Origin of the sequence: Trichocoleus sp. DQ-U1 (assembly GCF_039961925.1) — a bacterium.
Lineage (GTDB): Bacteria > Cyanobacteriota > Cyanobacteriia > Cyanobacteriales > FACHB-T130 > FACHB-T130.
In genome coordinates this window covers 57672-108247 of record NZ_JAMPKB010000016.1, presented here as the reverse complement: position 1 = coordinate 108247, position 50576 = coordinate 57672, and the positions used below count along the sequence as shown (strand labels likewise).

The window sequence follows — 50576 nt, the reverse complement described above, 5'->3', positions numbered from 1 at the left end:
GATGATGGCGGTACTGGCGTTCGCCTCTGGGTTAACGGTGGCGTTGGTAGCATTGTTGAGTTTGACGCTGAAGGTTTCATCTTTCTCAAACTTGTTGTCACCCTTGACGTTAACCGTGATGGTTTTAGTTAAGGGGTCGCCCGGATTGAAGGTAAGGATGCCGTCGTTGTCGGTGTAGTCGCCGTCTGTGGTGGTGGCGGTGCCGTCGTTGGTACTGTAGTTGACCGTAATTGGCTGGTCGCTGGGGTTGGAAAGGGACACGGTGAAGGTGTAGGCGGTGGTGCCAGTATTGCCTTCGCTTTGAGTAACGGTGGCTGGTGCGATAGAGACGATGGGTTGAGAATCGTCGTTGGTGATGATGGCGGTACTGGCGTTCGCCTCTGGGTTAACGGTGGCGTTGGTAGCATTGTTGAGTTTGACGCTGAAGGTTTCATCTTTCTCAAACTTGTTGTCACCCTTGACGTTAATCGTGATGGTTTTAGTTAAGGGGTCGCCCGGATTGAAGGTAAGGATGCCGTCGTTGTCGACGTAGTCGCCGTCTGTGGTGGTGGCGGTGCCGTCGTTGGTACTGTAGTTGACCGTAATTGGCTGGTCACTGGGGTTGGAGAGGGACACGGTGAAGGTGTAGGCGCTGGTTCCTGTGGTGCCTTCGCTTTGAGTAACAGTGGCTGGTGTGATGGAGACGGTGGGTTTGGCATCGTCGTTAATAACCGTTACCTGTGCTGTACCTGTAGTAATCGTCGAACTTGCGGGGGCAAGTGTTAGGTTCGGTTTACTCAGGGTGACATTGATGGTTTCATCTTGCTCAAATATTGTGTCACCCAAAACATCTAGGTTGATTGTTTTGGTTGTCTCGCCAACTCCAAAACTAAGCGTGCCGGAAAGGGCAGTTGTCCCACCTGTAACCAGTATGTTGTTGTAGTCAATGCCATTGGTTGCGGTTCCACCAATTCCATAATCAACGGTACTGGCTACACCAATTCCGCCACTGCGCGTGACAGTAAAGGTAACAGTTTGCTTACCAGTGTCACCTTCCTTTAAAGTTGGGGAAGCAGTGGTAATCGCGTATTGAATCGTGTCGTTGGATGCGATCGCTACCGTAGCATTGTTCTTAGCAGCATCAATAGTGTAACCCGCACCCGTCGCCAAGTTTAGCCGCAGCGTTTCGGCTAACTCTGGCAAAGTATCATCAACAGCAGTAAGAGTAATATTGACAAAACTCTGCCCATCCGGAATTACCACGGACAAACCGCCGCTACTGAGATTGTAGTCGCTTGCGATCGCAGTGCTGCTACCATCAACAGCAAGATTCACTGTCAAATCGCCCGTTGTGTTGCCAGTCCGGGTAATCTGGTAAGTTCCAGTATTTGCGCCTGCTTCTGCTGCATCAGCATCTATCGCCTGTATGCTAACTGTCGGCGTTCCAGAATTGACGGTAATTTGAAAGGTTTGCACTACTGAGGTATCGATACCACCGTTAGCAGTGCCACCATTGTCCTTAACTTGGACTGCAACTGTGGCTGTAGTAGCTGTCGCAATTGTTGCAGCAGGAGTATAAGTAAGATTACCTGTCAGCGGGTCAATTTTTGGTGCAGAGGCGAAGATACCAGGGTTGCTAGTGACGTTGACGATGTAGTTGTCGATGCTTTGACTTGATTCGTTGGCAGCACCCGGATTAAACCCACTCGCCCAGCCAGTGACAGTTTGCGCCCCTGCCCCGGCTGCGATACTTTGATTGCCACCAAGTGTGAAACTGGGGGCATCATTTACTGGGTTAATAATAATACTGACTGTTTCAGCATCAATGCTGAAGGAAGATGCGCCGCCACCCGCCCCAGGGTTTACTCCAGTTTTACCGCTAGTGAGTCCGTCAGAAGCATCCCAAGCGCGGAAGGTAATGCCTGAAGTGACAGTACCGTTAAAATCGGCATTAGGGAGAAAACGGATGAGATCGCTTGTTGTATCTTTTAGTACGGTAGCAGCCGCAGCAGACACCACAAACTTATTCCAGCTACTTCCGCCATCAGTAGAATATTCCCAAGTGCCGTTGGTGTTATCTACCCCAATTACCGCAATTCCCTCGACTGCACCTACATCTGCATCGGTGATGGGGTTGCCGCCAGCACCGCTAGCAATAATCTCAGAAACCAGAGTCCAATTGTTGCTGGCGAGGGCAACGTCTTCGTTAATTGCTGTTAGTGCCGGACTCCCGGTATTATTTAACACCGGGGCATCATTGGCTGGGGTGACGGTAATTGGTATCGTCTTGATATTGCTAGTAGCTGCACCATCGTTAGCTGTAATCTTGAGCGTGTCGCTACCATTAAAGTCTTGCTTGCCTTTGTATAGCAGTCCGTTTGTGGCGGCTAAGTTAGCGTTAATCTTGCTTTGACTGCCTGTCAGGGTGACAGTTCCCGTGCCGTTGCCATTGACTGTTAACCCAGTAGAGTTGACTGTCAAAGCACCATTGTTGACTTCTAGAGTGACGGTGATGGCAGTATTTCCCGCATCCACGTCAAATACGCTAACTCCTGCGATCGATAAATCGGTATCTTCAGCAACTGTTTGGGGTGCAAAGCTGCTGTTAGTTGTAATTGAGACATCTGATAACTTTACTTTGGCGCTGGCAGAGGTAGTACCATCCCCAAAGAAAATGAAGTTAGGGGTTTCATAGGGATCGATAGGCCCCACCCCCACCCAAGCAGTGTAATCCCGCAGCTTACCGCTAAGGATGGTGGTGCCACCTGTTGAGAGAGTGTAAGTATCGCCAAGAACTGTCAGCTGGTAGGGAATTAAACCCGCAGTAGTGTTGAAGGTAGCGCCTTCAGCATGGGTGAACAGAAGTTGGTTGTTGCTGGCAGAAGGATTTGTACTTGGATCTGTCTGAGTTGTGCCATCTTCCTGCGCCCAGATTTCGTCATCCCAGAATCCTAATTCGATGCCTTTTTTGTCGCTGCTGAGAACTATGATGCTGAAACCAGCTCTATCAGCAATGCCATCGCCGTTTTTATCAGCGGTGCCGCTCGTCGTATGATCTTCTGAGAGAACTTGGGCAGTGAAGCTGACGGTGTAACCAGTAGTGCGATCCAGGTTCGGCACGCTGTTAGGAGAATAGCCCGCATAAGTGCCTGAGTCGGCAGTGGTATCCAAGGTAGTTGCGCCACCGGAGGCACTTTGCGTTGCACTACCAACGGGAATGTATGTAAATCCTTGAGTGTCGGGCGTGGTATTTAACGAACCATCGTATTTAATTACCGAAGCACCAATAATCGGCGCATCGTTGACAGATGTAACGTTGATGGTTTCAGTAACAGCGGTGCTGGTGCCACCATCGCCATCGGTAACGACAAAGCGGACGGTGCGAGGAGTGGTGCTGGGGTTCTCTGAGGCGTTCTGATAGGTGATGTTTTGCAGCAGTGCAGTAGCGGCGGCGGGTATGGCGTTGGCGTTGAAAGTGACGACTAGAGGAGTGGTGCCAGTCCCGCCTGTGAAGGTGCCGATTTGCACTCCGCCGTATTTGACAATTGTGCCATCTAGCCCAATTTGCCCTGCACCGTTACCTTGGTTGCGAATTGCTAAACGGTCGGATGCCGTGCCACCTGCCGTAAAATCTACTGTCAGCTTCCCGGTGTCAAAGTTGAGGGAGTCGCTATCTGTGACAGTGGCGGTGCTATTAATGACGGTAGCAGCTGCATTTTCGGTGTAAGGCACAGGTGCAACTGTGAGAGCAATCGCCGGCGCAATGTTGGTGTTGGCGATCGTGTGGCTTCCTAAACCATTGAAGGTGTCTTGGGCGAACCCATCCCATTGAACGCTAGGATCAAAGGGATCGAAAGGACTTGGATCTCCAGTTGTTACGTTACTCTTACGGCGCAGGGTATTATTTTGGGTACTGGTAAGCCCATTACCCCATTCTGTGCCAGGGTCGTTGCCAATTTGACCAATCGAGTCAATGATGGTTGCACCCTTACGCAGCACAACCGCATCGTCCCCGTTGTACCAGCCATTAAAATTGTTGGTTTGATCGGCTTGACCCAGAATGCTAAGGGCAGCATTAGCTTGTGCTAAAACAAATACATCCTTATCTGCTACTATGCCGCTCAAGTTGATAGTTAGAGTCGGGCTAGTGCTACCGTTTGCATAAAAGTCTACGGCGTAACCTGCTGCGGCTAAGTTAATTGCTGCCCCAGTACCGTTATAAAATTCAAGAGCTTTATTGTTGCTGCTACCTTCAACATACTCTGAGATGAACAGATCGCTTGGCAGGACTGAAGTATAAGTTGCGATCGCTGCTCCCCCAAACACCAGAGAAGTTTCTATCTGCCCTGTAGCAACTTCCAAATCCCAGTCACCGCCCAAAGCTGCGCTGCCGGTCAAGTCAACCGAAGCGGCAATGTCAGCACCTGTTAGCTGACTCAGTTGTTGCACAAAATCCGCACCGACTTCTCCTGCTGCCACATCGCAACCGTAGAGAAGGACGTCAGCATCAGGGGTTAAAGCATTTGCCCACTGTTGTAACTGGCTAGTGTATGCTTCTAGGTTGCTTGAATTCAGTTGGGTTGACCCCAGTTGCAAACTGCCTTGTGTCCCGTGGGAAACTATGTGAACGCTGGTGACGTTGGTGCGTTCTGCCAGCACTTGTGCAATTTGCCCTACTCCATCCTGCATTGGGTTCAGGATAAATACTTCCGTCCCCGGTTCCACACCAGCAGCGAGACTCTGGTAATTCTCAACTGTAGAGTCAATGAAGACTATCTTTTGTACTCGCTGGGTAGGAGAAGTCTCTACCACTGAAGAGTTTTCACCAGCAATGCCCTGACCAGCTTGGTTTGGTTTTTGATTTGAGGAGGAATGATTCCAAAAGTCTTGCATGATGAGGTTTGGGTGTAAATATCAATGGTTGAGATAAGTAGAGACACCAGAGCGATCGCCAGCGTGTCGCTCAATAACGTAGAGAAAGTTGTCAGTTTGTAGATATTCAGGTCGCCAATAGCTGGTGAACTGAATTAATCTCAGTAGATGCTGTCATATAGTTTCCAGAAATTGGGATGAACTAACGTTTTTAGCCCCAATTATTGAAATTCCTGCAAATATCTGGCTAGAGAGGACATTTTGTTGATAAAGGTGTATCGACCGAGGACAAAGGCAAACAATCTCAAAATTGCATTGCTTGGAAAAGTTATAGTGTAGTCTTTAGCACATTTCAATTCTTTCTGTACTTATTTGACACTTTAATTGTTTACTACTTTAGGAAGATGAAAAAATTTTGACAAAAACTTTATAAAAAATTCATTGTCACTTTATCTCTGCTTTATATAACTTTTTGTTATAGAGGTTTAGATCCGTAAACCCTAACCAGAACGATGTCCGATTACGGTCAACAGACGATTACCAATTGATTTTCACTTAACTAGATCGTGGTGAAATCATCGCTGGTCAGGGTGTTTGCTTGCACTCCAGTAAGTGTTGCTAATAGTTCCCCTGTGTCCGCAAGACCGATTAAAGCATTGTTTGCATTCGCACCCGTCCCTTGGGTAATCGTTAGATACTCCAACTTCAAACCATCGGAGAATACGATGAGGTCTTGAGTATCCGTGAAGTCAAGAATTGTGTTTGTGTGGCTGTTATTCGATACAACAAAGCGATCGCTACCATTACCGCCGAAGAGTGTATTTTGACCAATCCCACCATTAAGCCAGTCATCACCGTCGCCACCGGCGAGGTAATCGTTTCCTTCTCCACCTAATAGAGTGTCCTTGCCAATCCCGCCACGCAGCAAGTCATCGCCACCCAATCCTTCTAACGTATCATTGCCACCTTGACCGTTAATAACATCGTTAGAAGCATCAAAACCTTGGGTGTTGTTATCCAAATCGTTAAGGAAAGCGACGGTATTTTTGTTGAAAATCTGTTTGAGATCCTCGTTAGCGTTAGCAATTTCAAAGCTTTTCTGAATCTGCGTTTGTCCCTTAAAGAGAATATTGCCGATGTCTACCGACGCACCTGTAGATTGTTGGAGGTTATTGAAATCTTGGAGGGTAAAATTTTTCAAGATAACCTTCGTGTTATCAACGCCATCGAATGCGATCGCTAAATCGTTACCCGTTTGAGTTAAAAGTAGATTGTTGGCAGTTAAACCAGCCCCTTCAAATTTGAGGGTATCGACTTCAGAAATTATCTCTGCGGGTGGATGATTTCCCGTTCCTACGCCACCGAAATCTGTAATTGTGTCGATGTCATCGCCGCTGCGAATTACAAAAATATCTTGGTCTCCACCGCCGGTGAGGATATCATTTCCTTGCAGTCCGATCAGGGTATCGTTCCCCGCTTTCCCATCAATACGATTATTACTATTACTGCCAACCAAGGTATTAGAACTTGCGTTGCCATTGATTGGTAAGGTAAAACGGGCGACTAGCGGATCGTGGTCGCTATCTTGAGTAGCAAACTCGGCATTGAGATGCACAACATCAATTTCTGCCGTCGAGTTGAGATTTTTACTGACTAAAATGTGGTCAAGCGCTTGAGAATTTCCTTCAAAAATGTAGGTATATTGTTCGTTTTTCGGCAAAGTATCAATCAAGTTCGTGAGGTCGTTACCTTTTAATACTTCTAACGGCTTTGAGAACTGAAAATCATTAAAATCTCCCAGGACTATGACATTGGCATTGGGGTCAATTGCTAGCAGGCTATCGACAAAGTTATTAACGGTAGCGGCTTGTTGTAGACGTTGTGCTTCTGAAGTGAGTGTTGGCGGTTGAGAACTTCCGAAAAGAGGTTGATCGCCACCTTTGGAGTTGAAGTGGTTGCCGATGACAAATACTTGATTGCCCTTGAAGAGAAACTCCCCAACCAAAGGCTTGCGACTGTTGGCAAAGGCGTCACCATTGGAAAGGTTAGTGTCAAGAATGCGACCCGGACTAGCGGAAAGTTCTACGCCATCTGTGCCGCTATTTACGGTGGTGTTGGTTATGGAGGTGCCGCTAGGACGGTCTACAAACTCAACGCGATTCGGGTTGAAGAGGAAGCCGACGCGGATATTCCCCCCCGGTTGACCGCCATCTTGGTCGTCTACCGGATTAATTTGACGGTACTGGTAAGTTGCACCACCCAAAGATGCGATCGCATCTATTAAGGTTTGGTAAGTTTGGTTAGCATCAATGACACTATCATTTGTGGCACCATTGTTGTCTTGGATTTCCTCCAAGCTAATAATGTCTGGTAATTTGAGGTTGTTGATAACAATATTCGCAAGGCTGCTAAATTTAGCGTTATCATCAGCAGGATTGAGATTCTCGACGTTAAAACTAGCAACCGTCAACTGGTCAGCACTTCCTGTTAATGCCGTTGTTTCCCGTGCTAAATTTCCAGAAATGACGTTAGGTAAAGGTGCAGTGTTGAGAAGCTTATAATTGCCAAAGCTGTAGTCGATGACGCCAGTGATGGAACCAGTGAAGGTGTCGCCCACATTTACTTGAGGTTCACCGTTAATAATAGCATCGTCGATAATAATCCGTTCTGGGTTAAAATCCCCCGGCTGAACCACAATACCGCCCCTGTCCGTTCGGGTGCTAGCATTCACACCATTGTCAGCCAGGACGGGAATTTCACCAAAATCATTGGTAGGCCCTACCGCTACCGCATTATTCACCTGCACCCGCATTCCTTCTAGGCTTTCGTAGAAGTCAATGCCGTCTTGCGTCGGGTTGAATATACCTAATCCATCATCATCAATCACTTGAGTTGGAATCGTGCGTCCACCCTCACCCAAAATAGTGCTATTAGGTAAAGGATTGCCCTTGGAAATTGTTGCAATCCCTGCATTCCCCACAATAACTTGAGTTGTGGAGAGACTGCTGCTATCAGAACCGCTAGGAATGAATTCATCAACAATCCCGCTAACCAGAATAGAGTCCCCAACACTGACTTTGGGGGTTATCCAAGTGAGGACGAAAATCCCCTCGGAGGTAGCATCATTCGTGTCCGGATTAGGATCTTGCAGATAAAATCCATTTGACTTTACTGCGGTGACGATACCAGGGACTTTGGAAACCAACTGACCCACCAACGGCGATGTATGGCTAGCACCTTGAATATCGTGGATGCGAAGATTACCAGCTTCTAGTTCGTCGTCAGTTACGGTTACGGTAATTGTGCCGCTAATATATTGGGTTGCAGAAGCTGTTAATGTCACCGTCTGAGAACCCTCTACAAACGGATCGTTCACCGCATCAATTGCGAAGGTTGCTGATGCCTGATTTGCTGGAATGGTTACAGTTGTCGCAACGGTAGCTTCGCTGGTGTCGCTGCTGAGTAAGTTAATCGTGAGTGACTTTGATAAGTCTCCGGTTCGGGTAACAGTTCCAGTGGCAGCACCTGCACCCGCAGCTTCTGAGAAGGTAGCGGAATCAACCGTCAAACTAAGGGATTCTGTTATTTCGCTGCCAGTATTTGTCACTGTAAATGCACTAGTGGGCATCGTCAACCGTTGGGTATTATTGCCCGTCCAATTCGCTGGGTTGCTGATTTTTGCAAGTAACTCTGCTCTAGTTCCGAAAGTGCCGTTAGTAATGTTATAAGTTGCGTTATCAATTTCTGGGATAGATACCGCCGTTAACCCGTTTGTTAATCCTGGCGGTAATGCAGAGTTATTGTTACTGGTCGCATTCTCTGCCCATGCCGAATCGTTACTATTAATTGCATAAATAAAAGTGGGAGCTGTTGCCAAACCCTGGTAGGCAAGGATTTGATCTCCATCACTTGAAAGTTTCATTGAACCAAGGTCCGGATTGACAATTTCGCCAACCGAGTAGTTTCTATTTGCTGTCCAAGTCAGGGTTCCTTCACCCTTTCTAAATTCGTTGCTGCTTTGCCAACCTTTATTTGTAAAGTGAATTGCAGTTCCAGAAGCAATATCTTTTAGTAAAACAAAGGCAAGTTGATCGGGATCGTCAAAGTTGAAACCGATAATGGCGATGTCACCAGCAGCAAGCGTTGTCGGAGCCATATAAGTCTCTTTTCATTTTCAATGGTTGTCTAGAACTGTGAAGTCAAGTGGGAGTAGTATGGCGATCGCTAAATTCCATTTTTCAGGAGCGATCGCCATACTACTGTTTCTTCACAGAGATTACTCTTTCCCTCGGCAGGTCAAATTGAGCCAACCTACTTGTGGTAAAACAGATACTTTGGCAAAATCTATCTCTCCAGAAAATTGGTTGTTTGTAGCCAACATCATCAGCACTTATCTCAGTGCCAAGGGCAGGATTTCAAACTTTCCTTAGCCTAAATAGCGCCCCCCTAAAGATATTCAGTTGATGTTAACAAACCCTGATAATTAATTCTAAGTATAAATTAAGCTGGGATGAATTTGCCGTAAATTCACGCAATCTTCATAAACCATCTTGGTACTAAGAAATCGCTATCTCTGTAGATATACTGAGAGCGGCAAAAAGTGGGCTAATACTTGTCGGCAACGCCAACCAAAATCAACGTTACGGAAATTTCTTTTAATAAATGAAATTACCCTGCTACCGCTCCCCGTCTAGGGCTACCGTGTATACACAAGTCTTCTTGAACTTGCAAGTCCCGTTTTGATCCCCCAACCCCCCTTAAATTGGGGGGCAATCAATTTACATCAACTTTGCCTTTAAAGTCACACTGAATCCGAGACTGAAGACTCGATAAACTGTAATAAACCGACTTGTTGCATCCGCTCTTTGAGCCAGTTATTAAACATTTCGTCAATCAATCGACGGCGCATTTGTTCATCTAGCTGTGCTGGCAAGAACTTTTCAAGTCGAACGATTGCATACCACTCTTCCAGACGAGCAGGAGGCCATAACTGTCCCGGCTGACTAATGGATAGCATTTTTGCGATCGCTGGATGCAAAGCACTCAAACTTACCGGGCCAATGACTCCCCCAGTGTGAGCTTCTGTTCCTTGGGAATATTCTCTAGCTAACTCTGCGAAAGATTGCTCTCCTTCCTGAATTCTAAAGTAGACTTCCTGGGCAATTCCCATATCTTTGGTACGAATTAAGGAACACACTACCTGGTCGAGACTCGCTTTGCGAGCGATAAAATAAGACTCGACCTTTGAACTCCAAGTAGCCATCTTAAACTTCTCTAGCAGCAAGGGTCGTACAGCTAAGTCTTCCAGTTGTTCTAAGGTCATGCCTTGGGATACCGCCCAAGCTTTTCGCGCTTCTGGGGAGGTGAGTTGGTGTTGCGCGGCAAACTGCTCTACAGCCAATTGACGCTCTATATCTGTGCAAGAATAGAGCGCGATCGCTTCGTCAATAATAATCCCTTGCAAAAACTGGGGCAGCAACTGATAACGACTCAACAAAGACGGAATCTCATGTGCTTGAATTACCTTGCTGCCAACTTGAAAAATTTCCGCCATCTCAAACGCAGCTACCCGCCTAGGTTTTGCCCGATTGCATGAGTCACTCGGATTGGTTCTCAACTCTTTGCTACTGACCAAATCTTATAGCAGATTCGGTCGTTATCTTTACAGAAGTGTGGATTGAACTAGAGAATTGCCAGATGACGCAACTATTGTTTTGGCTGAAATCAACAGAGTAATTGGGATGATTTAACAGCGGGTAAAGATGAAATAATTTCCTAAGTTAAGCGATCGCGCAACGCCATCCTCCGCAACTTGCACTTCAATTAGACCGAATTTGCAAGCAAAGTGGGTGTTATCTATCAGGATGCAGGGCACATCTTGGTTGAACATTTTGGTGTGGAGGAACACGCGATCTGCCTCAACATGGATAGTCAGCGTATCTAGATATGACATGTAGCTGCCCGCATAAGATGCCCAAGCCGAGAAATCCGGCACAAACGAAGCATCGAGTTCGATGCGTTCGCAGGGTGAAGAGTTGACCATAATATACCGTGTCGGTTCTGTTGCTTCGAGGATAAAACCGACAGGAATTTTATCTTGGCTATCTGGCTTTTGTGCAAAATAAAGGTCTTTTTTGAGCGCCTGTAAAGGCATTACCTGCTCGTTTAATTCAAGCATCAGCTGACCATCCACCACCTGAATCTTGAGCAAACCCGTCTGAGGTCCCAAATATAATCCTGTATACTGCGACCATAACGCGGTATCGGGCGCGATCGCTTGCGGCTTCGGTGCCTGCTTTGGCAGATTCAGGAGTTCGTCAAAGATTCGGTTGACGATTTTGTAAGCAGCAAAGTCAGGGGCACGACGGTTGAACACCAGCGAAACTGCAACATCAGCCTCCGGAACCATGAGGAACCAGCTACCAAAGCTGCTAATTGCACCATTGTGTCCAATTCGACGTATCCCCTTGTAGGGATCAACCATGAAAGTCAGTCCATATCCCGCCCCTTCCGCCGTATACCAGTCTGCATGAAGTGTTTGCATTTGGGCAACCGACTGGGGTGAGAGGATCTGGCGATCGCGAAAACAACCCTCGTTCATGTGCATCATCGCAAAGTTTGCCAAATCTAGCACCGTGGAAATGATAAATCCTGCCGGATAGCCAGCTGTATTATCAGCAAAACGGCGATCCACCCTTAACGTCCCATCCTCATTTTGGTCGTGCGATTGAGCAATCGGATAAGTCATCGCCACCGTCGGATCGAATGTTGTGCGTTGCATCTCCAAAGGGTCGAAAACTAACTCTTGCATCAGTTGTGTAAAGGGCTTACCGCTGACAGCCTCAGCAATATAACCAACCACCATAATGCCGGGATTGCTATAGGAATACAGCTTGCCGGGAGGTGCAATAATCGGGTACTTCGGGATCTGGTCTCGGACGTAAGCCTCAAGTCCCTCTGGATCGCGCCGACCATAGTTTTGGGCATCCGTAGGGAGTCCAGATGTATGCGTCATCAGCATCCGTAGGGTGATGCGTTCAGCAGCTCCCTCCTCGCTGAGGGCGAACCAATCAATGTAATCTTTAATGGGTCGATCGAGGTCAAGCTTGCCCGTTTCAACCAGCCGCATCACCGCAGTACCAGTAAGCGGCTTGGTGACAGAACCAATCCGAAACAGAGTTTGCGGCGTCACGGGGATTGAGCCATCTTCCACGCTGGTGACACCAAAACCCCTGGCATAGATGACTTCCCGATTTTGGACAACCGAAAGCGCCACGCCTGGGATAGCGGAGGCTTTCATCTGTTCTTCAATTTGCTGTTCTAATTGATAAAAGTTAAGCATTGGTCTCTACATCCAGAATTTTTGTAATTAACGGATTTCATCGGATATTGTGCATCCCGCTAACAATCCGGGTAACAGCGAGGGGGCTTCCGTGTCCCTAACGGTTACGCAGACTAAACCCGCCTTGTCTACCGTAATCATTCGGTTCGTTCCCCCAAATCCATTACAGTTTAAAGAGATAACTAAAATCCGATCCTTAAGCTTATAGGGAAATCTGGAATGCATTTGAGTGAAATTACTCATCCCAACCAGTTGCACGGTCTATCAATTCGTCAACTTCAGCAAATTGCCCGTCAAATTCGGGAAAAGCATCTCCAAACTGTAGCCACCAGCGGCGGTCATTTGGGACCGGGATTGGGGGTCGTAGAACTGACAATCGCTTTGTATCAAACGCTAGACTTAGACCGCGATAAAGTGACCTGGGATGTTGGGCACCAAGCCTATCCGCACAAGCTGCTCACCGGGCGGTATCACCGCTTCCACACACTGCGCCAAAAAGATGGCATCGCCGGTTATCTCAAACGATGTGAAAGTAAATTCGATCACTTTGGCGCTGGTCATGCTTCCACCAGTATTTCATCGGCTTTGGGTATGGCGATGGCGCGAGACCTCAAAGGTGAGAACTTCAAAGTCGTGGCAGTGATTGGCGATGGGGCACTCACTGGCGGCATGGCGTTGGAAGCAATTAACCATGCCGGACACTTGCCCAAAACTAACCTGCTAGTGGTGCTGAACGATAACGAAATGTCAATTTCGCCCAACGTCGGCGCGATTCCTCGCTATCTGAACAAAATGCGTCTCAGTCCGCCGATGCAGTTTATTACAGATAATCTGGAGGAGCAATTTAAGCATATTCCCTTTGTGGGTGAATCCCTGACCCCAGAACTGGAACGGGTGAAAGAAGGGATGAAGCGTCTGGCAGTTCCTAAGGTAGGGGCGGTATTTGAAGAACTCGGCTTTACTTATATGGGACCAGTGGATGGTCACAATTTAGAGGAACTGATTGCCACCTTTAAGCAAGCACACAAGATGCAGGGGCCAGTCCTGGTTCACGTAGCAACAGTGAAAGGGAAAGGCTACGAAATAGCGGAGAAAGACCAAGTCGGCTACCACGCACAATCCCCCTTTAACCTCGCAACTGGGAAAGCGGTTCCTTCCAGCAAACCCAAACCTCCTTCTTATGCCAAGGTGTTTTCCCACACGCTGGTCAAACTCGCTGAGAATAATCCCAAAATTATCGGCATCACAGCAGCAATGGCGACTGGCACGGGTTTAGACAAACTCGCCAGCAAACTGCCCAAGCAATACATTGATGTCGGCATTGCCGAACAACACGCGGTTACTTTAGCCGCCGGTTTGGCTTGTGAAGAGATGCGACCCGTTGTCGCGATTTACTCTACTTTTCTGCAACGCGGCTACGACCAAATCGTTCACGATGTCTGCATTCAAAAATTACCCGTCTTTTTCTGTCTTGACCGCGCCGGGATTGTCGGTGCTGATGGTCCCACGCACCAAGGGATGTACGATATCGCTTATTTGCGCTGTCTCCCGAACATGGTGCTGATGGCACCCAAAGATGAAGCTGAATTGCAGCAGATGATCGTCACTGGTGTTAACTACACCGATGGTCCGATTGCCATGCGCTATCCTCGCGGCAATGGCTACGGGGTGCCCCTGATGGAAGAAGGCTGGGAAGAACTACCCATTGGCAAAGCAGAAATTTTGCGCCAAGGCGATGATGTTTTGATCCTGGGTTATGGCTCGATGGTATATCCCGCCATGCAGGCAGCGGAGATTTTGAGCGAGCATGGGATTGAAGCGACTGTTGTGAATGGCCGTTTTGCTAAGCCGCTGGATACTGAGTTAATTTTGCCTCTGGCTCAGCAGATTGGTCGGGTGGTGACGCTGGAAGAAGGCTGCATCATCGGCGGCTTTGGTTCGGCTGTGGCAGAAAGTCTGCTGGATCATAATCTGATGGTGCCGATTACGCGGATTGGCGTGCCTGATGTATTAGTGGATCATGCTACGCCAGAACAGTCGATGGCGGAACTGGGTCTGACACCGGCTCAAATTGCCGAGCGAGTGAGGAAATCTTTTAGTCCTCAGCTGTCAGCAGTGATGAGTTAAAGGTAGGTTTTTTTAACGCAAAGGTACGCAGAGGTAAGCGCGATCGCGCCGCTTCGCTAACGCAGAGGTACGCAATGATATCGGTTGCGCTTTGGGTGTAGTCTGAGCTTTCCTTGGTGTTCTTTTGCGTTAAGACAAAATCACCCTAAGTTTTCGGGAGAAAGCACGAGGTAAAAAAGCAGTTAGTCGGGTAAATATCGGCTAAGTTGTTAGAAACTATCATATTGATAACTAGCAACTCACCGCCGATATGTCTACCAAAACTCAAGTTTATCCGGTTATTTGGAATCAAGACCGCGTTTTGCTCATCGACCAGAACCGGCTGCCTACGGAGTACACGTTTGTTGAGATCAGCTGCTGCGAAGATATGGCGCAGGCGATTAAAACGATGATTGTCCGGGGGGCACCGGCGATTGGTGTTGCTGCTGCCTATGGGATGTACCTGGGGGCAAGAGATATTGAGACAGACAAGCGCGAGGAGTTTTTGAGCAAGTTGGAGCAAATTGCCGAGATGTTACGGCAAACTCGTCCAACTGCGGTTAATTTATTTTGGGCGATCGCGCGGATGTTGCGAACTGCCTATGAGTCGCTCGGAACGGTAGAAGAAATCAAATCTATTTTACTGACAACTGCTAAGGCGATTAATGCAGAAGACTTGCAAACTTGTCAGGCAATCGGCGATCACGGTTTAAAAGCTTTACCCTCCAAGCCCCATAAACTGGTTATTTTGACTCACTGCAACGCTGGAGCTTTGGCAACCGCTGGCTATGGCACCGCCTTGGGTGTTGTTCGTTCGGCGTGGCGAGATGGGCGTCTGGAGCGAGTCTATGCCGATGAAACTCGTCCCCGCTTGCAAGGTGCAAAGCTGACTTCTTGGGAATGCGTCCAAGAAGGCATTCCCGTTACGGTAATTACTGATAGCATGGCAGCTCACTGCATGAAACAGGGTCTAATTGATGCAGTCGTTGTCGGTGCTGACAGGATTGCCGCGAATGGTGACACTGCTAATAAAATTGGCACTTACAGTCTGGCACTAGTTGCTAAGGCTCACAATGTTCCTTTCTTTGTTGCCGCACCCCTCTCTACGATTGATTTTGAGTTGTCTTCTGGCAGCAAAATTCCGATTGAAGAGCGCCACGCTTCGGAAATCTACCAAGTTGGCGATACGCTTCTTACTCCTGCTGGCGTGGAGTTTTACAATCCAGCATTTGATGTCACTCCCGCTGAATTAATTTCAGCAGTGATTACCGAGTATGGCGCGATCGAACCCAGTGAGTTAAAACAGTTTCAGACCAAACAATTGGTTTAGAAGGGTGCAAGAATACAACAGAAAAATTAAAAGGAACGAACCTTGGGAAAGACCACAGCCGAAACCAAACAACATCTTTTTAAAAACGAACCAATCCGTAAATTTGCGGCGTCTACACAAACAGATTCACCGTCTCTTTACAATTGGCAAGATTCCCTCAAACAGCGAAGAAACATACTCTTTTTCGCAACGGGTGTAATAACGATAGGGAGTTTGGTATTGGTAGGTAATCCCATTGCTTTCGCACTCGGGTTTCCCCCCATGTTGAAATGTGGCCCAGTTAAGCAATCAGCAGTGGAAGAAAATATTGAGTCAATTAACTTAGCTCAAGAAGCCCATTTTTCTGAAAAAAAGTCCTTTGCTAACGACTTTAATAAGTTAGGAATCCGCCTTCAAAAGCAGGGTGACGACTACGAATATTCAACCCGTGCCACTTCTTCGGCTGCCTTTAGTTACGGGATATCCCAAAGTAAAGGGCTTAACAGTTATGTTGGGGCTGTGTTTGTAGTCCCTGCTACTGGGGTTAAATCCAAAGCTGCTGCTACCCGTGAGATGACAACAGTAACTATTCTGTGCCAAGCGAATGCTCCCGGTGCAATGAAACCTGTAGAGCCAGCTTATCAAAATGGCGAAGTCGCTTGCGGTTCTAACACCACCGAAATCTACCGTTATTCGCCTTAAGGTTAACTGGGAAGAAAATTTAGATTTTGGCTTTGCATCTAAGCAAGCCAAAATCTAAATTTTTCAGGAATTTCTCATTTTCCCAGTGAATACTTATTAAAGCTTTTTGTGCTTTGCGTGTATGCAAAACACAAAAAAGTATATTGGGTTTATTTACTTGACAAAAGTGAAGATGATGAGCATCTATTTCCGAGCTAAGTGGTTACACTTTTTATTTAAAAAACATAAAAATGAAGGTATAGCCTTCTACATTGGAATTCTGATTTTTATAATAATTTTTGGTGTTTTGGCAGTTATGGCTTTGCCTATTTTTTTGAATTGTGCCAATACTGCTAATAACAAGAGATCGCAAGGAGAAATCTATATCGTCTCTATAAACAGAGGACAAGAAGCTTACTATTTAGAAAATAATACTTTTGTTGCTTCTCTGCCGAAACTCGGTCTAAGTATTCCAAGTAAAACAAAAGATTATGAATATTCTATTCGTGCAACAAAAACAGCGGTATTTAACTACGCGATCGCTCAAGAAACTGCTTCAAAACCCCTGAAGAGCTATGTTGGGGCTGTATTCATCGTACCGGACAATCATTCCCGAGACTTAACTACAGTAAGGATTCTGTGTCAAGCGAATGCTCCCGGTGCAATCAAGCCTGTAGAGCCAGCTTATCAAAATGGCAAAGTCGCTTGCGGTTCTAACACCACAAAAATCTCCCGTTATTAGTCTTAAGGCTAACTCGGAAGAAAGGTTAGATTATGGATTGGTATCTAAGCCGGCTAAAATCTAAACTTTTCAGGAATTTCTCATCTTGCCAGTGAATACTTATTCAAGCATTTTGGACTTTGTACCTACGCAAAACACAAAAAAATATCCGGGGTTTGTTTACTTAAAAAGATGGAATATGAATATCTATTTTAGAGCTAAGTGGTTACAATATTTGTCAAATAGAAATGACAACCAGGGTAATGTCTTGATTGCGCTTTTGGTTGTCGTTGTCATTAGCATTGTTGGTATATTGGTAGCTATAGCACTTCCTAGCGCTGTGAGCTGTGGAGGCAAAGCTGGTCAATCAGAAGGGAAACAATATATCGGCTCAATGAATAGAGCACAGCAAGCCTACTATCTAGACAATGGTGCTTTTGTGGCTTCAATTCCGAAACTAGGGTTAGGTGTTCAATCTAAAACAAAAAATTACGAATATTCCGTTCGAGCCACAAAAACGGCAGTCTTCAACTACGCGATCGCTCAGAAAACTGCCTCAAAACCGCTGAAGAGCTATGTTGGGGCTGTCTTCATAGTACCTGTATCTAAGGTAGGCAAAAAGGCGGCTAAAAATAATAAGGAATCGTTAGCAATACTATGCGAGACAGATACTCCTACTAACCAACTCCCCGCAGAGCCGACTTACCAAAAAGGTGTCCTCGCTTGCGGTTCTAATACTCATTCGATACCATAGTGCCACACCTAAAAAATATAGCGATCGCCTGAAACGGCAATCTTCCAAATCAAGTGATTCACCGGAGGTAATCATGCAGCTTAAGGATAAAGAAGAACAAGAGTCAGCCAAGATATCTTCACAATTAAATCTACCCATTCAAGCTGAAGAAACAACTGAAGATACAGCAACGAATGCGGCTTCTAAAGAGCAGTTATCGCGAAATCATCTTAGTAACGAAATAAGGCCGCTCTTCGTCTTAATGGGAGTTTTTGGTACGCTGGCTCTTGGAGCCTTGTTCACTCTCGGTATCTTTGTCTTTTCTGATATGTTTACTACTTCGGATACTTGTGGAGCGATGCAATCAGAAGAAACTACCCAGGCTCCCTAACTCCTAAAAAGGTATATGGTGGGCAATGCCTACCATAATTGATAAATAATGCCTAAAAATTATGCTTCCTGATGTTGTTAAAGGCTTTTTTATACTGCTGTTTATATTAGTCCCCATAGAAAAAATATTTTTTTTACATAAACAGAAAATATTTCGTAAAGGATGGGTAACAGATGCCATTCATTATTTTATTGGTTACTTTGTTGGTAGAACCGCAGGAATCGCAATTAGTGGAATATTAATCGGATATCTCCTCAAAAGCTTAATTAACTCAGAATTACAAATAAAAGTTGCCTCTCAGCCTGTATGGTTGCAGTTCATAGAAGCAATTTTAATCGCCGATACTGGATATTACATTGCTCATAAACTTACTCACAAGATTCCTTGGTTGTGGAAATTCCATGCGATTCACCATAGCGTAGAAGAAATGGACTGGTTGGCAACGGTGCGTCTGCATCCCATTGACCAAATATTTACGAAAACTTTTCAGATAGTCCCGCTATACATATTAGGATTTACTAAAGAAACGTTCGCTATATTTTTTATTTTTGGTGCTTTTGAAGCTTTCTTTATTCATGCCAATATAAAAATTAGGTTTGGCTGGCTTCGGTGGATAATTGCCACCCCAGAATTTCATCACTGGCATCACACCGCCGAGCGAAAGTTCTATGACAAAAACTTTGCAGCTCAGCTTCCAATTTTAGATTTAATCTTCGGCACTCTCTATATGCCTGTGGGTAAAATGCCGAACAAGTATGGGATATCCGAACCTGTGCCTTCTGGGTATCTTGGACAAATACTCTACCCGTTTTCTAAACGAAAAAAGTTTATGAATCAAGTTAAAAGAATAGCGAATATATAAAAAAGTTTTTATGGTTCATAATTTTTATTTCTAGTTGTGACTAATGACATCTCGGTATTACGGTTGCTATGGTAATGAGGTTGAGGTGTCACTCATCGGAAAGTTTTATGCAAATAATGACTAAAATAACCAGTCGTTTACGTCCTTTACCTGTAATTTTAGGGATTGTCGCTGTTAGTGTTGGTGCTTTAGGTGCCGCGATCGCGATCTCAGACATCGATATCCAAGCGATCGCAACTGGCAAATATGCAAACAAAGTGACGGTAGCGCAGTTGCAGCAGGGAAAACTAAAGCCAGTGTTCCTTATTGATGTGCGATCGCCAGAGGAGTACGCTGAAGATCATATTGCCCAAACTCTACTGGTACCTCTGACTCAGATTGAAACGGGTATAGGGATTGAGCGTATTAAGGCATTGGTGAAAAAGAGCGTTCAACCCAATCAACCCGAACCAACGGTAGTGCTATATTGCACCAAAGGAACCCGTTCAACTAAAGCCTACTGGATGTTAGAGGGAACGGGGTTGAAGATGGCAGTCTTATCAGGCGGTATTACTGCATGGCGGAAAGCCGTGCCTGCGGAACAAGATAAAGCGGTCTTATCTCCAATTATTTTACAAGCCAAGAAGTTGAATGCTAACTAACTTCTTATAAAAACTGATTGAATGCAAATCAAACCTAGATTACTTCTTCCTCAGAAGTTGGTTAATTTGACTTTGCAGCTTTTCTTGTAATAGTTGTGCGTGTCGGTAAGCAGCGTTTCGGTCTTGCCGAGTAGAAGTTTTTGGTTCTGGAAGTTGCTCGTCTTCAACAACTTCGGTTGACCAAGTTTGATAGAGAGGCTGAATAAAATAACGCAGCCGACTTCGCATTGCCCAAACACCCATAGATGGGAAGAGAATGAAGAAAAACATCAAAAAAGAGACAGGCAAGAAAGGCAAGTAGATGGCTCTTGCAAATTTCTTAAGATTGATTGCCCAAGGATGCAAAGATTCATTGCCGATGCAAGCAACAGGCAGAATCGGAATGTGATAGCGATCGCTTAACTGGATAAAACTTGGATGAAAAGTATCTAACTGATAACGCCTTTTCCACCCTTTTCCCGGCCCGCGTATGCCCTCCGGAGCGTATAGTAAGATGGTTTTTTGAGCCACCGCCGCTTCAAATTCATCAGCTTCTGCCCTAACGCCACCTAGAACTTGCGACCATCCTGGAGGTAGCCACCAAATCACCCAGGGATGTTCAAACAACGAAACACCCGCCAGCGGTTGCACAACCCATTCCCGTGTCTGGCTTAAGAGCGTTGCTAATCCCAAAATATCCCAAGGAAAACACATTCCCGCATGGTTCATTGATACAATCAATGGCCCAGTTTGAGGCAAATTTTCGAGTTGTTGTAGCTCTCCTTGGAAATAATATTTCACAATCGGAGCCAGCACTTCATCTCGGAAAGCCTGCTGATAATTTGGATCGAACTCCCCTTCTCCCCGGCGGGGTGAACGAAAGCCGAGACGTATCCAACGAATCAGCAACGCCAAATAAAATCCCCCAGGAATGAGAAACAATCCATACTCCAGCCAATTCCAACCATCGGGATCGGCGTGATAGTGTTGCCAGTGGCGGTTGAATAAAATCAGCCAGCCTGGAGGATACCAAAGACAAAACCAATCAAACCAATTCCAACAATAATCGTGAATACGCCCAGCCATGCCATTCTCAATCTCGGCCTTCTCGCTAAACCGCAACAATCGCACTTCAATCTCCTAATCGTGTTCGGCGCTATATTACCCGATATTCCAATTTTTGTTTTCTACCTTGTGGCGAGATATATTCAACGCCTACCAGAACGCCAAATCTGGTCAACCGCTTATTACCAACCCTTTTGGCAAAATATTATCCACCTGTTTCATTCAATTCCATTGGCTTTAATTGGGGTAGCGATCGCTCGCTACTACGGGTGGAAACCCCTTGAAATCGTCTTTCTGAGCATGGTGCTGCATTCCCTCGGAGATTTACCCGTCCACAGCGATGACGCGCACAGGCATTTTTTGCCCTTCAGCGACTATCGTTTTATCAGTCCTATCTCTTATTGGGATACTAACAAATACGGCACGATTGTTTCTTTCGTTGAGCGGTTGCTGGTGCTGGTAGCAACCGTTTACGTCTTCGGGATGGTTCACTCCTACATCGGCAAAGGACTACTCATTGCAGTGAACTTGATTTATTGGCTCAGTTATCTCTACTTCTGGGTTTTCTAAGAAATATTGAACTTTTCGCCATGAAGTTACATCTTGCTCTAGGCTGTTGAAACACAGTTACACAAACAAAACCTGCTGGGAGCAGGTTACAAAACCCTTTATTTTCAGTTGGTTCGCGCTTTCCTAGCTAGAATGCGATCGCCTTAGAATTCCATTCTGAGAGCTTGGCGCAAGATGTGAGTTGAGCTATTTTAACCACGATAACCACGCAGACCAACTTTGTACTAAGTGAGCAAATTCGGCATAACCGGCAGCACCGGGGTGAGCGCCATCATTCGCTGTTGCCTCACCGATCCACACCGATGACGCCTGTAAAGGAGTAAAAACATCTAAATAAGGCACATTGCGATCGCTACATAAACGAGCTACCTGCTCAGACAAACCAGCGATCCTCAAATTTTGCTCAATCTCTGCAACGGGTGGCGCTCCCACCATCAAGACTGGAAATGTTTGCCTTGCAACTTCAAGAATTGCACAGCAATTTTCTAGGGAATCCGCTAACTCCACACGAGTCTTCCCATCTTCCAGGGTGGTGTCATTTACACCAAACGAGAAGACAATCCTGCCATCATATTCTTTAGGTAAGCGACAAGTAACCTCACCTAGCCAACGGGATCTAATATCTGCGCTGGTTTCCCGCCGTACCCCAAGATTGTAATAAGTAATGTCATAACCTTGCTTTCGTGCTGCTGCACAAATTCTTCCCGTCCAACCGAGGCACTCTGGATCGCCAGTTCCGTTTACAAAAGAGTCACCAATAAAGCAAATTCGCATTTTGTCTGAAATTTATTTTTAGTTTTTTCCCATATTTATTTTTCTGAATAGCACCAGCATCCTTGGCTCTAGAAGAACTTCACCGGATTGAGCGAGCGCTCTTACAGTTTTTCATAACAATTCCATTTCCTCTTTAATATTTTGCCTAGCTTGTTGTTCTAGAGCAACAAACATTTTTTCAGTAAAATATATTCGTTCTCGGTTTAAAAAGCTCTGCAATACTTGTTTCCTACCTGTTCTGTATTTTGTGGAAGAGACCCATAAATACTCTTTTCTAATTGCTTGAGCATATATTCTGTATTTAGTAGCCGATGCTCCTAATATAGAAAGGTCTGCATCTAGAAAAATTTTGCTGTCAATACCGTCTATATTTTGATGGTATTTGGTTTTTATAATTAAGGAATATACAACCTCTATAGTTGATGAGGGAATGTCTAACCCTTTCAAAATCATCGCTGCATATTCTGCACTTTTTTCCTCATTATCGTTAGCTTTTGGGTTATAAACTGCATCGTGGAACCAAGTTGCAAATTCAATTGCTGCGTGGTTTTGGGATAGCGAGCGCAAATCGTTAAGTGTTGCTAAAATTTGTTCTATATGCTCCAGAGTATGATAATATCTACCATCACTGGAGTAAGCCTCAAATAATTCAAGCAACACTTTCTGACCAATCTCTTGCTCAACCTGAAACGGTTGTAGTAAAGACTCCCATCTAGATTGCAAAGTAAAGCATCTTTCTGTGTCTAGATTGTAGCGCGATCGCATACTTCCCCAAATTTCTTAGCGAATCATTTGCTCTTGGTTAATGAATTAAAATACATCAACTGACTCAAAGTGCTTTTGAGACTGAGCGTGTGCAGCTTCGCCACAGGTGCGGGGAGTAGGAAATATTTTACCTGGATTAGCCAAACCCTTGGGATTAAATACTTGGCGCACCCATTGCATTGTTTCTAAATCCGTTTCGGTAAACATTTGCGGCATATAGCATTTTTTATCTGCACCAATCCCGTGTTCCCCAGAAAGGCTTCCGCCTACTTCTACGCAAAGTTTAAGAATTTCTCCCCCTAATTCTTCCACCTGTTCCAATGCCCCAGGAATCGAATTATCATAAAGAATGAGTGGGTGAAGATTCCCGTCTCCAGCATGAAAGACGTTAGCAATACGATAGCCGTATTTTTGGCTCAATGCTTCAATTTCTTGCAGTACAAATCGCATTTGAGTCCGGGGAATTACCCCATCTTGGACATAATAATCAGGACTGAGTTTGCCTGCTGCTGCGAAGGCTGCTTTCCGTCCTTTCCAGAGCTTTAGACGGGTTTCTGGCTCGTTTGCCGTGGTGATGCTACGCGCTCCATTGGTGGTGCAAATTTCCGCAATACGCTGTTTATTTGCCGCCACTTCCACTTCTAAGCCGTCTATTTCAACTAACAAGATAGCGGCAGCATCTCTAGGATAACAACCTGTTGCTACAACATCTTCGACAGCGTTGATGCTGATATTATCCATAATCTCCATACCGCCTGGAATTATGCCAGCGCTGATAATATCTGATACAGCGGCTCCAGCATCTTCGACACTGGTAAAATCTGCTAAAAGAACGCAAATAGATTCCGGGGTCTTAAGAATTCTCAAAGTAATTTCTGTAGCGATACCTAGCGTGCCTTCAGAACCAACAAATAAACCCGTTAAATCATAACCAGGCATTTCGGGAATTTGTCCTCCCACGTCTACAATAGAGCCATCGGGGAGAACTAGTTTTAAACCTAAAACGTGGTTGGTGGTAACACCATATTTGAGACAGTGGACGCCTCCAGAATTTTCTGCAACGTTACCACCAATCGAGCAGACAATCTGGCTGGAAGGGTCAGGCGCATAGTAAAATCCGGCACCGCTAACGGCTTGCGTTACCCAGTTATTAATTACTCCTGGCTGCACCACAACCCGTTGATTTTCTATGTCAATGCTCAAGATTTTTCGCATCAATGCAGTAACAATTAGCACGCAATCTTCTACAGGCAAGGCTCCACCAGAAAGTCCAGTGCCAGCACCGCGTGCAACCCAGGGAATTTGATTTTGGTCGCATATCCTCACTGCCGCTGCGACTTCTTCTGTGGTGCGCGGTAGCACAACGAGGGCAGGTTTTTGTCGGTAGCTAGTTAAACCATCGCACTCGTAGGTTATTAACTCCTCACGACGCTGCACGACGCCGTTTTTCCCGATAACTGCCTCAAATTGCTTAATGATCGGTTGCCAGTTGTGCTGTTGTTTGTCTTGGGTAATCATCGGTAACTCTATATCTGCGTAAGTCCCTTTTGGACAACCTGTTTGTAAAAATCTTCAAGAGCGACTACACAACTTTTGTCGTCATAAAGATAGTCATGGCGAGCCTTGATTCTTTCTGAAACGTCGTGCCGCCAAATCGGGTCTAAACCTAACCTTACAGCAATATCAATATATTCTGCTTCAGTCTGAGCAATTGTGTCTGTCACCTCAAGCCTTTTTAGAAATCCATAAGAGTGACGACCTCGCATAAATTCGCCAGGACAGGTAACAACGGGTAAACTACAAGCGATCGCATCTAGTGTCGTGTTACCGCCAGACCAGCTTAAAGTATCTAGATAAATATCTGAAACTAAATTAAGCATGAGATACTCAGCGCGAGGTAGAACAGGTGAAAAAACACAATAGTCTTTACTGTTCAAACCAACTGCCGAAAAAGCGCGTTCCAAGCGTTCTTGGGGCACACCTGCACGAAGAAACATAAACTGAGCTTGAGGCACGCGACGGGCGATTTCAGCAAAAATATAGTCATGTTGCGGTAAATACTTGTAAGGAGCTTGAGAAGATAGGTAAACTACAGCATCATCCCTTAGCTGAAAATCTGCTCGTGTCTTTGTTAGCGGAGGAATCTCTAATGAAGGATAAGCAACTCCAACATTCGGCAGACGGATCAGAGTTTCAGAGTAATGTGCTTGTGCATTTTCTGGCTCCATTAACTCGCTGGATAAAAAGTAATCAATGGTCGGTAAACCAGTAGTTACTGGGTGTCCCCATACTACGCACTGAGCAGGAGCCAGACGCAAACCGGCAAGTTGCATCGTCGCTGCATCCATACCAATTTCTGGGAAAACAAGTATATGTAGTTTATCGGCAACAATTTGTTCGCATACTGCTTCGAGATTATTAGGAATATGATGAAATGCATCACTATAATTACGAAACAACTCAGTGATATTATCTGGCTGATTCCCTGTGTAGTAACAGTGAAATTCAAAATCTTGCTGATTGCAGTAACGCAGATAACCTAGTGATAAAAATGTTCCACTCCAACCGTGTAAGAATGCTGAGACATAACCAACACGAATTTTTTTGTTCTCCTTAAGCGGAGGCATGGATATAGCTTGAACCCATTGTGGATAGTTGGCTGCCATAATTTGATGGACTAAATTTCCATACTGGCGTTGCAATTCCAAATCGTTATGAGCCTGATACGCTAAAAAAAAGTTTGTTACACAACTAATACCGGCAAGAGCATTCTTTTTATCTTCAGGCTCTTCTAAGAATGTCCCCAGAATTAAACTTTGTATGCCTTGGATAAATCGCTGACGATAAAAGCTAATTTCATTGGCGCTATTATAATTAGTGGGTAATATTAAATTTTTAAAAATTTTAAATACATATTCATTAGGCAGGATTTGAGATGCCTTTTCTGCACTTGATATTGCTTCTTTAATCCGTCCGTTTTCCTGCAATAATTTTATAAAATAAAAATGCAGTTTACCACTTGTTGGGTAAAAGAAGATGCCTTCTTTAAGCGTATTGATAGCTTCTTTTACTCGATTTAGATGTGTAAAGCAATCACTCAGGTTAAAATAAACCTCTGCATCTCCTGTTTGAATTTCTAGCAGTTTTTGATATTGCTTAATTGCTGCTTCATACTTCTCTTGCTGGTAAAGTTTGTTAGCAAAATTTAGAAGAGCCTGAGTAGGATTCTTTTGGGCTTCTAATGCCATCGCTAGGTTATTTAATATATCAGGATTATCTGGAATTAGCGTCAGAGCTGTTTTATACACCTCAATTGCTTGCTCAATTTGATTCTGTTCCATTAACAAATTCCCCAAATTGAGGTAGCTACCAAAGTGGCTGGGGTTAGCTGCGATCGCTTGACGGTAGACTGCTTCAGCCTGCTCGCTTTCACCCGCCTGACTGAGGAGATTTCCTAAATTGTTGTAAGCTTCAATTAGTTTTGGTTCAAGAGCGATCGCTTCTGTGTAAGCGGAAATCGCTTGAGGATTTTGATTGATTTTCTCGAAAGCCAACCCAAGGATATAATATGCTTGAGCTACAGATGAATCTATTTTTAGTAAATTAAAAATTGTTTCAACGGACTTTTGATACTGTTCTGCCTCGTAATATAGAATTCCTAAGCTTAGCCACGCTTTAGTATCCCAGTTTTTCGCTCGTATAAAGTCACAATATTTTTTTTCAGCAGCTAAAAACTGTCCTTTTTCATGCAGCGATAAGGCTTCTTGATACAGATTGTCTAACTCCCTTTCGTTTTTTCCAATAAACTGTAATTCATAGATAGCTTGAATAACTGACTTCCGGCGCATCTTACTAAAAGTATTCCAGGAATAGTTTGCTTTTTTATTTGCATCCCAACTGAGTACCTGAATCCCATTCCAAAAAGTGTGATAGCCATCTCCTGGCGTCAGCAACTCCAGCAATAATTCGCACTCTGGGTTAGCAGCCATAAAATCCCAATTAGCTTGGCGCACCGCTTCCCAATTGCTATCATCGATAATAATCAATGCCTTCTCTGCTAGAAACGGTTTGATTAGGAGTAATCCTAATAATTGCGACCGATAGTCGTGAGCACCATCATATAAATAAACCCCGATTTTGTCATCTGGATTAATTTCTCGAAGCTCTAATAAAAATTCTTCAAAGTCTTGATTGCAAAAATAAACTCGATCTTGAATATCAAAACTTGATAAATTATTAATTAATTTATTCAGATTCTCACCGGATTGGTCGAATTCAGAAAAGTTATCTACAGCGTATGCCATTCGTTCTGGATGATCGAGCAGTGCGCCAATTAAAGTAGAACCTTGATAACAGCCAATCTCGCAATATATTTCATCTGGTTCCATGCACTCCACAGCAAAATTGAGCAACTGCATTACGTTGGCAGTAGTCATCCCTTGAACTTGGTCAAGTGCTTGCTGAAACCGCTTTGATTTAGGTACAACCGATTCGCGCCCCCAATTTTCATAAAGGCTGGGCAGTTGCTCAACAAACTTTTGGTAATCCATCGCTAACACCTTGTATGCTTACTTTTAGTTTATCTAAAGAAAAAATTAGGCACAAAGTTTTGGTTCGTTAAAATCTTGAGGAAGATGATAAACAGGGCAAAAGTTAGTGCTAGAAAGGGGAGGGAGTGCCAATCGTGCATACTTGACCTCGTAGCGTGTATTGCATCGACTGCTGGAATCACAGCGCTAACTTAGAAGCTCGTGAATGGATTTCAACAAATCTTCTGCGGTGTAGGGCTTCGACAAAAATCTTTTAACTACGCCACCTGCGATCGCTGGGAGCTTATGGTTGGAAACCAGTCCGCTCACGGCAATAACTTTGACCTGCGGGTTCATTTTTTGTAGGGCGCGGATGGTGGTTGGACCATCCATCGTAGGCATCATCATATCAATTAACACGGCATTGATTTCCGCGCGATGCTGGGCATAGAGTGCGATCGCTTCAATTCCATCGTTGGCAGTGAGTACCCGATAGTCATAGGCTTCTAGGGATGTTTTAGTCACTTCTCGAATGGCTGGTTCATCATCAACCACAAGAATCCATTCTCCGTGACCTCTGGGCAGTTCATAACGCTCCGTAGCTTCTGGATCTGTTGTAGTTGTGTTAGTTGCTGGAAAATAAACTTTAAATTGGGTTCCTCTTCCTACTTCGCTATAGACATTGATAAAACCGTCATGACCTTTAATGATTGCCAACACAGTGGACAGACCTAGCCCTGTGCCTTTACCGAGTTCTTTTGTTGTGAAAAATGGTTCAAAAATTCTTTCTAAACTTTCTGGAGGAATACCACTTCCAGTATCCGAGATAGTAATAACGATATAAGGCCCCATTTTGGCCTCAATATTCATCCGGGCATAGTTTTCATCGATAATAAGATTTTCGGCAGAGATACTCAAGACTCCACCATCTGGCATCGCATCGCGGGCATTAACGCAGAGATTCATCAACACCTGATGTACTTGAGTGGCATCTCCAGAGACAGGCCAAAGTTCCATCATTCGTACATCTGTATAGATTTCGATTGATTTAGGAAAGGTCTCTTTGGCAATTTTCTGAATTTCCCCAATTAAGTGCCCTACTTGAAGGGTCATTCGCTCACCTTCAACTCCTCGAGCAAATGACAAGACTTGCTTAATTAGCTCAGCACCGCGTTTAGTATTTGTTTCTAGTAAATCCAAAAGCCGCTGACTGCGCGGATCGGGAATTACCATTTGTAAGATTTGAATGGCGGCAAGAATTGGCGTCAGTACATTGTTTAGATCGTGGGCAATGCCGCCAGCCAGAGTACCGATACTCTCCATCCGTTGGGCGCGGCGGAACTGTGCTTCAAGTTGTTTTTTCTCTGTAATATCAGTGTCTACAGAGAGGATTGATTTGGGGTTGTTTTCATCATCGCGCACCAAACTCCAACGACTGGCAACGACAATTTGTTTGCCTTCTTTGGTGACTTTATACAATTCACCTTGCCATTCACCTTTGTTGTTAACAGTCTTGTGCGCTTCTAGGAGTTGAGGCGAAGGATCGTTGTACAAAATCTCCGAGACATTTTTCCCCAGAACTTCCTCCGCCTTCCAACCGTACAGTAACTCAGCTCCTTTACTCCAAAGTACGATTTTGTCTTTTAGATTTCGCACAAGAATTGCATCTGTTGTTACATCTAGCAAGGCAGCTTGTCTGCGGATTTTTTGTTCTGCCTCCTTTCGCTCGGTGATGTCCCGATCCATGCCGCGATAACCTTGGAATTTTCCATCACAATTCCAAACTGGAACTGCACTAGTTTCTAGGACAACCAGATGACCGTCTTTGTGAACAGTCGTATTCTCAAGACACGTAATGGGTTGTGCAAGAGCAGCCATTTGCCCAAAAATATTAGCAACTCGAAAAGCTTCTTCCGGAGGCATGAGATCGAAGGGAGTTTTGCCCAGAACTTCTTCTGGTTCATAACCCAAAATGTCGCGGAGCTTCGGACTGACATACGTGTAAACAACGTTTTCATCCACCTCCCAGACCCAATCGCTAGTCGTTTCGACTAAATTGCGAAACCGCTCTTCGCTTTGACGCCATGCCTCCTCGTTAGCTTTGCGCTCGGTAATGTCGCGAGCGATCGCATACATCAACCCTTCTTCAACGACCGGAGAGGCTGTCCAGGATAGCCATTTATACGAACCATCCTGACAGATGTAGCGGTTCTCAAAGTCGATGGTTGGTTCGCCCGTAGCAAGTTTCTGGAATTCGTCACGGGTTTTTCCTTGGTCTTCAGGATGAACAAAGTTAAACAGTAGCGTACAGCAAAGTTCTTCTTGAGAAAGCCCAAGTGTTTTCTCAAAAGCTGGGTTTACGCGCTTAAAATAGCCATCCAAACTAGCAATACACAGCATATCTAACGAGAGGGTGAATAAGCGATCGCGCTCTTCCTCTGCCCGCTTACGAGCGGAGATGTCCGTTTGCAAGCCTACGAAGTAGAGTAAGTTCCCCTCATCTGAAAATACTGGCGAAATTCTTAATTCATTCCAGAATGGCTGACCATCTTTTCGATAGTTCAGCAGCGTCGTTTGAATCTCTTTTTGTTCGGCGATCGCTTGGCGAATTTGAGCGATCGCTTGCGGATCTGTGCCAGAACCTTTCAGAAAACGGCAGTTGCGACCCATAATTTCTTCTGGCTTATACCCAGAGATCCGCGAGAAAGCTGGGTTTGCGTAAACGATCGGGTTGTCTGGCTGGTTCGGATCGGTAATAATCACTCCCTCAGAAGCTGAAGTAATCGCCCGTGCCAGGTGCCGGTTCTCGGTAGCAGCTCGCTGTAGCGCCTCCTCGGCTCGTTCGCGTGCAGCGATGCTGCGTTCCTTTTCAGCTAAATTGCGCCGTAGCTCTAGTTGGCTAATTACCTGGCGGCTTAAAGCTTTAAGTGCCTCTACTTGTTCTGGACTGAGGTTTCGCGGTACATAATCAACAACACAGATCGTCCCGATTATCTGTCCCTCAGGCGTTATCAGCGGTGCGCCCGCATAAAATCTGACGCTGGGGCAAGCAATGACGACCGGATTAGTGGCAAACTTCTTATCAGCCAATGTATCAGGAATCATTAAAATTTCGTGTTGCTCAAGTAGGGGGCAGAACCCGCTATCAAGGGGGAATTCTGATACTTCTAAACCCACCTTTGACTTAAACCACTGACGGTTTTTATCCAAAAAATTTATTAACGCAATCGGGGTTCCACAAACGTGCGCCGCTAAATGGGCAAGATCGTCGAATGCCTCTTCGGGTTCTGTATCAAGAATCCGATATCGGCGCAGAGCTTCTAGCCTCGCCGCTTCCTTACTAGACTCTAAAATTTTCATCAGTACTTATTCCTACTTGGACCGGATTTCGGTAGCCATCATCTGAAAATGCTTGTTCTGCCTTGTCGCGCTAAAGGTCTCAATGCTGAAAAAGCAGGAGAAAGTCTCAGCGATCAACTTTTCCGTCCGATAACCCTAGCTAGATTGTTCCCTGGCGCTCCAATTGACTAACAGTTCCAGGAAAATCTACATAAAAATCGCTAAATTCTACACATTCTCTCTCAAACTAAAGGTCTCCAGCCTTTTACCGCAGTGCCGGAAATGCGATCGCAACTGCTAAGGGTTATTTGTACCCGTAGGAATTAAAAAAGGCGGTTTTGCTGTTTTCATAGTCTATTAAATGGTTTTCCTATTCATATATAAATTCTATAAAATCTCTCTAAAGGTTGATGGCGGTTTAATATAGCAGAAAAGTTTATCATTGCATTTCCTGGGTAATCTGCTATACACGAATCCTTCAACTCCTTGTAGAAGAAAGCAAAGAAATCACTTCCATACAACTCGAAAATGTACGAAGTTAAGTTTAGTTACAAGAGTATAAAATTGGACAGGAAGTTAGCATCTAGCTTGAGGAGGCACATCCTGACAACTTGCGGCAATGAACTCTAGAACTCGTTGCCACACGCGCTCCAATAAATCGGGTTGATTTGCCTCAAACCACTCAATTTGGGGATAAGCACGAAACCAAGTGCGTTGTCGCTTGGCAAATTGACGAGTGTGCAAAACGGTTAACTCTTTGGCGTCCGATAGAGAAATCTCTCCAGCTAAATATTGCTTCATTTCCCTATAACCTAGCGTATCCAGCAGTGGCAGATTGCAACCGTATTTCTCACAAAGGGTTTTTACCTCGGCTTCCCACCCTGCGGCTAACATCTGTTCGGTTCGCTGTTCAATTCGGTGAGTAAGGTAGCTAGAGTCCGGGCAATCTAAGCCAATTTGGAGAATGGGATAATCGGGTGGATTCTCTCCTTGCTGCTCTGAAATCGGGCGACCCGTCACATAAAATACTTCTAATGCTCGCAATGTCCGCACGGGATCGTTAGGATGAATTTTCTGAGCGGCAACGGGATCGACTTGTTGTAGAAAAGCGTAAAGTTGGATTTGACCGAGAGATTGCAGTTGCGATCGCAATTCTTCTTGGGGCGCTACTCTAGGAATTTTTAACCCCTGCACAATAGAACGGATGTATAAACCCGTTCCTCCCACCAGTAAAGGCGGAGTTTCCTTGCCCAAAGCAGCAATTAAAGCTTGCGTCTGCTGCTGGTAATCTGCCACCGTCAAAGTTTCTGTGGGATCGCAGATATCAATTAAGTAGTGCGGTACCAACTTGCGCTCAGCATCTGTTGGCTTAGCTGTGCCGATATCAAATTCGCGGTACACTTGACGCGAATCAGCACTAAGAATTACAGAACCCAGCCGCTGCGCCAATGCTAATGCCAGCCCTGATTTTCCCGTCGCAGTAGCACCACAAATAACAATCAGCGCTGAGGGTTGAGGGCTGAGTGAAGAGGGCTGAGGACTGAGGACTGAGGGCTGAGGACTGAGGGCTGAGGACTGAGGGCTGAGGACTGAGGACTGAGTGAAGAGGGCTGAGCGAACAGGTAATTTTCCGCTGCTCCCTATGTCTGTTTCTCTCGCCTCCCGTTCCCTTGTGCCACCGTGCTTTCCTACTTTGTTACCTTTCACTGGGTACAGCCCCTAAACAAATATCTCTTGAAATTGCCCTACGGTCGCCCCGAAACCTTTTGTGTTATAATTTTGGAGTGTTTTTACATTTTTGAAGTCCCGGTGGGCTTCCAAGCCATTATTGGAGAATCCTTATTCATGACGAGCAGTTACAGTGCCGATCAGATTCAAGTTCTAGAAGGTCTTGAACCAGTCCGGAAAAGACCGGGGATGTACATCGGTTCGACTGGCCCTAGGGGACTCCACCATCTAGTTTACGAGGTGGTGGACAACTCTATTGATGAGGCTCTGGCTGGCTATTGCACCCATGTGGAGATAGACATAAACGCCGATGGTTCGGTGACGGTGACAGACGATGGGCGGGGAATTCCCACAGATACTCATCCCACTACAGGCAAATCAGCTTTGGAAACGGTGATGACGGTGCTGCACGCCGGAGGGAAATTTGGCGGCGGCGGTTACAAGGTTTCTGGTGGTTTGCACGGTGTCGGGATCTCCGTAGTCAATGCCTTGTCTGAGTGGGTAGAAGTAACCGTTTGGCGGGAGAAGCGGGAGCATATTATGCGCTTTGAGCGGGGTATTCCTGTCACCGAACTCAAGGCAACGCCAATTAAAGAAGCGAGGACAGGCACCTCGATTAGTTTCAAGCCAGATTTACAGATTTTTGTGACGACTGGCATTGAGTTTGATTACACGACCTTGGCGAGTCGTCTACGGGAACTGGCTTACTTAAATGCGGGTGTCAAAATTACGTTTACTGACAACCGCCTGGAATTAATTAAGGGTGGAGAGCCAAGAGTAGAAACCTACTGTTATGAAGGAGGTATTAAAGAGTATATCGCCTATATGAATAGCGATAAACAGGCTCTCCACGAAGAAATTATCTATGTATCCGGCGAACGCAACAATGTACAAGTAGAGGTGGCGTTGCAGTGGTGCGTCGATGCCTATACAGATACTCTGCTGGGGTTTGCAAATAATATTCGTACAGTTGACGGCGGTACTCACCTGGAAGGGTTGAAGGCGGTGCTGACGCGGACGCTGAATACGATCGCTCGCAAGCGCAATAAAATCAAAGAAAATGAACCGAACCTCGGTGGGGAGAATGTCCGCGAGGGTTTAACGGGGGTTATCTCTGTCAAAGTCCCCGATCCGGAATTTGAAGGACAAACTAAAACCAAACTCGGTAACACCGAAGTCCGGGGAATTGTTGATTCCCTAGTTGGCGAAGTTCTCACAGAGTATTTAGAGTTTCGCCCAAACGTTGGCGATGCGATTCTGGAAAAAGCGATTCAAGCTTTCAAAGCCGCCGAAGCAGCGCGTCACGCACGAGAGTTAGTGCGCCGCAAATCGGTTTTGGAATCTTCTCCTTTACCGGGTAAATTAGCCGATTGCAGTACGCGAGATCCCTCGGAATCTGAGATTTATATCGTAGAAGGGGACTCAGCCGGAGGAAGTGCCAAACAAGGACGCGACAGACGCAACCAAGCCATCCTCCCATTGCGCGGTAAAATTCTCAACATTGAGAAAACCGACGATGCCAAAATCTATAAAAACACGGAGATCCAGGCGCTAATCACCGCACTGGGATTGGGTGTTAAGGGTGAGGAGTTCGATGCTTCTCAGCTGCGCTATCACTGCATCGTGATTATGACTGACGCCGATGTAGATGGGGCGCACATTCGGACGCTGTTATTAACGTTCTTCTATCGCTATCAACGGGCGCTAATCGAGCAGGGTTACATCTATATCGCTTGTCCTCCACTCTATAAGGTAGAACGTGGACGCAATCATTACTATTGCTATAGCGATCGCGAAATGGCAAACCTGATTCAGCATGAGTTTCCCGCTAATGCCAACTACACCATCCAGCGATTCAAAGGTTTGGGTGAAATGATGCCGCAACAGTTGTGGGATACTACCATGAACCCGGAAACTCGCACTCTCAAACGGGTGGAAATTGAAGATGCGGCGGAAGCCGATCGCATCTTTACCGTTCTAATGGGCGATCGCGTTGCACCCCGCCGCGAATTTATCGAAACCTATGGCCCTCGTCTCAATCTCAACGATCTAGATATTTAGATTCTCCGGTTGAAATGATTGAATACCCCAAAATTGGGCAACTAATGTAAAAATGATTAGTACATAAGGTTGCCTTGTTACAAAAGTATGGTTAATTAAGAACTTAACCATACTTTTGTCTTTTAAAGCCCCTGCGCTAGATTTCCCATCAACACTGCACCAAAAGAACGCGATCGCTATTTTTTCTGTGACATCGAAGCCTGTAAAAGGCTATATAGCGGCTCTAAATGATTCATGAAGAACAGAACCCCGACTTCTCTAAAAATCGGCATATGAAGAACCAGCTCATCACTCAATTAGAATTGCTATAGCTTGGCTATGTTATAACTTGAAGGAAACTATATTTGCAATTTCATGTCTTACTAATTTAATCTCCGACATTTCACGGGAAAATTATCAAAATTTGGATAAAAAATATCAAGCAAACACCAAAAAATAATGAATTACTTTATCATCAACTTTGCCAAACTAGTGAAACTCCCAGTTAACAACAAGTTGATTGTATCCAGCTTATTAATCGCAATCAACGGCATCCTGGTGACAGGTATCCTAGGGACATCGGCAAATACCCCAGCCAAACCCGCACCCGCAGCGACTCCAACCAAAACCACACCAGCAACGACCGCCACCCAGCAATTTGTAGGGCAATGGCAAGCCGAAGATCCGCAAACCGGGGAGTTGGTCACATTTATATTTGCGCCAGAGGGAAAATTATTCATTGTATTTCCAACGTCTGATGGACCTCCGGTTGCCGTCGGAATTAAGTACAAGGTTAATTCCCAGGCTAAACCGGGACAACTTGACCTGGTTTTTAGCAAAAAAGAGAGCATCCTGAGCATTTTTGAATTTATCGATCGCGGTAAACTACGTCTGGAATTAGAGGGACGGCAAGCTGGACAACCCAGACCCAATGCTTTTACTGCCAAGGCAACGATATTTGAGAAAATTTCCGACAGCGCGACATTACCCAAAGACGCCAAAGTAATTGAGCTGGAAAATGCACAGAGTCAAGTGCCCGAAGATTCGCAGCTTCCAAAACCGCAAACGGAAGCCAAACTGTATATCGCGATGGTAAACAAAGCGCAACAGGCTTATTATCAGCAAAAAGGCAAATTTGCCACAAACACTGAAGATTTAGGTTTAGGCGGCGAGCCAGCCAGCGTGTATTACAACTATCGGTTGGTATCACCCGGAAAGGACGCCCAAAGCGTGATGATCGCCGCCCAAGCCAAGAATGCTGAAATTCATAGCTACACAGGTGCGGTATTTGCCACCAAAAAGAACGGTGAAGCCACCACCCTCGTAGCGGTTTGCGAAACCCAGCGCCCCTCAACCTCGGCTCCAGCGATGCCGAAACCGCCGCAGAGTGGCTCATCAGCAGTTCAATGTCCATCGGGTTCGCGTCTGTTACAGTAATCGGCTGCTGTCGCTATCAACAACCCGATTGATTCTCTCGCGAGCGCATAGATTGTTAAAATCCAGTTAAATTTTTCGCCTTGACTGCCATGAGTGACACCGTTTTAGACATCCGCAACCTGCAAGTTCAATTTTTAACTGATGAAAAGCAAATTCTGGCAGTTGATGGTATTTCCTTCAAACTGAGTCGCGGGCAGACTTTGGGCATTGTGGGAGAGTCGGGATCGGGTAAATCGGTGACTTCCCTCGCCGTCATGGGTCTAGTGCCAACTCCGGGCAGGATTAGCGGCGGTGAAATTTGGTTTCAAAACTCACAGGAACGAGGCGGATCTGTAGTGAATCTGCGGGATCTGAGTGCAGAGGAGTTGCGGAAATATCGAGGTGGTCAGATTTCGATGATTTTTCAGGAACCGATGAGTTCCTTAAACCCAGTTTTTACGTGTGGGTTTCAGTTAGTCGAGGCAATCCGTCAGCATCAAAATGTAACCCCTGCCGAGGCGAGGCGGCAAGCGATCGCGCGTCTCCAAGAAGTCAAACTCCTCGCTAGCGATGAAGAGATGCGACAACGCTATCTAGAAGAAAGACCAGAAGCCAGAAGAGATAGCGAAGCGGAAATTAATCAGCAGGTCAATCAGCAGAAATTGGCAATGCTGGATCGCTACCCCCACGAACTCTCCGGCGGGCAATTGCAGCGGATGATGATTGCAATGGCTATTTCCTGCAATCCAGCGGTATTGATTGCTGACGAACCGACAACCGCCTTGGATGTAACGGTTCAAGCGACGATTCTGGATCTATTGCGGGAGTTACGCGACGCCCGTGGGATGTCGATGATGTTTATCGGTCACGACTTGGGGGTAATTGCTGAAATTGCCGACGTTGTCGCCGTGATGTATCAAGGCAAAATAGTTGAATACGGCTCAGTTGAGCAAATCTTTTCTAACCCTCAACATCCTTATACCAAAGGTTTGTTAGCCTGTCGCCCCAGCCTTAACCGCCGGTTGAAATACCTGCCGACCGTCGCTGACTTTATGGAAGTGGTGAAGACACCTAGCGGCGAAATCGAGATTCGAGAAAAAATAGGCGTTAAGAGTCAGGAGTCAGAAGAAATTCTGGGTTCCACTCAAAACCCAGAAGCGATAGATCGCATCTCTACCACTGAGAAAGCTCTACTCTCTGTCCGAGACCTCCAAGTTGGCTTTCCAATCCAGGGGATGTTTGGTCAAACCAAACGCTATTTGATGGCAGTGAATGGCATCTCATTTGATGTTTATCCCGGTGAAACGCTGGGATTGGTGGGAGAATCCGGCTGTGGCAAAAGTACCTTAGCGCGTACCATCCTGCGCTTGATCGAACCAACAAGCGGGCAGATCGAGTTTGAAGGGGAAGATATTACAAAAGTCAGTAATCGGCGGCTGCGGCAATTGCGACGCGAGATGCAAATTGTCTTCCAAAATCCCTTTAGTTCCCTCGATCCGCGTCTAAAAATTGGAGATGCGGTGATGGAACCGCTACAAATCCATCACTATGGGAAGAATTCTAAGGAAAGACGCGATCGCGCAGCCTATCTCTTAGAGCGTGTAGGCTTAAATCCTGCCTGGATGAATCGCTATCCCCACGAGTTTTCTGGCGGACAGCGCCAGCGGGTTTGTATTGCTCGTGCTTTGGCACTCAATCCCAAATTCATCATCTGCGACGAATCCGTCTCGGCGCTAGATGTTTCCGTACAAGCGCAAGTGCTGAATTTGCTCAAAGAAGTCCAAAGTGAATTTGGCTTAACTTACATCTTTATTTCCCATGACTTGAGCGTGGTGAAATTTATGAGCGATCGCATCATGGTCATGAATCGAGGCAAAATCGAAGAAATTGGCTCCGCTGAAAATCTCTACCGCGAACCGAAGCAAGAATACACGCGCCAGTTAATTGCCGCCATTCCTACCGGCAGTCTAGAACAGATTCAACAGCGTCAGCAAGACCGAATCAAGATATCAGTAGGAGGGCGAGAAATTACTAGTTAAGTATTCATCCTTAGCTCAATCTATACTTTGGGGAAGCGCAAACTATGACCTTAACGAAATCAACAATTACCGATGAGCAGTTTGTCAAACTACGCTGTAGCAGTGACAGTAAAACTCACTATTTCCCGGCTACAGGTGCTATGTATGCCCATCCGATAGATAACGATCAACCTGTTCATCTGTTTGATTTCTTAGGCGTTGATATCTCGCGCTGTATTCAAGATAATTCAACATCCCGCTGGACGCTTGTAAGTCGTAAAATTACACTTTATCTCGATCCCAAAACTGGAGAAATTCTAAAAAGTTGGAAAAACCCCTGGTCAGGTGAAACACTGAATATTATGCACCGTTCTTATGACTACCAGGAGTTCCAGATTCCACAACAGATAGATGCTCACATAACTTCAGAAATATCCTCAGTTTCATTAGATTTCAATATGAAACTGCCTAACCCGTTATCAACGAACCCCAAGTTTGCAGATTATTCGCCAGAGAAGTATGTCCAATCGTCGGATTCCTACAAATTTATTTTTCCGACAAAAATACTATCTGACGAACCCATCAGTGCTATCGACAATCGCGCTGTTACACTTTCTTATTACCGCATGGGGCCGTGGGAACCGTGGATGAAAATGAAGGGGAAACCCGGCTTTTTAGTCTTAAATTACACTGGCAATAAAACTGATGTATTTGAAGATATCCCTGTAGCCATTAAAGAACAAATCGAACATCGGATGCCTTTATTCCGCGAAGCTCCAACCTGTAGAATTCAGCGTTCGATTGCTACCAGTTGGAGCCGTTTTGACGAACAATTTGATGCCTACCTACGAGGAGAAGAATTTCCACTACCCGCCCCGATTATAGATGAGCCTTGTATTGAATAAAGCCGATTCTTACTCTTGACAAATAACTAAACTCAGGATTTTACCTTATAACTTCAACACTCGGAGAATAGTGCTTGTTGGCTGCTATTCAAAAAGGGAAAAAACAGACTTATTTGGGTTGGTAGGTTTAGCTTGGCTAATTCATTTCTCATTAAACTTTAATTAATTCAAATCTCTACAGTTAAAATCAATAAAAGTTTAAGTAACACAGTTGGAGTTATAGCAATGACTGAAAATAGACCCTATATTGGTCTAAAAACTAGGGATATTGCGATCGCCTATTTGTTGCTGCGAATTTTGATCGGCGTGAATTACTTTAATCACGGCTTTACTCGCATCGGCAATATTCCCGGTTTTGCTGAAAATACTGTCAACCAACTTGCAAATTCTTATTTCCCGGAATTTTTGGTGAGGATCAATTCTTACTTAGTACCCCCGGTTGAATTAATCGTGGGAGTATTGATCTCCATTGGATTAGCAACGCGCAGCGCCCTAATCGCAACATTTATCCTGATGATCGTCTTGATGATGGGTGTCACATCCATACAAAACTGGGGTGCAGCACAAACGATGCTTATCTACGGGATTGTGCTATTTATATTGCTAGCTGGTAGTAGCTTCAATATTTACTCCATCGATCGCTGGCTTGGCAACAGGCGGACTGTTGCAGGTTCAGGAGATCATCGCGACAAAAACATACTCAACTTTGCCAACAACTTTTGGACAAGACGCAGACGGCAAAAACGTTTGTCTACCTATACCAGTCTTAAATAATTTCTGGAAGCAAGATTCCCGACTTCTTGGATAAGTTGGGGATTTAAACCACTGGCATCTCGCAACTAAAACAGGATTGCTATATACCAGGTTTAAATAAAGGAATTGCTCATCTTCAGTCACTTTATGGGCGCTATTCTGCGATTCTCCAAACCCCATTATTAAGTCAGTCTCTTAAATAATAGGGGTTTGGAGGATCTGAGGTGTCGTCTACCCTACGCATTCACTGGGGTTTTCACCTCTTGCGGCTGTTGAACCGTGTCTTCTGCCATAAACTCTGCCAACTGCGCCTCAATTTGCTCTTTAACGATCTGGCGATACTCTACAAAATGCTCGATTTGAGCGCAAACCGCTAAATAGCTGCTGATTCCGCCTCGATTGTGGCGATACATACTAAACAAGTTGCGCCAGAACTGCCAGCGAGTTTTACGAAGCACACCTTGCCGCCAACAAATGATTAATAAAGCTCGAATCACAACCCAATCTATTTTCTTCTTCGCACGTTTGCCCTTATTCGGATACGTCGCTTCTCCTAAGATGCGAAAGTGACGGTAAGTGCGGTCTAGAAAACGCTCCGGATCGTACAATGTCCAAAATGCATCAATGTATTCGCGGGCAATGTCTTCTAGAGGACGTGTGGGCACAAAGTTCATCAATGTCGTTTGATTGATGTTGGCAGATTCGCCTCGCAGCCGCCCTTCTTTCTTTAACCGATGCCAAAGGGCGGTATCGGGTAAAGCTTGCAACATACTAAATAAAGCGGTGGGAATTGCCGTTTTCTCGACAAAGTTGACAATGCGATCCCCTGCACCGGGTTTTTCTCCATCAAAGCCTACGATAAACCCAGCCATCACCCGCAATCCCGATCGCGCGATCGCTTGAACGGAATCACTTAATGAATCTCGCGTATTTTGGAACTTCTGAGTCAGCGCTAAACTCTCCTCATCGGGTGTTTCAATTCCTAAAAATACCGCCCCAAAATTACACTGAACCATCATATCCATCAATTCCTGATCTTTTGCCAAATCCACCGATGCTTCCGTCGCAAAAGAGAAAGGGTACTGATGTTCCACCATCCACGGTTGCAACTCTTTCAGGAATAGCTTTACATTCCGCTTATTCCCGATAAAATTGTCATCCACCATAAAGATGCTACGTCGCCAACCCAACTCATAAAGGCGTTCTAATTCTGCTAATAATTGAGATGGCGTTTTTGTGCGCGGTTTGCGTCCGTAAAGGACAATAATGTCGCAGAATTCGCATTGAAATGGGCATCCCCGCGAAAACTGCACAGACATTTCTGAATAAGCGTCAAAATCTAGTAGATCAAAGCGGGGAACGGGTGTGGAACTGACATCCGGCTTCTCTCCTCCCGCCCGAAAAGTTCCTGAAGTTTCGCCACGTTGCACTGCCTCTACAAACATCGGCAGGGTGATTTCCCCTTCATCCAAAATCAAATAATCTGCGCCGACTGATTCTACTTCTTGAGGTAAAGCCGTAGGATAAGGGCCACCGACTGCGACTAACTTACCCCGACGCTTTGCTTCTTTGATTTGATCTAGCAAATCTTCTTTTTGGACAATCATCGCCGAAAGAATTACTAAATCTGCCCATGCCCATTCAGCTTCAGTTATTTGGGTAACATTTCGATCTACTAACTTAAACTCCCATTCTTGGGGCAAAATTGCAGCAACGGTCACTAAACCTAAAGGCGGCAACATTGCCTTACGATTTAGTAAAGCTAAAGTTTTTTCAAAAGACCAAAAACTTTTCGGAAATAGTGGATATAAAAGTAAAACTCGCATTAATTGACAATCCTCACGCTTAATTGGTCATTGATGAGAAGGAATGAAAAATGGGTAAAAAATTTCCAATTCCCCATTTTTCACTTGATATCACGCACTCGCACCGACACTGTTTTTCACAGAAGAAACTTTAGCTTCCTGTTTCGATTGTTGTGCTAGATACTCAGCTAACTGCACCTCAATTTGGTCTTTAACAATCTGGCGATATTCGAGAAAATGCTCGTTGTGGGCACAGACGGTGAGGTAATGATCCCAAACACCAGGGTTGTGTTTGATGATACTAAACAGATGGTGCCAGAACTTCCAGCGAGTGTGACGCTTAATGCCTTGTCTCCACGCCACAATTGCCAGAGCCCTTAACTCCATCAGACCCGGCATTTTAAAAGGAACTTTTACTTTGGGTGCGCCCAGCATCAGAAAATGGCGATAAGCCCGATCTAAAAACTTTTCAGCATCGTATAAATCCCAGAAGGCGTTGATGTATTCCCTGGTAATCTCTTCTACGGGTCGGGTCGGGATAAAATTCATCACATTGAACTGGTTGCCCGATGCGCTATCCAGCAATCGCCCCTCTTTTTCTAGGCGGAACCAGAGGGCAGTGTGGGGTAAAGCTTGTAGCATTCCGAAAATAGTCGTCGGAATCGCCGTTTGTTCGGCAAAGCGGACAATGCGATCGCCTGCGCCAGATTTTTCTCCATCAAAGCCAATGATAAACCCAGCCATCACCCGCAACCCCGCCCGCGTGATGGTTTCTACCGAGTCAGCAAGTGAAGTTCGGTTATTTTGAAACTTCTTCGTCATCTGCAAACTGGCTTCATCCGGCGTTTCAATCCCCAGAAACACCGCATTGAAATTGCACTCCACCATTAAATCCATCAGTTCTTGGTCTTGCGCCAAATCAACCGAGGCTTCAGTGTTAAAGCTGAAGGGATACTGGTGTTCCGCTTGCCAAGTTTTTAACTCTTTGAGAAATAACTTAACATTGCGCTTATTGCCGATGAAGTTATCATCCACCATGAAAACGCTACGACGCCACCCCAATTGGTAGAGATACTCTAACTCTGCTAATAGCTGTTCCGGTGTTTTCGTTCGGGGTTTGCGACCATACAAAACAATAATGTCGCAAAATTCACACTGGAAAGGACAACCCCGCGAAAACTGTACCGACATCGTATCGTAAGCCTCAAACTCCAGCAAATCGAAACGAGGAACCGGGGTTATCGTCACATCGGGTTTTTCCCCGTCGGATCGGAAAATCCCACCCTCGTCACCTCGCGCAATGGCTTCCATAAACATTGGCAGGGTGATTTCCCCTTCATCCAAAATCAGATAATCTGCACCGGCATTGGTGGCTTCATCAGGCACAGAAGTCGGATAAGGGCCACCTACAGCAACCGCTTTACCGCGCCGCTTGGCTTCCTTGATTTGATCAAGTAAATCCTCTTTCTGAACAATCATTGCCGAGAGAATGACCAAATCTGCCCACTCCCACTCGTCTTCTGTGACGCTGCGAACGTTTCGATCGACCAGTTTGAATTCCCATTCTTGAGGCAAAATTGCGGCAACCGTCACTAAACCTAGCGGCGGCAATAAAACCTTGCGATTTACTAATTCTAGGACTTTCTCAAAAGACCAAAAAGTTTTAGGAAATAAAGGATAAAGCAGTAAAACTCGCATTGAATTGGCAACCTCGGACTAATTTTAGTGATTCGTAGCAGGGGCAAATTGTTCTATCACTTTCGACGTGCGATCGCTCATGAAGGAGTCATTAAATTGATCGAATACAATATGCCGCTAGGTTTTCGCTAATGATGAATGGATATTCCATGCTAACTAACTCAGTAGCCGAATGTAGTTAACCGTTGGTTTAGGGGGAGTGGGAACCTGATATCCACCTACTGACTCTGGACTTTCTGCCTCCCTACTCCCAGACACTACCAGTAATTTTGATTCCTGCCGGTTAACGAGCATTTTCATTTCAGAGCGATCGCAAAAGCCCCTGTTCTGTTAGCCATCCCGAAACAACCCTGTCTTATACACCGACGGGATTTTTTTCTTTTACAGATGCCGATGAGATATCTTCTATCTGTTGCAGTTTTGCTTCTTCTGCCTGAAACTCAGCTAACTGGGCATCTATTTCGTCCCGCACAATCTGGCGGTACTCTAGAAAATGCTCATTATGAGCGCAGACTGCGATGTAATGCTCAAAAACACCAGGATTGCGTTTGAGGATGCTCAATAAGTGGTGCCAGAACTTCCAGCGAGTAGTGCGTTTGACACCCTGACGCCACATCACAATCAGCAGCGCTCGCAGATCCACTAAATTTGGTAATTTAGCAGGAGCCTTGCATTTGGGCGCACCCAGCATCAAGAAACAGCGATAAGTCCGATCCAAAAACTTTTCGGCATCGTATAGTGTCCAGAAAGCCTCAACGTATTCTCTGGCAATCTCTTGCAGGGGTCGAGTGGGGACAAAGTTCATCAAAGTGGTTTGATTGATGTTGCCATCTTTACCTCGCAGGCGACCCTCCTTGTCTAATCGATGCCACAGCGCTGTATTGGGTAAGGCTTGCAGCATCGCGAAGGTAGTGGTGGGAATGGCAGTTTGCTCGGCAAAGCGAACAATGCGATCGCCTGCGCCAGCTTTCTCCCCATCAAAGCCAATAATAAACCCAGCCATTGGGCGCAATCCGGTTCGCGTAATTGCCTCTACCGCTTCACCCAGAGAACTGCGCGTATTTTGGAACTTTTTCGTCAGCGACAAACTCTCTTCATCGGGCGTTTCAATCCCCAAAAACACGGCATCAAAATAACACTCCACCATCAGATCCATCAGTTCTTGGTCTTGCGCCAAATCAATCGAAGCTTCTGTATTAAACCGGAAGGGATATTGGTGTTCTGCTTGCCAGGTTTTTAACTCTTTGAGAAATAACTTAACGTTGCGCTTATTGCCGATGAAGTTATCATCCACCATGAAAACGCTACGACGCCACCCTAATTGGTAGAGATACTCTAACTCTGCTAATAGCTGTTCTGGTGTTTTCGTCCGGGGTTTGCGACCATACAAAACAATAATGTCGCAAAATTCGCACTGGAAGGGACAGCCCCGCGAAAACTGCACCGACATTGAATCGTAAGCATCAAACTCCAGCAAATCAAAACGAGGAACCGGGGTTGTCGTCACATCGGGTTTTTCCCCATTAGAACGGAAAATCCCCTGTTTTTCGCCCCGCTGAACTGCCTCAACAAACATCGGCAGGGTGATTTCCCCTTCATCTAAAATCAGATAATCTACACCCGCTTTTTGAGCTTCCTCCGGTACAGAAGTTGGGTAAGGACCACCACACGCTACCAGTTTGCCGCGCCGCTTGGCTTCCTTGATTTGATCAAGTAAATCCTCTTTCTGAACAATCATTGCCGAGAGAATGACAACATCTGCCCATTCCCACTCTTGTTCTGTAACGGTGCGGATATTTCGATCGACCAGCTTGAATTCCCACTCTTGAGGCAAAATTGCCGCCACGGTGACTAAACCCAGCGGCGGCAATAAAACCTTGCGATTGACTAATTCCAGAATTTTTTCGTAAGACCAAAAAGTTTTAGGAAACAGGGGATAAACTAATAAAACTTTCATTGAATTTAAAACCTCACACCTTTTTAAATTTCAGCTATTAGCTAATACATAGCACACGAGCCTAGCTGAATCTGGCAAGCTTAGGTTAACTCTGATAGCTTTTTTAACGCAAAGGTCCGCCAAGGGTGACGTAAAGGTACGTAGAAAATCAGTAAGAGGTCTTGATATGTCTAAGAAATTCTTCTGAAGACAGCCTCTAACCTCCTTGGCGTACCTTTGCACTAACCTCTGCGTACCTTTGCGTTAAAACAACCTTTTAAATCTAATTTCTACTCGTTCTTAGCTGTCAGCTGCTTTTTTGAACTCCGCTTATTTTCAGCACATCGCTGAATGTGGCACAGTAATTCGGCAGACCCAGGGTAGCAGGATTGACGGGATCTTGGTAGGTAAAATGACGGTAGCGCAAGCAGAACCGATCCCAAGGTGCCATCTGAATTCGGAACAAGAGGATGAAGAAATCAGCTAGCCAGGGAGACAGGGGCACGCGAAAATAAATTTTCTTGTCTAAATAAGCACAAACTTCTTCTACGGCTTCGTTGACCGTTATGGGTGCTTGACCCAAAACCAGCTGTCGAGGTTCCGAGGGGCCAGGAGGATGTTCGATCAGGAATCGTACCACTTGGGCAATATCTCGCCCGTGCATATAGTGGAAACTGCCGTCAGCTTTAAAAAAGCGAATCAGGTCAATCAACTTTGCCACCCCTGGCAATCCTGAAGAAAGATGGGAGTAGGGTTTGTTGGCATCTCCTCCGAGAACCAAGGTCGGAAAGAGGGTAGTGATGCGGGGTGCGATCGCTAATTTCGATAAGCGCTGCAAACAGTCATACTTAGAACGGATGTAGTCTGTCCCTAGTTCTCCCGCTTCTTTCAATAATTCGTTGTCGCGTCCGAGGATGCTAGCAGTAGAAAAGTAAATGACTTGTTCGCAAACTGCGGGGTCGAGCAAGTTTAGCAACCGGATGGTTTTAATCACATTCACGTCAAATACCGCTTGGGAGCCGCCCCAAGCGGTTGCAGCTAAGATCGCGACATCGATTGTCTTGAGTAGATTTCCCACTCGTTCAATGTCTCGCAAATCAGCTTTTACAACGGTGATTCCCGGTCGAGATTGGTAGTCAATTTGCAGTTTGTCTGGATTTCTGACTAACAGATACAGCTCGTGTTCGGTTTCTTGAATCAGGCTTTCGCTAATGTAGTGACCAATGCAGCCACTCGCACCAGTTACCAAAATCCGCTTGGGGTTCATAAGGGTTGGTCATTCGTCCTTAGTCAAGAATGATTCGTCTTTAGTTCAATGACTAATGACTAATGATTTTTGACTGATTTGGCAGTTTCAAAGAAGAAAGCTACGTTTTCTTCGGGGGTACTGGGTAAAACACCATGACCGAGATTCATGATATGACCTTTGTTTCCGGCTTTGCGGATCGTGTCATAAATGCGATCGCGGATGAACTCTTTTGAGCCAAATAAGGCACAGGGGTCCATATTTCCCTGTACACCGATGTTTGAGCCAAGTCTTGTCCTTGCCTCTGCCATGTCTACCGTCCAATCTACGCTGACGATATCCGCGCCGGATTGTGCCATCCTCTCCAGAATGCCTGCACTACCATTGATGTAGAGAATCAGGGGAGTATCCGGATGCGTCTGTTTTACCTGGTTGAAAACTCGCTGCTGATACGGTAGAGCAAATGTCTCGTAATCTTGCGGACTCAGTTGTCCTGCCCAAGAATCGAACATTTGAATGACTTGGGCACCGCTATCAATTTGGTAGCGGACGTAAGTTGCGATCGCATCTGCCAATTTACCCAAAAATTGATGCAGCATCGTTGGCTCTGAAAAAGCCATACTTTTAATAATTGCGTAGTCTTTCGAGCTTTTGCCCTCAATCGCATACGCTGCCAGCGTCCAAGGGGCACCCACAAAACCCAAGACAGTTGCTTTGTTGCCGACTTCTTGGCGTAATGTTTGCAAAATTTCCCCGATAAAAGGCAGCGATTCCCCAGGTTCTAGAGGATGCAGTTTATCAATTTGCTCTTGGCTGCGGATGGGCGGATCGATGACTGGTCCTCGGCTTTCGATGATATCAAAGGGAATGCCAAGTCCCGGCAACGGAGTTAAAATATCAGAAAATAAAATTACCCCATCTGGCTCAAAGGCGCGAAACGGCTGTAAGGAGATTTCGATTGCCAGTTCTACTTTTTCCGAGCGATCGCGAAACGCAGGATACTTATCTCTTAAATCTCGATAAGCTTTCATATATCTACCCGCTTGCCGCATCATCCACACTGGCGGACGGTCTAAAACTTCACCACGGGCTGCCCTCAGCAGATACGGAACTTGGGTTGCAACGGTCATTTACACTTCACCTAAAGACTTATTTAAAGGCATTTGTTTAGCTTATCATTGTCGGATTCCCCAAGTTTAGTTTTGCGATCGCTTCTCTTGAGTTTGCCCGCCATGAGAGAGGCAATCCACGCTAAACCCTTCTAGATAGGGTATCAACTCCTAGAGACATGGAATGTGCGTTTCCCTAGTAGTAGTCAGCGAGCCTGAGTGACTCTCCGACACGCGAAAAACCCGGCTTCTTGAATCAACCGGGTTTTTCTGTTGCGTGCTTTTTTAACTACCTATTGACGTTATTTGACAATGCAGATGCCACTAATTTCAACGGTGCATCGCGTCGGTTTCTTAGCCGTATCTAAGTTGCGGGTGGTGGGGTTATAGGTGTATTCCCCCGCCTTGAAAACGCGGTTGGGATTGGCGCAGTAAGTGTAGGTTTGACCCGCTTCGGTAAAGTTCACGACCACCAAAGAATTCTTTGCCGGAGGACAACTATCCAAAACCGTCAAGCCATACTCATTTCGCAGCAGTTGGCTTCTTTGATCGTTAGCTGTAGGTTGAGTCGGATTTTGGGAAGTCGTTGTTTTCGGCTTTAAGTCACCACTGCTAATGTCAAAGGTGTACGCTCCTGCTTTGACAAGGCGGTTAGGATTGGCGCAGTAATTGTACGTTTGACCGTATTCGGTAAACGTGACAACAACCAAAGAAGTTTTTACTTCCGGACAGGTATCCAGAACCCTCAACCCATACTCATTGAGCAGAGCTTGTTTCCGGGGGTCATTTTGAGCTGGGGTTTGAGCCGGTGGATTTTGGGCAACAGCACCCCCTGGCTTGATATCATTGCTGCTAACGTCGTAACGATATTCGCCTGCCTTGATATTGCGGTTAGGATTAGCGCAGTAGGTATAGTTTTGACCGTATTCGGGGAAGGTGACAACAACAACATTACTCCTTACCGCCGGACAATTTTCTAGGACTCTCAATCCATATTCATCTTCTAGAAATTTTTGTCGCGCATCTTTTTGACCCGCGGGAGTTTGAGCCGGTGGATTTTGGGAAGTTGTTGTCTGGCTAATCCCAGAAATTGAAAGCGTGTATCTCCCCCTAGTGTTGTTCTTACCCAACACGCGAAGTTTATATTCTCCAGTCGTTGGCACTCGATACCTCACCAAACCCGATCGGTCATCGTAGGCAACCTGCGCCCCACTCTGTGAGGAAACTAGAACTAGAATAGGCAAAAGAGTACTACCGTCTTCTACATCAACAGCGGCAACGATTGCATCACCTTGCTTAGCATTAATCAGGAATTCCTCACCATAGGCTTTCTGGACAGGAGTACCCCTTAGAGATTGGTTTTTAAAGGTGAAGGTGGGAGAGTTAGTACGGATGAACCCGTTAACGTTTTCACCATTTTTTAGTGCGGTTGCTGCTCCAGCGATATCGGAGATCCCCGTAAACATCATCCCGGCGATCGCGACACTTGCCGCAACCCTATTAATAAACTTACGACCCATCATGGTAGACCCGTTTTCCTATAAACAAGAACTGCTTCCTTCTGTTTGGACAGATGATATCCATCCATAGTTCCCAGAGTCCAGGCACCTCAAACTTGTAAAGCCGGTTTGAAATGCCTGCTCAACTGATGCAATCTAGAAGTACCTAAGTATTATTGCTCGGTAGAGGAAAAACTCAAACTGCCGCGATCTGCATCTAACTCAGCGGGGATTCCCAAGGGTAAAGCTGCATTAGGGCCATCGTGACCAAAGGGGAGATCGGAGACAATGGGAATGCCAAGATTCCCCAAGCGATCGCGCAATACTTCTTCCACCGTCAAGCTAGAAATGTTCGGCGGAGCTTCGCAGCGGCTAAAGCGCCCCAACGCAATCCCTTTGACTTCCCGAAAAGCCCCTATCATCCGCCACTGCGTTAACATTCGGTCAATGCGGTAGGGAGCCTCAGTCACATCTTCCAAGGCGAGAATGACGCCCGCTAGCTGGGGCTGTACGGGCGTGTTCAGAAAATGCGTGGCTACCGTCAGATTGCCGGGGATTAAGATGCCGCTGACCTTACCGCTGCCCCAGCCGACTCCTTTTAAGGGTTCTAGAGGGCGACCTTCTACGCAATCGAACAGCCGCTGAATCGACCACTCTGGCTCTGTGGCCAGGGTAGTTAGCAACGGGCCATGAACCCCTGCAATGCCAACTTTACCAAGGCTCCACAGCAAGCCAGTGGCATCAGAAAAGCCGATTAGCCATTTGGGAGTCCGGTGTAAAAAATCTACTATTTTTTGTTCCGCACCCTGCCAAGACCAATTTTCTAGTAAGCGGGCGCTCCCGTAACCGCCTCTAGCACAGAGAATGCCTTTGCAGTCAGGGTTTTGCCAAGCGTCTGCGAGGTTTTCGCGGCGGCTTTCATCGCTACCCGCAAGGTAGCCCCATCGTTCCTCAACACCGCTACTAATTTCGACTTGATAGCCGCGCGATCGCCATATTTCCACACCTTTGTGGAACGCTTCCTGTTCTCGCAAGGCACCGCTGGGAGCAATGACTCGCAGCAAGTCGCCAGTTTGTAAAGGCGGGGGTAGTTGGTACGCGGAAAAATCCAAAATTCTTCTGGTTTAAGTTTTAATTTTGCAAGATATCCCGAAACCATTCTTCCATGCGATCGCCCAGTGCTTCCAGGGAATATTCCGCTTCGGCTTGTTGGCGGCAAGTATAGCGGTCAAGTTGATCGATGCGTCCGATGGCCTCGACCAATCCCGCCACGCTATCCGGCTCCACCAAAAAGCCCGTCTTCCCATCCTGAATAATTTCAGTCGGGCCACCTCTGGAATAAGAAATCACCGGCACTCCACACGCAAGCGCCTCAATCACCACATTGCCAAACGCTTCCACCCAGCGAGGTGTCATCAACAACGCCCGACAATTGCCTAAATGCTGTTGCAGTTCGGATGTGGAGAAAAATCCTGCATATTCTACAGGAGCATCGGGATAATCTTGACAAATCTGCTTCCAATATGCATCGTCTTGCATTTTGCCAAGAATTTTTAGGGGAATGCCGGTAATTTTGGCAGCGGCAACGGCATCCTCTAGACCTTTTTCTGGGGCAATCCGACCTACCCAAGCCAAGGCGGAGGAAGGTTCTGGGGAAAATTGATAAAGCGATAAATCCAGACCGCTTCCCAGAATCCGATACTGCGACGGACTAGGAAAAGTTTCTGCCTGTGTCAATGTGTAGACGCCAACCGTACCGGGAAAC

At 45.8% G+C, this 50576-nt stretch carries 35 protein-coding genes (1 of these 35 only partly in view); 15 read left to right on the top strand and 20 right to left on the bottom strand.

The window, feature by feature from the left end; translation table 11 throughout:
• Together NDI34_RS09395 and NDI34_RS09390 are read right to left on the bottom strand one after the other, a co-directional pair.
• The coding region (locus NDI34_RS09395) for a DUF4347 domain-containing protein (RefSeq protein WP_348232508.1) at positions 1–4872 on the bottom strand (4872 nt) is incomplete at its 3' end.
• Between the two features lie 538 nt (positions 4873–5410).
• Positions 5411–9007 carry an endonuclease/exonuclease/phosphatase family protein gene (locus NDI34_RS09390; RefSeq protein ID WP_348232507.1) on the bottom strand — a complete coding sequence of 1199 codons (3597 nt, stop codon included), beginning with the start codon at positions 9005–9007 and terminating at the stop codon, positions 5411–5413.
• Positions 9008–9044: 37 nt separating this feature from the next.
• Here NDI34_RS09390 and NDI34_RS09385 point away from each other — a divergent pair, with 37 nt between their 5' ends.
• The gene (locus NDI34_RS09385; protein ID WP_190668435.1) at positions 9045–9281 is read left to right on the top strand and encodes a hypothetical protein; all 237 of its coding nucleotides are present in this window, start codon (positions 9045–9047) and stop codon (positions 9279–9281) included.
• 371 nt (positions 9282–9652) lie between these two features.
• On the opposite strand, the gene NDI34_RS09380 is transcribed toward NDI34_RS09385, so the two are convergent.
• Entirely contained in the window at positions 9653–10405 is a 753-nt protein-coding gene (locus NDI34_RS09380; RefSeq protein WP_348232506.1) for a peptidylprolyl isomerase, read from the bottom strand.
• A gap of 192 nt (positions 10406–10597) precedes the next feature.
• On the bottom strand, positions 10598–12193 hold the full coding sequence (locus NDI34_RS09375; RefSeq protein ID WP_190986905.1) for a serine hydrolase domain-containing protein: 1596 nt from the start codon (positions 12191–12193) through the stop codon (positions 10598–10600).
• Between the two features lie 219 nt (positions 12194–12412).
• Between NDI34_RS09375 and dxs the strand changes: the two genes are divergently transcribed.
• The 8 genes from dxs to NDI34_RS09335 all read left to right on the top strand — a co-directional run bounded on the left by dxs (position 12413) and on the right by NDI34_RS09335 (position 19637).
• Complete coding sequence (dxs, locus tag NDI34_RS09370) at positions 12413–14320, top strand: 1-deoxy-D-xylulose-5-phosphate synthase (protein WP_190986904.1); 1908 nt, start codon at positions 12413–12415, stop codon at positions 14318–14320.
• A gap of 250 nt (positions 14321–14570) precedes the next feature.
• Positions 14571–15629 (top strand): S-methyl-5-thioribose-1-phosphate isomerase, encoded by a 1059-nt coding sequence (mtnA, locus tag NDI34_RS09365; protein WP_348232505.1) that lies wholly within the window; start codon positions 14571–14573, stop codon positions 15627–15629.
• A gap of 261 nt (positions 15630–15890) precedes the next feature.
• Entirely contained in the window at positions 15891–16310 is a 420-nt protein-coding gene (locus tag NDI34_RS09360; protein WP_348232504.1) for a type IV pilin-like G/H family protein, read from the top strand.
• Between the two features lie 172 nt (positions 16311–16482).
• A complete protein-coding gene (locus NDI34_RS09355) occupies positions 16483–17031 on the top strand; it encodes a type IV pilin-like G/H family protein (protein WP_348232503.1) in 549 nt (182 codons plus the stop codon).
• A 91-nt stretch (positions 17032–17122) separates the two neighbouring features.
• Entirely contained in the window at positions 17123–17764 is a 642-nt protein-coding gene (locus tag NDI34_RS09350; protein WP_348232511.1) for a type IV pilin-like G/H family protein, read from the top strand.
• A 73-nt stretch (positions 17765–17837) separates the two neighbouring features.
• A complete protein-coding gene (locus NDI34_RS09345; protein ID WP_348232502.1) occupies positions 17838–18134 on the top strand; it encodes a hypothetical protein in 297 nt (98 codons plus the stop codon).
• A gap of 61 nt (positions 18135–18195) precedes the next feature.
• On the top strand, positions 18196–18996 hold the full coding sequence (locus NDI34_RS09340; RefSeq protein WP_348232501.1) for a sterol desaturase family protein: 801 nt from the start codon (positions 18196–18198) through the stop codon (positions 18994–18996).
• Between the two features lie 116 nt (positions 18997–19112).
• Complete coding sequence (locus NDI34_RS09335) at positions 19113–19637, top strand: rhodanese-like domain-containing protein (RefSeq protein WP_348232500.1); 525 nt, start codon at positions 19113–19115, stop codon at positions 19635–19637.
• Between the two features lie 39 nt (positions 19638–19676).
• On the opposite strand, the gene NDI34_RS09330 is transcribed toward NDI34_RS09335, so the two are convergent.
• Positions 19677–20702, bottom strand: coding sequence for a 1-acyl-sn-glycerol-3-phosphate acyltransferase (locus NDI34_RS09330; protein ID WP_190536424.1), 1026 nt, complete (start codon positions 20700–20702; stop codon positions 19677–19679).
• On the opposite strand from NDI34_RS09330, the gene NDI34_RS09325 reads away from it, so the two are divergent.
• Entirely contained in the window at positions 20685–21251 is a 567-nt protein-coding gene (locus tag NDI34_RS09325) for a hypothetical protein (RefSeq protein WP_348232499.1), read from the top strand. The genes NDI34_RS09330 and NDI34_RS09325 overlap by 18 nt on opposite strands.
• A gap of 186 nt (positions 21252–21437) precedes the next feature.
• Here NDI34_RS09325 and NDI34_RS09320 read toward each other — a convergent pair whose 3' ends face one another.
• The 6 genes from NDI34_RS09320 to miaA form a co-directional block, all read right to left on the bottom strand.
• Positions 21438–22025: a GDSL-type esterase/lipase family protein gene (locus NDI34_RS09320; RefSeq protein WP_190428318.1), complete on the bottom strand. Its 588-nt coding sequence runs from the start codon at positions 22023–22025 to the stop codon at positions 21438–21440.
• 111 nt (positions 22026–22136) lie between these two features.
• Complete coding sequence (locus NDI34_RS09315) at positions 22137–22790, bottom strand: hypothetical protein (RefSeq protein WP_348232498.1); 654 nt, start codon at positions 22788–22790, stop codon at positions 22137–22139.
• A 45-nt stretch (positions 22791–22835) separates the two neighbouring features.
• The gene (gene glcD / locus NDI34_RS09310) at positions 22836–24308 is read right to left on the bottom strand and encodes a glycolate oxidase subunit GlcD (protein WP_348232497.1); all 1473 of its coding nucleotides are present in this window, start codon (positions 24306–24308) and stop codon (positions 22836–22838) included.
• Between the two features lie 8 nt (positions 24309–24316).
• The gene (locus tag NDI34_RS09305; RefSeq protein ID WP_348232496.1) at positions 24317–27226 is read right to left on the bottom strand and encodes a tetratricopeptide repeat protein; all 2910 of its coding nucleotides are present in this window, start codon (positions 27224–27226) and stop codon (positions 24317–24319) included.
• A gap of 300 nt (positions 27227–27526) precedes the next feature.
• A complete protein-coding gene (locus tag NDI34_RS09300) occupies positions 27527–30679 on the bottom strand; it encodes a PAS domain S-box protein (protein WP_348232495.1) in 3153 nt (1050 codons plus the stop codon).
• A gap of 555 nt (positions 30680–31234) precedes the next feature.
• Positions 31235–32161 (bottom strand): tRNA (adenosine(37)-N6)-dimethylallyltransferase MiaA, encoded by a 927-nt coding sequence (miaA, locus tag NDI34_RS09295; RefSeq protein WP_190429379.1) that lies wholly within the window; start codon positions 32159–32161, stop codon positions 31235–31237.
• Positions 32162–32503: 342 nt separating this feature from the next.
• On the opposite strand from miaA, the gene gyrB reads away from it, so the two are divergent.
• The 5 genes from gyrB (at position 32504) to NDI34_RS09270 (ending at position 39539) form a co-directional block, all read left to right on the top strand.
• A complete protein-coding gene (gene gyrB, locus NDI34_RS09290; RefSeq protein ID WP_190440731.1) occupies positions 32504–34447 on the top strand; it encodes a DNA topoisomerase (ATP-hydrolyzing) subunit B in 1944 nt (647 codons plus the stop codon).
• Between the two features lie 438 nt (positions 34448–34885).
• The gene (locus NDI34_RS09285; protein ID WP_348232494.1) at positions 34886–35863 is read left to right on the top strand and encodes a type IV pilin-like G/H family protein; all 978 of its coding nucleotides are present in this window, start codon (positions 34886–34888) and stop codon (positions 35861–35863) included.
• A gap of 89 nt (positions 35864–35952) precedes the next feature.
• Positions 35953–37881 (top strand): ABC transporter ATP-binding protein, encoded by a 1929-nt coding sequence (locus tag NDI34_RS09280; protein WP_348232493.1) that lies wholly within the window; start codon positions 35953–35955, stop codon positions 37879–37881.
• Positions 37882–37925: 44 nt separating this feature from the next.
• A complete protein-coding gene (locus tag NDI34_RS09275; RefSeq protein ID WP_348232492.1) occupies positions 37926–38765 on the top strand; it encodes a DUF1838 family protein in 840 nt (279 codons plus the stop codon).
• A gap of 225 nt (positions 38766–38990) precedes the next feature.
• On the top strand, positions 38991–39539 hold the full coding sequence (locus NDI34_RS09270; RefSeq protein ID WP_348232491.1) for a DoxX family protein: 549 nt from the start codon (positions 38991–38993) through the stop codon (positions 39537–39539).
• 215 nt (positions 39540–39754) lie between these two features.
• Here the strand turns inward: NDI34_RS09270 and NDI34_RS09265 are convergent, their stop codons facing one another.
• From NDI34_RS09265 to NDI34_RS09225, 9 genes are all read right to left on the bottom strand, one after another.
• On the bottom strand, positions 39755–41344 hold the full coding sequence (locus NDI34_RS09265) for a DUF4070 domain-containing protein (RefSeq protein WP_348232490.1): 1590 nt from the start codon (positions 41342–41344) through the stop codon (positions 39755–39757).
• A 90-nt stretch (positions 41345–41434) separates the two neighbouring features.
• Positions 41435–43021 carry a B12-binding domain-containing radical SAM protein gene (locus NDI34_RS09260; RefSeq protein ID WP_348232489.1) on the bottom strand — a complete coding sequence of 529 codons (1587 nt, stop codon included), beginning with the start codon at positions 43019–43021 and terminating at the stop codon, positions 41435–41437.
• 156 nt (positions 43022–43177) lie between these two features.
• Positions 43178–43321 (bottom strand): hypothetical protein, encoded by a 144-nt coding sequence (locus NDI34_RS09255; RefSeq protein WP_190668467.1) that lies wholly within the window; start codon positions 43319–43321, stop codon positions 43178–43180.
• A 55-nt stretch (positions 43322–43376) separates the two neighbouring features.
• Positions 43377–44978, bottom strand: a complete 1602-nt coding sequence (locus NDI34_RS09250; protein ID WP_348232488.1) for a B12-binding domain-containing radical SAM protein — start codon at positions 44976–44978, stop codon at positions 43377–43379.
• 286 nt (positions 44979–45264) lie between these two features.
• Complete coding sequence (locus NDI34_RS09245; protein ID WP_190532509.1) at positions 45265–46224, bottom strand: NAD(P)-dependent oxidoreductase; 960 nt, start codon at positions 46222–46224, stop codon at positions 45265–45267.
• 59 nt (positions 46225–46283) lie between these two features.
• Positions 46284–47333, bottom strand: a complete 1050-nt coding sequence (hemE, locus tag NDI34_RS09240; protein ID WP_190411105.1) for a uroporphyrinogen decarboxylase — start codon at positions 47331–47333, stop codon at positions 46284–46286.
• 281 nt (positions 47334–47614) lie between these two features.
• Complete coding sequence (locus tag NDI34_RS09235; RefSeq protein ID WP_190415666.1) at positions 47615–48835, bottom strand: hypothetical protein; 1221 nt, start codon at positions 48833–48835, stop codon at positions 47615–47617.
• A 149-nt stretch (positions 48836–48984) separates the two neighbouring features.
• Entirely contained in the window at positions 48985–49926 is a 942-nt protein-coding gene (locus NDI34_RS09230) for an LD-carboxypeptidase (protein ID WP_348232510.1), read from the bottom strand.
• Positions 49927–49942: 16 nt separating this feature from the next.
• A protein-coding gene (locus tag NDI34_RS09225; RefSeq protein ID WP_348232509.1) for a glycosyltransferase family 4 protein crosses the window boundary here: on the bottom strand, positions 49943–50576 show its 3' portion. Its footprint extends 440 nt past the window's final position; the window shows 634 of its 1074 coding nt (coding positions 441–1074); the start codon falls outside the window, past its right edge — the gene reads right to left on this strand; it ends in the stop codon at positions 49943–49945.

What these genes read in the sequence shown, in the direction of transcription:
- NDI34_RS09305 (WP_348232496.1), bottom strand. Translation starts at nt 27,226, where the DNA reads ATGACTACTGCCAACGTAATGCAGTTGCTCAATTTTGCTGTGGAGTGC.
- NDI34_RS09360 (WP_348232504.1), top strand. Translation starts at nt 15,891, where the DNA reads ATGTTGAAATGTGGCCCAGTTAAGCAATCAGCAGTGGAAGAAAATATT.
- NDI34_RS09250 (WP_348232488.1), bottom strand. Translation starts at nt 44,978, where the DNA reads ATGAAAGTTTTATTAGTTTATCCCCTGTTTCCTAAAACTTTTTGGTCT.
- NDI34_RS09340 (WP_348232501.1), top strand. Translation starts at nt 18,196, where the DNA reads ATGCTTCCTGATGTTGTTAAAGGCTTTTTTATACTGCTGTTTATATTA.
- NDI34_RS09390 (WP_348232507.1), bottom strand. Translation starts at nt 9,007, where the DNA reads ATGGCTCCGACAACGCTTGCTGCTGGTGACATCGCCATTATCGGTTTC.
- NDI34_RS09380 (WP_348232506.1), bottom strand. Translation starts at nt 10,405, where the DNA reads ATGGCGGAAATTTTTCAAGTTGGCAGCAAGGTAATTCAAGCACATGAG.
- NDI34_RS09255 (WP_190668467.1), bottom strand. Translation starts at nt 43,321, where the DNA reads ATGAAAATGCTCGTTAACCGGCAGGAATCAAAATTACTGGTAGTGTCT.
- NDI34_RS09260 (WP_348232489.1), bottom strand. Translation starts at nt 43,021, where the DNA reads ATGCGAGTTTTACTGCTTTATCCTTTATTTCCTAAAACTTTTTGGTCT.
- NDI34_RS09280 (WP_348232493.1), top strand. Translation starts at nt 35,953, where the DNA reads ATGAGTGACACCGTTTTAGACATCCGCAACCTGCAAGTTCAATTTTTA.
- dxs (WP_190986904.1), top strand. Translation starts at nt 12,413, where the DNA reads ATGCATTTGAGTGAAATTACTCATCCCAACCAGTTGCACGGTCTATCA.
- NDI34_RS09270 (WP_348232491.1), top strand. Translation starts at nt 38,991, where the DNA reads ATGACTGAAAATAGACCCTATATTGGTCTAAAAACTAGGGATATTGCG.
- glcD (WP_348232497.1), bottom strand. Translation starts at nt 24,308, where the DNA reads ATGATTACCCAAGACAAACAACAGCACAACTGGCAACCGATCATTAAG.
- NDI34_RS09300 (WP_348232495.1), bottom strand. Translation starts at nt 30,679, where the DNA reads ATGAAAATTTTAGAGTCTAGTAAGGAAGCGGCGAGGCTAGAAGCTCTG.
- NDI34_RS09375 (WP_190986905.1), bottom strand. Translation starts at nt 12,193, where the DNA reads ATGCTTAACTTTTATCAATTAGAACAGCAAATTGAAGAACAGATGAAA.
- NDI34_RS09345 (WP_348232502.1), top strand. Translation starts at nt 17,838, where the DNA reads ATGCAGCTTAAGGATAAAGAAGAACAAGAGTCAGCCAAGATATCTTCA.
- mtnA (WP_348232505.1), top strand. Translation starts at nt 14,571, where the DNA reads ATGTCTACCAAAACTCAAGTTTATCCGGTTATTTGGAATCAAGACCGC.
- NDI34_RS09355 (WP_348232503.1), top strand. Translation starts at nt 16,483, where the DNA reads ATGATGAGCATCTATTTCCGAGCTAAGTGGTTACACTTTTTATTTAAA.
- NDI34_RS09320 (WP_190428318.1), bottom strand. Translation starts at nt 22,025, where the DNA reads ATGCGAATTTGCTTTATTGGTGACTCTTTTGTAAACGGAACTGGCGAT.
- NDI34_RS09285 (WP_348232494.1), top strand. Translation starts at nt 34,886, where the DNA reads ATGAATTACTTTATCATCAACTTTGCCAAACTAGTGAAACTCCCAGTT.
- NDI34_RS09335 (WP_348232500.1), top strand. Translation starts at nt 19,113, where the DNA reads ATGACTAAAATAACCAGTCGTTTACGTCCTTTACCTGTAATTTTAGGG.
- NDI34_RS09330 (WP_190536424.1), bottom strand. Translation starts at nt 20,702, where the DNA reads ATGGCTGGGCGTATTCACGATTATTGTTGGAATTGGTTTGATTGGTTT.
- NDI34_RS09275 (WP_348232492.1), top strand. Translation starts at nt 37,926, where the DNA reads ATGACCTTAACGAAATCAACAATTACCGATGAGCAGTTTGTCAAACTA.
- NDI34_RS09315 (WP_348232498.1), bottom strand. Translation starts at nt 22,790, where the DNA reads ATGCGATCGCGCTACAATCTAGACACAGAAAGATGCTTTACTTTGCAA.
- NDI34_RS09245 (WP_190532509.1), bottom strand. Translation starts at nt 46,224, where the DNA reads ATGAACCCCAAGCGGATTTTGGTAACTGGTGCGAGTGGCTGCATTGGT.
- hemE (WP_190411105.1), bottom strand. Translation starts at nt 47,333, where the DNA reads ATGACCGTTGCAACCCAAGTTCCGTATCTGCTGAGGGCAGCCCGTGGT.
- gyrB (WP_190440731.1), top strand. Translation starts at nt 32,504, where the DNA reads ATGACGAGCAGTTACAGTGCCGATCAGATTCAAGTTCTAGAAGGTCTT.
- NDI34_RS09235 (WP_190415666.1), bottom strand. Translation starts at nt 48,835, where the DNA reads ATGATGGGTCGTAAGTTTATTAATAGGGTTGCGGCAAGTGTCGCGATC.
- NDI34_RS09265 (WP_348232490.1), bottom strand. Translation starts at nt 41,344, where the DNA reads ATGCGAGTTTTACTTTTATATCCACTATTTCCGAAAAGTTTTTGGTCT.